The sequence below is a fragment of the Pseudomonas sp. NPDC077408 genome (genome assembly GCF_050269105.1).
Taxonomy (GTDB): Bacteria; Pseudomonadota; Gammaproteobacteria; order Pseudomonadales; family Pseudomonadaceae; genus Stutzerimonas.
The window spans coordinates 450,659-508,329 of record NZ_JBNNHS010000002.1 but is presented as its reverse complement, the minus strand read 5'-3'; the positions used below and the strand labels follow the sequence as shown (position 1 = coordinate 508,329).

Genomic DNA, 57,671 nt, shown 5'->3' with positions numbered 1-57,671 from the left:
CGCCAGCGACTTTGTCAGCGAACAGGTTAGCCGAGATCCTGAATTGCTGCTCCAGTTGGCCGAGAGCGGGTTGCTGGAGCGATCGTTGGAGGCGGGCGAAATGCGTGCAGTGCTCGCAGAGCTGCTCAGCGACTGCCCGGACGAGGAGAGTCTGGCCAATCGGCTACGCCGGTTCCGCAACCGCCAACAGGTACGAATCATCTGGCGTGACCTTACTCGTCAGGCTGATCTCGCCGAGACCTGCGGCGATTTGTCCGACATGGCTGACGCCTGTATCGATCTTGCCTATCAATGGTTGTATGAGCGCCATTGCGAGCAGTTCGGTATGCCGATCGGTCGGCGCAGCGGCGAGGCGCAGCAGATGGTCATCCTTGGCATGGGCAAGCTGGGCGCGCGCGAGCTCAACCTGTCATCCGATATCGATCTAATCTTCGGTTATCCGGAAGGCGGCGAAACTGTGGGGACCAAGCGTTCACTGGATAATCAGGAATTCTTCATTCGCCTCGGTCAGCGGCTGATCAAGGCGCTGGATGCGCCGACCCTGGACGGCTTTGTCTTTCGCGTCGACATGCGGCTGCGACCTTATGGCTCGTCCGGCTCGCTGGTGCTGAGCTTCAATGCGCTGGAACAGTACTACCAGGACCAGGGGCGCGACTGGGAACGCTACGCCATGATCAAGGCTCGGGTGGTCGGCGGCAGCGAAGCGGCCGGCAAGGAGTTGCTGGAAATGCTCAGGCCCTTCGTCTATCGGCGCTACCTCGATTTTTCCGCGATCGATGCGCTGCGCACCATGAAACAGCTGATCCAGCAGGAAGTGCGGCGCAAGGGTATGGCCGCCAATATCAAGCTGGGCTCGGGTGGCATTCGCGAGGTGGAATTCATCGCTCAGGCTTTCCAGCTCATCCACGGGGGGCGCGACCTGAGCTTGCAGCAGCGGCCCTTGCTTAAGGTGCTGACAACCCTGGCCGGGCAGGGCTATCTGCCGCCTCCTGCGGTCGAGGAATTGCGCGAAGCCTATGAATTCCTGCGTTACACCGAGCATGCGCTGCAGGCCATCGATGATCGCCAAACACAGATGCTGCCGGACAACCAGATCGATTGTGATCGCGTCGCCTTGATCATGGGGTTCAGCGATTGGGAAGCCTTCCATCAGCAGCTTCTTCATTGGCGCGGTCGAGTAGATTGGCATTTCCGTCAGGTGATTGCCGATCCCGACGAAGACGAAAACGCCGAAGGCGAGTCGTTGGCAGGTGGCGAGTGGCTGCCATTGTGGGAGCAGGATTGGGACGAGGAATTTGCCTGCCGTCAGCTGAGCGATGCGGGTTTTCGCGACGGTCAGACCGCCTGCCAGCGACTCGCGGCTTTGCGTAGCGGCAATCAGGTGCGGACCATGCAGCGTCTCGGCCGCGAGCGTCTCGATGCCTTCATTCCTCGGTTGTTGGCTCAGGCGGTTGAGCAGGATGATCCTGATCTGGTGCTGGAGCGCGTATTGCCGCTGGTCGAGGCGGTCGCACGTCGCTCCGCCTATCTGGTGTTGCTGACCGAAAATCCCGGCGCCCTGCAGCGCTTGCTCGAGCTCTGCGCCGGCAGTCCATGGATCGCCGAGCAGATCGCGCGCTTTCCGTTGCTGCTCGACGAGCTGCTCAACGCGGGGCGGCTGTTCAGCCCGCCGCTGGCGCCGGAACTCGCTGGCGAATTGCGCGAGCGGCTGGCGCGCATTCCCGAGGACGACCTCGAGCAACAGATGGAAGCGCTGCGCCACTTCAAGTTGGCGCACCGACTGCGGGTTGCGGCTTCCGAGATCGCCGGCACCTTGCCGCTGATGAAGGTTAGCGATTACTTGACCTGGCTCGCCGAGGCCATTCTCGAAGAGGTGCTGGCCCTGGCTTGGCGCCACACCGTCGCGCGGCACGGCCAGCCGAGGCGTGCCGACGGTTCGCTGTGCGATCCGGCCTTTATCATCCTGGGCTATGGCAAGGTTGGTGGAATCGAGCTTGGTCATGGCTCTGATCTGGATCTGGTGTTCATCCATGACGGCGACCCGAACGCCGAAACCGACGGTGCCAAGCCCATCGATGGCGCACAGTTCTTCACCCGCCTGGGGCAGCGCATCATTCATCTGCTGACCACTCAGACCACCTCCGGCCAGCTCTACGAGGTCGACATGCGCCTTCGTCCGTCGGGCGTATCCGGCTTGCTTGTCAGCTCGCTGAATGCCTTTAGTCGCTACCAGAGCGAGGAGGCCTGGACCTGGGAGCATCAGGCGTTGGTGCGGGCCCGAGTGTTGGTCGGTTGTCCACAGCTGGCAAAGGATTTCGAAAAAGTCCGTGCTGCGGTGCTCGGGCGCTCGCGTGATCTCGAACGGCTGCGCGGCGAAGTCAGCGATATGCGCACCAAGATGCGTGACAATCTCGGGACCCGCTCCACTCAGGCCGGCATGGCTGACAAAGCCTTTTTGGCGGAGGGTGAGTTCAATCTCAAGCAGGACGCCGGTGGTATCGTGGATATCGAATTTATGGTGCAATACGCGGCTTTGGCGTGGTCGCACCAGCATCCGCAACTGCTGCGCTATACCGACAATATCCGCATTCTCGATGGGTTGGAGCAGGCCGGGTTGATGACCGGCGATGAGGTTCGGTTGCTGCAGGATGCCTACAAGGCATACCGCGCTGCGGCCCACCGGCAATCACTGCAGAAACTGCCTGGCGTGGTAAGCGGGGATCAATTTCATGACGAGCGTCGCGCGGTGATGCGCATCTGGCGTGAGCTGGGGCTCAGCTGATCTCGTCGGCAAACAGCATTTTTCGAATCTTGAGGTGGCAACAATGTCGATGGCCGATCGTGATGGCGTGATCTGGTATGACGGTGAGATGGTGCAGTGGCGCGATGCGACCACACATGTACTGACTCACACCCTGCATTACGGTATGGGCGTGTTCGAAGGCGTGCGTGCTTACAACACGCCAGCCGGCACCGCTATCTTCCGCCTGCAGGCGCACACTGATCGCCTGTTCGATTCGGCGCACATCATGAATATGAAGATGCCGTTTTCGAAAGAAGAAATTAACGAGGCCACCCGCGCCGCCGTTCGCGAGAACAATCTGGAAAGCGCCTATATTCGCCCGATGGTTTTCTACGGATCCGAAGGCATGGGGCTGCGCGCCAGCGGCCTGAAGGTCCACGTGATCGTTGCCGCCTGGCACTGGGGCGCCTACATGGGCGACGAAGCGCTTGAGGTGGGCATCAAGGTGCGCACCAGCTCCTTTACCCGCCATCACGTCAACATCAGCATGACCCGCGCCAAATCCAACGGCGCCTACATCAACTCGATGCTGGCCCTGCAGGAAGCGATTTCTGGCGGCGCTGACGAAGCGCTGATGCTGGACCCGGAAGGCTATGTAGCCGAAGGCTCGGGCGAGAACATCTTCATTATCAAAGATGGCGTGATCTACACGCCAGAAGTGACCGCCTGCCTTAATGGCATCACGCGCGGCACCGTGTTGACCCTGGCTGACGAGTTGGGCATCAAGGTGGTGGAAAAGCGCATCACCCGTGATGAGGTTTACATCGCCGACGAAGCGTTCTTCACCGGCACCGCCGCTGAAGTCACGCCGATCCGCGAAGTGGACGGTCGCAACATTGGTATTGGTCGTCGTGGTCCGGTCACCGAGCGAGTACAGAAAGCCTACTTCGATCTGGTGTCCGGCAAGACCGAGGCGCACCCCGAGTGGCGTACGCTGGTCAAATAAGCGCAAGGGCTGCTGCCGCGAACACGGGCCGCTCGGGCAGCTCGCGCTTGCGGCATGAAGCCCTAAGCCTGAAGCTGCCTTTATGAATATTCTGATTGTGGGTCCTAGCTGGGTCGGCGACATGGTGATGGCGCAGACGCTGTTTGTCTGTCTGAAACAGCGTCATCCCGGTTGCCAGATCGACGTGCTCGCGCCGGAGTGGAGTCGCCCGATTCTCGAGCGTATGCCCGAGGTGAGTCAGGCGCTGAGCTTTCCGGTCGGGCACGGTGTGCTCGACATGGCGACCCGGCGCAACATCGCCCAGGGGCTGCGGGGAAAGTATGAACAGGCGATCCTGCTGCCCAACTCGCTGAAGTCCGCCTTGGTCCCGTTCTTTGCCGGTATTCCCAAGCGTACCGGCTGGCGGGGCGAGATGCGTTTCGGCCTGCTCAACGACATGCGCAAGCTGGACAAGCAACGCTATCCGCTGATGATCGAGCGCTTTATGGCGCTGGCTTACGAGCCTGGCGCCGAGCTGCCGAAACCCTACCCGAAGCCCGCTCTGCGTATCGTCGAAGAGACCCGCGACGCAGCGCTGACGCGTTTCGGACTTTCTCTTGATCGCCCGGTATTGGCGCTTTGCCCCGGAGCGGAGTTCGGTGAGTCCAAGCGTTGGCCGGCCGAGCATTTCGCCAAGGTTGCCGAGGTGAAAATTCGCGAAGGCTGGCAGGTCTGGCTGTTCGGCTCGAAAAACGACCACGCTGTCGGCGAGCAGATCCTGCAACAGTTGATCCCCGGGTTGCGTGAAGAGGCGCTGAACTTGGCTGGCGAAACCAGTCTGGCCGAGGCCATCGATCTGCTTTCCTGCGCCGAAGCGGTGGTCTCCAACGATTCGGGACTGATGCACGTCGCCGCCGCGCTCGGGCGGCCGCTGGTGTCGGTCTATGGTTCGACGTCACCGGCCTTCACCCCGCCATTGTCCGATCAGGTCGAAGTCGTGCGTCTGGGGCTCGATTGCAGTCCCTGTTTCGAACGCACCTGCCGTTTTGGCCATAACAACTGCATGCGTGAATTGACACCGCGCCCGGTCATCGAGGCGCTAGGGCGCCTGGTTCCACAGCCAGTCGAGGTGCGCTGAGTGAGGGTGTTGCTGGTCAAGACCTCTTCGCTGGGTGACGTGATCCATACGCTTCCGGCGTTGACCGACGCGCAGCGCGCCATCCCCGGTATTCAGTTTGATTGGGTGGTGGAGGAGGGTTTCGCTGAGATCCCTGCCTGGCATCCGGCGGTTGCGCAGGTAATTCCCGTGGCCATTCGCCGTTGGCGCAAGCATCCGCTGCAAACCCTTCGTTCCGGCGAGTGGCGGCGCTTCAAGGCGCGGCTGCGCGAGACCCGTTATGACCTGGTGATCGATGCGCAAGGACTGCTCAAAAGCGCCTGGTTAACACGTTACGTTAAGGCGCCGGTTGCAGGGTTTGATCGGGATTCAATACGCGAACCGCTGGCGTCGCGTTTCTATGATCGATGCTATGCCGTGCCCCGGGACCAGCATGCGCTCGAGCGGGTGCGTCAACTATTTGCCCAGGCGCTCGGCTACTCGATTCCTGATTTGATTGCCGACTATGGTCTGGACCGCAGTCAGCTGGCCACACCAGGCGAACAGCCCTATTTACTCTTCCTGCATGGCACCACCTGGCCGAGCAAGCATTGGCCGGAGGCTTACTGGCGCCAACTGGCCGAGCGTATGAGCGAGTTCGGCTGGGCGATCCGTCTGCCTTGGGGCAATGCAGAAGAAAAGGCCCGAGCCGAACGAATCGCCCAAGGCCTGCCGAGCGCTTCGGTATTGCCCAGGCTCAATCTGGGCGGTGTTGCCAAAGTGGTTGCCGGGGCACGTGCCTGTGTGGCGGTGGACACCGGGCTCGGTCACCTCGCCGCAGCGCTGGACGTTCCGAGCATTTCGCTTTATGGCCCCACGCTGCCTGGCCGAGTCGGCGCCTATGGCCGTTCCCAAGTACACTTGTGCGCGCCTGGGCCTAACGCCGGTAAAGGCGATCGGCACAAACCCTGCTTCGACGGGCTATCAGCCGAGCACGTCGCAAGCGAACTCAAGGCCCTGTTGCGGTCATCGGAGACACCCTGATGCAGCTGGCCTTCATCCTCTATAAGTACTTTCCCTTTGGCGGGCTGCAGCGCGATTTCATGCGCATCGCGCTCGAGTGTCAGCGCCGGGGCCATATGGTCCGGGTCTACGCAATGATCTGGGAAGGTGAGGTGCCCGAGGGTTTCGAGGTGCTGATTGCACCGGTCAAGGCGCTGTTCAACCACACCCGCAACGAGCGCTTCACCGCCTGGGTCCAAGCCGACCTGGCGAAGCGGCCAGTTGACCGGGTGATTGGCTTCAACAAGATGCCAGGGCTGGATGTGTATTACGCCGCCGACCCTTGTTTCGAAGATAAGGCCCAGACCCTGCGCAACCCGATCTATCGCCGTTGGGGCCGCTACAAGCATTTCGCTGAGTACGAGCGGGCTGTGTTCGCCCCGGAGGCGAAGACGCAAATCCTAATGATTTCCGAGGTGCAGCAGCCGCTGTTCATCAAGCACTACGCGACGCCGGCTGATCGTTTTCACCTGTTGCCGCCGGGCATTGCCCAGGATCGAAAGGCGCCGTCCAATGCAGCCAACATCCGGGCCGAGTTCCGACGGGAATTCAGACTTGAGAGCGATGTTCTTCTGCTCGTGCAGATCGGTTCCGGTTTCAAGACCAAGGGACTCGACCGCAGCCTCAAAGCCGTCGCTGCGCTGCCTCGAGAGCTGAAACGACGGACTCGCTTGTTCGTCATTGGGCAGGACGACCCCAAGTCCTTTCAGCTGCAGGCCCGGAATCTAGGCATTTCCGATCAAGTTGTCTTCCTTGAAGGCCGCAGTGACGTTCCGCGGTTCCTGCTGGGTGCCGATCTGCTGATCCATCCTGCCTACAACGAGAACACCGGTACCGTGCTGCTGGAAGCGCTGGTCGCCGGGCTGCCGGTGCTTGTGACCGATGTATGTGGCTATGCGCACTACATTGCCGATGCCGACTGCGGCCGTGTGGTGCCCAGTCCGTTCGACCAGGGTCATCTCGACCGGCTGCTGGCCGAGATACTGTCGAGCGAGGAACAGCGCATTCAGTGGTCGCAGAACGCCCTCGCGTTCGCCGAGCGCGCCGATCTTTACAGCATGCCCGAGCGGGCTGCCGATGTGATCCTCGCGGAGCGCCCATGAAACTGATCGTCACAGAGCCCTTCAAAACCCTCTGGGCCGGTCGCGATCCGTTCGAGGCAGTTGAGCAGCTGCAGGGGCAGGTTTACCGCGAACTCGAAGGTCGGCGCACCTTGCGCACCGAAATCGACGGCCGCGGTTACTTCGTCAAGATTCATCGCGGCATCGGTTGGGGCGAGATCGTCAAGAACCTCAGCACCGCCAAGCTGCCAGTCCTCGGCGCCGGGCAGGAGTGGTGGGCCATTCAACGGTTACACGAGGCCGGCGTACCGACCATGACTGCCGTCGCTTATGGCGAGCGCGGCAGCAATCCCGCCACTCAGCATTCGTTCATCATCACCGAAGAACTGGCACCGACGGTCAGCCTCGAGGACTTCGCCGCGAACTGGCGTGAACAGCCGCCGAAGCCTGCGCTCAAGCGCGCGCTGATTGCGGAAGTCGCTAGCATGGCTGGGAACATGCACCGTGCCGGAGTCAATCACCGCGACTTCTACATCTGCCATTTTCTGCTGCATACGGACAAGCCGGTGACGGCGCATGATTTTCGCCTGTCGCTGATCGACCTTCACCGCGCCCAGACCCGCGCCCAGACGCCACGCCGCTGGCGCAACAAGGATCTGGCCGGGTTGTACTTCTCGGCATTGGGCATCGGCCTAACGCGCCGTGACAAGCTGCGCTTTCTAAAGATTTATTTCCAACGGCCACTACGGGACGTCCTGCGTGACGAGGTTTCGTTGTTGACTTGGCTGCAGCGGAAGGCAGAAAAGCTTCAAGACCGCAAGTTGCGCTACGGGGATGCGCTGTGATGGCAGGCTGGACACTCGACCCGGCCTATGCCGATCTGAGCGATGACTTCGGCAGGCTAGAGAGCGTATTCGAGCTGGAAGGCGAGAGGCTGACCCAGGATTTGCTGTCGGAGGTCATCCGCATCGAGCGTAACGGTGTTCGCTATTACGTGAAGCGGTACTCTGGCGCAGGCAAAGGGTTGCGTCGATTTGTCGGCCGGCCTCGGGTCAAGGCCGAATGGCAGAATCTCATGCTCTTCCGGCGCTGGAGCATTCCGACCGCCCCGATTGTGGCGTACGGCCTGGAGCGCCGCGGTGGTGCTTTTTTGCGTGGAGCATTGATCACCCGTGAGCTTGAGCAGACCGAAGATCTTGCGTTGCTGGCCAACACCACCGATGCGCGCTTGCGGGATCGTCGTTGGGTCCAGGATGTCAGCCTACAGTTGGCGCGCTCGACGCGGGCGATGCACGACCGTGGCTTTGCGCATAACGATCTAAAGTGGCGGAATCTGCTGGTCGATCCTCAGCGCCGCCTTTACCTGATCGACTGCCCGACCGGCGCGTTCTGGCGTGGACCGTTCCTGCAGCGGCGTATCGTCAAGGACCTGGCCTGTCTGGACAAAGTTGCCAAGTACCAGCTCACGCGGACGCAGCGCTTGCGTTTCTATCTGCAATACAGCGGTCATCAGAAGTTGGATAACCGAGACAAGGCCAGGATCCGCGCCGTCTTGAAGTTCTTCGAGGGGCGGGAATGAACAGATTGAAGCTCGGAGAACTGGCCAAAGCCGGCCGTGAGCCTTCATTGCCGCTGGTTCTGGAAGTCCCCTCGGGCGAAATGCTGATCGAATCGTGGTTACGTGTCTTGCCCGGGCAGCGCTATGTCGGCCGCGCTGAATGGGAGGGGCGCCAGGTATTGGTCAAGGTGCTGGTCGGAGATAAGGCAGGTCGACATTATCAACGTGAGCGTGAAGGTGCCGCGCTCTTGGCTGGGCAGAGCCTGCCGACGTCTACTCTGCTAGACGAGGGTTGGGTTGAGCGAGAGGGGGGGTGGCTGACGTTCGGCTATCTCGAGGGTGCTCAGAGTCTCTGGAGCTTTTGGCGGGAAACTGAGCAAGATGCTCCGCTGTCATCGGCTCAGGAGCAGGTGCTTGCGGATGCGCTTGCGCTGATCGCAAATATGCATGCGCGCGGTATTTGGCAGGCCGATCTGCACCTCGACAATCTGCTGCGTGCAGGCGACCAGCTCTATGTGGTTGACGGCGGTGGCGTGAAAGCGGAAGTGACCGGAAGGCCGCTATCTCGGGAGCGCGTGCTGGAGAACCTTGGTGTTTTCTTCGCCCAGTTGCCGGCAGAGCTTGAGCCGTTCATCGAAGAGCTGCTGGTGCACTATCTACTCGCCAACAGCGAGCATGCGCTGCCGCTGGAGGCGTTGCTCAAGGATATCCGTAAGACTCGTGCCTGGCGTCTGAATGATTACCTGAAAAAGGTGGCGCGCGATTGCAGTCTCTTCAGTGCGCGTATCGGTGCGTTCGGTGCGCAGGTGGTGAGGCGCGATGAGGAATCGGGCCTGCAGGCGGTGCTTGCCGCCCCGGATGCGTTGATCGTCAAGGGCAAGCTCTTCAAGACCGGCGGTGCCGCTACCGTAGCGCAGGTTGACCTAGATGGGCGGCCGTTACTGATCAAGCGCTATAACATCAAGAATCCGCTGCATTGGCTCAAGCGCTTCTGGCGCCCAAGCCGGGCGTGGCATAGCTGGGTTGAGGGCAATCGGCTCGATTTCGTCGGTATCGCCACCCCTCGACTATTAGCCGTCATCGAGCGGCGCTGGTTGTGGCTACGTGGCCCCGCTTGGCTGATTACCGAATTGCTCCCCGGTGAAGATATAATCGCGCGTTTTCAGCCGTACGTGGATAGTTGCCCGCCTGAGCGGGAGCTATCCGCGCTGGACCGCTTGTTCGCGGCGCTGATTCGCGAGCGCATCAGTCATGGTGATCTCAAGGGGCACAACCTGTTCTGGGAGCAGGGCCGTTGGGCACTCATCGATCTCGATGCCGTTCAGCAACATGGCAGCGATACCAGCTTCGCCCGGGCCTATGCCAAGGACCGCGCACGTTTTCTGCGCAACTGGCCGGCCGACTGCGCCCTGCATCGACTGCTTGACCAACGTTTACCCGCGGTGCCCGGCACCAGCATCGAAGATTAAGAGGCAATACCCGTGGCATTGACGATTCTCGGCCTTTCCGGCGCCCTCAGTCATGATCCTTCCGCCGCCCTGTATATCGACGGCAAGCTGATCGCCGCCGTCGAAGAAGAGCGCTTCGTGCGCGACAAGCATGCCAAGAACCGCATGCCCTACGAGTCAGCCAAGTTCTGTCTGGAGCAGGCCGGCATCAAGCCGTGCGACGTCGATGTGGTGGCGATCCCGTTCGCACCGATCAGCATCTTCGAAAAGGCCCGCTGGCACTATGCCAAGCGTTACTGGTACGCACCGGATCGCGCGCTGGATGCCATTCTCATGGGCAACCGCCGCTACTACCGCTACAAGAAACGCATCGAATGGTGTCTCCAGCAGCTGGGCTTCGACCTGAAGAAGGTCAAGATCCAGCCGGTCGAGCATCACCTGGCTCATGCCTCCAGCGCTTACCACTGCTCCGGTTTTACCGAGAAGACCGCGATCCTCGGCATCGACGGCAAGGGTGAATACGCCACCACCTTCTTCGGCTGGGGCGAGAATGGCAAGATCCACAAGATCAAGGAATTCTACGACCCGGATTCCCTTGGCGGTCTCTACGGCGCGATCACTGAATATCTCGGTTTCGAGATGCTCGACGGCGAGTTCAAGGTGATGGGCATGGCGCCCTACGGCGATGCCGCCAAGTATGACTTCTCTCGCCTGGCCACGTTCGAGAATGGCGAGCTGACCATCAACACCGATTACGCCAACGTCATCGGCTTCCGTCGCTACAAGGAGAAGGGCAAGGGCTACTACTTCTCGCCCAAGCTGATCGAGTGGCTGGGCCCCAAGCGCGAAGGCGATATCGCCGACGATCCCTACATCCATTACGCGGCCGCCATGCAGGCGCTGTTCGAAAAGCTGGCGCTGCAGATGATGGACTATTACCTGGGCGACATCATTCGCGAGACCGGCAAGATCGCCTTCGCCGGCGGTTGCGCGCTCAACGTCAAACTCAACCAGAAGATCATCGCCCGCGACGACGTCAAAGAGCTGTTCGTCCAGCCTGCCTCCGGCGATGCCGGGACCGCGGTGGGTGCGGCTGCCTACGTCTCCCACCAGCGCGGTGTACCGGTGGAAAAGATGGAGCACGTCTATCTCGGCCCGTCTTATTCCAACGAAGATGTCATCGCGGCCTGTGCCCGGCACCCCAACCAGCCGGTGTTCAAGCAGATCACCAACACCCCTGAGCGCATTGCTAGGATCATGGCGGACGGAAACCCCGTGGCCTGGTTCCAAGGGCGCATGGAGTTCGGCCCGCGCGCCCTTGGCGGGCGTTCGATCATCGGCTGTCCGAGCGTGCCGGGCGTGGCCGATCGAATCAACGAGCAGATCAAGTTCCGCGAGCGCTGGAGACCCTTCTGCCCGTCCATGCTCGATACCGTTGCATCACAGATGCTCAAGGTCGATCACCCCAGCCCGTTCATGACGTTCACCTTCGAGGTCAACGAGGGCTGGAAGGAGCGCGTTGGCGAAGTGGTTCACGAGGATGGCACGTCCCGCGCCCAGGTGCTGGAGCGCCGGCACAATCCGCGCTGGTACGACCTGATGCTGGAGCTGGAAAAGCTGACCGGTAACGGCGTGTCGCTGAACACCTCGCTGAACCGCCGCGGCGAGCCGATGATCTGCTCGCCGGCCGATGCGTTGAACATGTTCTATGGCTCGGATCTGCAGTACCTGATCATGGAGGACATCCTCGTGGTCAAGGACGGGGTGGATTGGTATGAACACGCCTGACCTGCTGATTACCTTCGTCATACCCGCTTACAACTACGCGAAGACTCTCCCGCGCGCAGTCGAGTCCGTGGTCGATCAGCTAAATGAGCGTGGTGAGCTGTTAGTAATCGATGACGGCTCTACCGACGAAACTCCCTCGGTACTCGCCGAGTTGCAAGCCAGGCATCCCGAACGGTTTCGCGTAATTCGCAAACCTAACGGCGGGGCCTCTTCTGTTCGGAATCTTGGCATCTTAGAGGCGAAAGGTGTCTATTTGGTTTTTCTGGATGCCGATGACGAGTTAGCGCCGGATGCGGTGCTGTTGTTGAGCGAGCACCTTGCACGACATCCGCAAACACGCATGGTAATCGGCGGACATTGGGCGGTATGGCCCAATGGAAAGCGGCGCAAGCATTTGCCTACGGCGCTTCCTAGGAGCCGGTTGGAGCGATTGCGCAGGTACTTACTGGATAAGACCATCGGCCTTGCCAACGGGGCGTCCGCTATCCACCGCGATGTATTCCGGCTCGGGAACTACCCCGAAAACTTTCGTAATGCAGAGGACATTCCGGTCTTCAGTCAAGCACTTGCAAACTTCGATTGCACTATTCTTGCTGCGCCCATGGCGTTGATCTACAAGCACGATGACAGCATGAGGCACGACATCAAGCAGGATTGTGCGGTTGGGCTTGCCGTCGTCGAGGAAGTATTCGACAAGGGGCGAGTGCCTGCGGCGATGGTGTCGTTACGCAGAGCATTTAAGGCTCAGCGTTGCCTGTCGCTGTTTCGTGGACTGTTGAGCGCTGGCCGGTTCGCTGAGGCTCGAGCGATGTACCGGCAAGCCATTGGCGCTGATTGGAGGGCAGTATTAAAGATGTCCTATACCCGCAAGGCAGTGCGGCTTTGGCTGAGCGGAAAACGCTGAGCGTGGGGCGGTCTGTGAACGTGGCGTTGCGCCAGCTGCGCGATTTCGTGGTCAGCGCACCGATGCGTCGCGGGAAGGGGCAACTGGCGGCCTTGCGACTGCGCTTGCGGATGGCAGGTAAGAGTCTGCTGGCTTGTTTACTCTGCAATGGCCGAGCTGCCCCAGCAATTCGGTGCGATGTGCTGTTGATTCATCCCTCGCGTAAGTCATATGAACAAGGTCGAAAAGGCGCTTTTTTGGAGGCGCTGAGAGCAAGAGGTCTCCACGTCGAAGAGTTTGTCGAAGAGTCAGACAATGTGCTGATTCGCGCTCGGCAATTCGTCAGGCCCGCTGTGCCGGTCCCGTTCCTGCTTTACTGGCACGCTGCGCATGCTGCCTTCCTGCTGCAGCGCTATCGGGCCAAGGTGGTGTTAACCGAGCGAAACGGATGGATCATCCCAAGCTTCGTCAAGGCGCTGAGGGCAGAGGGTATGCAAGTATTGCATTTGGCGCACTCAGTGCCGTCTGGCCAGTCCAGTCGCTACGATTATTTTGATTACGACTACTATTTAATATTCGGTAAAAGCTCTTATGACTATCTTTCCTCGCTTGGTGAAGCTTATGGTCACTGCCGCGCCGTTTATGCGGGGCCGTATTATCTAACAGATCGGGAAAATTCCCCGCGAGGAAAAACTCGCATCGGACGAGCGCTTCGTTTGTTGTTTCTCGGCTCAGGCCCGGATTACGAACATACAGAGTCCTATCAAGAATGTTGCAAGTGGGTTATGAGGTGGCTCGAGCGGCACCAGGATGCTGAGCTATCTGTAAAATTGCATCCTCGTGGACATGGTTCCCCTTGGGTTGACTATGCGGTGGACTTCGAGCGTATCGTTTTTGTACCTGGCGGCGAGAAGCTCGAGAACTGTGCCGCGCAATTCGATCTGGTACTGTGCGGCTATACCAATGCTGTATTGGATGTGGCTCGTGCCGGTACGCCTTTTGTTCTGCTCGGACAGGGTGAAGACTTTTTTTCTGTGGAGCGGTGTGGCTTGCCGAGGTGCACGGATGAGTCTCAGTTGACGTTGTGTATCGAGTCAGTTCTGTCGGAACCAGAGAAGACAAGTGATCGCTTGTTAACGTTTCTCGACTATCACATTAGCCATGCAAATGAGCCTCTTACCTCGCTAGTAAATAGCGTAGAAACGATGATCGCAGCCTCTGAGTTAGCTGGGATTCGCCTCTCTGCACCCGTCCAAAAAGCTGATTAAGTATGGTTATGAAAATCTTATTTCTGGGATTGGCCAAGCATCAAACTCGCTATTTTAGCGCCCTTCTCAAGAACACTTCGTTGGATGGGATCGTCGTCACTCCAGGTGGGCTGCCGCTTCCATCCATTTCGCTACTGCAACAAGCGCTACGCCGTGTGGAGTGGGGGCGACTGGTTACAGAGAAGTGCGCGGAGCGAGCAATAAAGGGGCGCTATCATGGCGCGTTATACCGGGTATTGCTCAGGCTTGAGCTGCTGGTTATGGCGCTTCGTATTGGTCGGCTGCTGCGAAGTGAGAAGCCTGACGCGGTGGCTGTATGGAACGGTGGTCACCGTTATTGTGCGCTGCTCATGAGTATGTGCGGCGCCCACGTGCTGCGGCTTTATTTCGAAAACGGCTTGCTTCCCGATTCTACGACTCTAGATCCCAAGGGGGTGAACTATCGGAATTCCGTACCCCGAGATCCTGCGTTTTATCGGGATTACGCCAACCGATATTCTGACCGGCTTCAGCCTACGCATTCGGTCGCTCTAATCCCTAGAGAAACTAAGCGTCTAAGCCAGGCCGTTGATCTGCCCCGCAACTTTATTTTTATCCCATTTCAAGATGACTGGGACACGCAAATTCGATTGTTCTCGCCATGGGTGCAAAATATGCGCGAGCTTTTCTCCTTTGCTGAGCTGGTGGCGCAGCGCAGCGGGAGGGTGGTGGTTCTGAAGGAACATCCATCGAGTCGGGTAAAATATCCGGATCTCGCCAGGCGTGCCTCAGACGCGGTGCTTTTCGCCAACGGCAATTCAACTCAAGAGCTAATAGAAAAAGCCGATTGCGTTGTTACGATCAATTCTACAGTCGGCCTTGAAAGCATTCTTCTGGCGAAACCGGTGCTGGTTTTGGGGGAGGCTTTCTATGCGATCGAAGGAATTGCGGCTAGAGCGCGTAGTGCGCAAGAGGCCATCTCTTGGCTAAAAAAACTGCCAGCTTGGCCGCTGAGTGAGGAGTTGCGGAACGCGTTCATAAGCTATCTCCGAGAAGAATATTGCGTGCCTGGCCGCTGGCAAGACGGCGGGGCTGAGCACTATGCAGCGGTAGCTAGAAGAATTGAGGCCTTGGCAGCATGAGTTCATCGTGGTCGTTCCCTGCGTATTTGAGAGTATTGCTCGCAATCGGGCTATATCTTCAGCTGGCTGGAATTTGCTTTATCGCTGATGGCAGTCGTTACGCCACCATCACCAACCTAACGTTATTTTTGCCCGCGTTGGCTGCCCTTGTTTTATTTCGGCATTGTTTACCTCAGTTCAATAGGGCTGCCTTTGGCCTTTTAATGGCATTGTGTATGTGGGTAGCCATTGTTGCATTGTTTAACGAGGGAAGCATTGGCGAGCCTTGGCGGTGGTTGCGATTGATCCTATACGTCGGTTTATATGTAGTCGCCATCGCATTTGTGATGCAGAACAAGAATCTTTGGCGAGGCTTGCTTGTTGCAGTTGTTTGTACGGCTGCCGTATTTGCATGGCTCAGCTTGTTTCAGGCGATTTTTATAGATCAACGAGGTTTGGGCTTTAGAGATTTTAGACTGGACTCTTGGAGTGGCTATGATATGGCTGACTTCGATAACCCAATCGTAGCGGCTCTATATTTCGGAGTCATTGCAATAGTGGCAATCTCTCTGTCAGTGCGGGAGAAAGGTGCGATCAGTCTGGTGTCCCAGATTGCATTCTTGGGGACTTTTTTATATTGCTATTTCACATACTCCCGAGGTGTCTGGGTTGCTCTCTTGGCCGCAATTATGGTGTATCTGGCGGTCTCGCTAGATGTCCGCAGATTCCGCTTGGTACTCTGGGGGTTCGCTCTTTTTTCTATCGTTGGGTTACTACTTCTGGGCAGGGTAGGTGGGATAGATGCAAGCTATCGGGATGAGATATTTTGGGTCTGGTGGTCGAAAGTCGATACATTTTGGCTGTGGGGCGCGGGTGCGGGTGCTGACCCTAATATCTGTATCGAGGAAGTTCGCCGCTGCTTCAATCAGGCGCACAGCCTATATCTGCAGTTCTTTTATGAGTACGGCATTTTTGGTGTTCTGCTTCTGCTTGCCTTGATTGGCGGAAGCATGAGAAATGGGTGGCGCCATCGTGGAGAGTATGAGTTTGCTCCGCTTGGTCTCAGTCTGATGGCCTTCGTATTAGTGGCTTCGGTAGCAAACTTCTACGTCATTTTTCTTAGGCCAAGCGTTTTTTGGATTATATTCTGGCTGCCGGTTGCCATTCTTGTTTATGAGAAGGCAGAGTGGCGCCGCTCTGAGAGTTTGTAGGATGTCCATGCTGGCTGAAATGAAAAGCTATTGGCTTGCCGAAATATTAGGCGGAAGTGAGGAAGAGTTCTCTTGGTATAGGCTTAGGAAAAAATGCAAGCGAAGCAACCGCTCAGCATATCTCTTCTGGTATCGCCTTGCCTATGTACTGCACTTTCGAGGGAACTCATTCTGGCGGCGGCGTGCCAAGTTTCTAAACGAGCGTATTAGTCGTCGATATAACGTGGAAATCATGATGGGGGCGGTAGTTGGAGAAGGCTTATGGATTGCGCATCCGTCAGGAATAGTAGTGAGCGCTTATGCTGTCATAGGTAAAAACTTTAAGATATGGCAGAATTGCACTATTGGAATAAAGGGCGAGGACGGCGACAAAAAGATATGCATCGGTGATGATGTTAGACTTTGCGCGCACTCTTGCATTATTGGGGATCGTGTCGAGATCGCCAGCGGGGTTACTATTGGGGCGATGAGTTTTGTTAACAAAAGCTTGAACTCGCCGGGTGTCTATGTGAGCAAGAAAAGCTCTCAGTTTGTCGTTGCGGTTGTTTGATATTTTTTTGCCTAGTTTTGTTACGCTCTAATGGCTTTAAAGGCGTAGCATAAATTTAAGGGGCTGATTAAATTAGCCTGAGATTATCATTCCCGTGAGTGGTGTCCTTCTTCTGGATTTTCTTGCAATTTTTTCCCTCTTGGATGTCATATAAGATCGCCAGAAGCGATCGTCGCACCGAATATTGTGCGAGCTGATGGCATGTCTCACTAACTCGTCAAAATATTCTTCTGCCACATAATCGCAGACTGACCGTCTATACAGGATGCCGAATTGCATTCCCAGGGTTTCTTGGAAATATCGCGTAGGCGCTAGCACGCAGTTCTCTAAATCGACGATGCGAATGTCATCAAGATTCTGCGGATTGATCATGAAGTTTGCTGCCCAAGGATCAAGATGGATGAAGTTGCTCTTATGAAGCTGTAGTAACAGTGCTAGGGCCCGGCTGATTAGTTCTTTTGGGTCGTTTCCTTCGCTTGCGAGCCAGTCTTCGCCGTCGATGTGTGAGTTAAGTTGCTCGGTAAGTAGGAAGAATTCCGTTATCCATCCAAGCTTGTGGCGAATGTAACCGAAGCCTAGTATTGATGCGGAAGGGATGTTGAGCTTACTTGCATCTATCGTGTTGAGTAGCTCTTCCAATGGCCAGTCGTAGCCAGCGCCATTCCTCTTGGCGCGTTGAATGCCTAACGTCAGGCGTACCTTCGATTTCCAGCTATTAATGGCTGAGCTTTTGAAGAATAGCGCGTTGGAATCAGTTGATAATGTGGTCTTGATTCGTTGGTTGGGGTTGCTACGTTTGCTTATTGTTTCATGGATATCTTGAGCTAGCGCCTGAGAGTGTCTGAATGAAGTGTGAAGTGTTAATCGTTCGACGCTGCAGGTAAAGGGAAACTCTTTCGCTGAAGCGCTAAGCTTTCTGATCATGGACACATCCTTGTGGGTGTATTCAAATTGATTCGTATGTTTTTATCAGTTCTTGAAGGGGGAAGCTGTATATTTTTTTTCGGATTGTATAGGCTTGTAAGTGATTAAAATTCCTTTTTACAAGTCGGCGACTTAGCTTTTGTTTGTTTTTCCGTAAATCGAGCACATCGATTAATCCAAGCTCTCCATCGGGCGTTAATATGATGTTGCCAAGGTGGAGCGAACGAAAATATATGCCTTCTTCATGAAGAAGCTTGATGAATTTTGCTAGCTTTGGAATGTATGTGTATAAGGTGTCAGAGCTTTTTTGCAAAATTTGCTCTAGTGACTCTCCCGGTAGCGGCCGGTAGATGCACCCGGTTAGTCCAGTGCGCTTGCTGAGCCAAAACGTTTCAATCACTTCCGGAGTTGGAATATTTTTTTCATTCAATAGCGCTACGTTGCGCGCGAATTTTTCTGCATATGGAAACATCCGGGCTAGTAGCGGATGGCGCCGAGTGTAAAAGATCTTCAAGTATGTCCCGCTGTCAAGCGCAACAACCTTAGGCCCCCGAGCGTCCTGCTCTAGCACCTTCCCGCTAGCCAGCCAGCTTTCTAGTTCTTGCGCTGTTACAATCCGCATCTTGTTCCTCTAGCCAGTCGTATGGGGCTTGCCGAATGGCCAATTCTACCCAGCAATCCAGTCTCACTGTGTACCTGCGATTGCTGCGCTATGTGCTTCCTTACTGGGGGCTTTTCGCAATCAGCCTCTTTGGCTTTCTGATTTTCGCTTCAACCCAGCCGATGCTCGGCTACATGCTCAAGTTTTTCGTCGATGGGCTGAACAACCCCGAGGCGAGTTTTTTTGCACAGGTCCCCTACCTCCAAGGGCATAGCTGGCTCGCAGAGCTGAAGCTTTTGCAGGCCGTCCCGCTGCTGATCATCTTCATCGCGCTCATGCAGGGTGTTGGATCGTTTCTCGGCAATTTTTTTCTCGCCAAGGTCTCATTAGGCCTGGTGCATGATCTGCGGCTGGCCCTGTTCAACAATATGTTGACTCTGCCCAACCGTTATTTTGACAGCCACAACTCCGGACATCTTATCTCGCGGATCACCTACAACGTGACCATGGTTACCGGCGCGGCGACCGACGCGATCAAGGTGGTAGTGCGCGAGGGTATGACGGTTGTTTTCCTGTTCGCCACGCTACTGTGGATGAACTGGAAGCTCACGCTGGTGATGCTGGCGATACTGCCAGTGATTGGGGTCATGGTTTCGAGCGCCAGCAAGAAATTCCGCAAGCAGAGCAAGAAGATTCAGCTCGCGATGGGCGACGTGACCCATGTGGCATCGGAAACCATTCAGGGCTATCGCGTGGTGCGTAGCTTCGGTGGCGAGCCCTATGAGCGGGATCGCTTCCTGGCGGCGAGCTCGGAGAACACCGCCAAACAGTTGCGTATGGTCAAGACCAACGCCGTTTACACACCGAGCCTGCAGCTGGTCATCTACAGCGCCATGGCCGTGCTGATGTTTCTGGTGTTGTTGCTACGAGGTGACGCGTCTGCTGGCGATCTGGTCGCCTACATCACGCTTGCCGGGTTGCTGCCCAAGCCGATTCGCCAGCTCTCGGAAGTCAGCTCGACGATCCAGAAGGGGGTGGCCGGCGCGGAAAGCATCTTCGAGCAACTCGACGAGGAGCCAGAAGTCGATCGGGGCACGCTTGAACGCGAGGCCGTCAGCGGCCATCTCGAGGTGCGTAACCTCGATTTCGTCTACCCACGTACCGACAAGCGCGTTCTGCATGACATCAGCTTCACCATCGAGCCCGGGCAGATGGTCGCGCTGGTAGGCCGATCCGGCAGCGGCAAATCCACGCTGGCGAATCTGATCCCACGCTTCTATCACCATGAGGCCGGTCAGATACTGCTCGACGGTGCGGATGTCGAGTCCTACAGGTTGCGTAATTTGCGTCGGCACATCGCGCTGGTGACTCAGCAGGTGACGTTGTTCAACGATACGGTGGCCAATAACATCGCTTACGGCGATCTGGCCGGCGCGCCGCTGGACAACATACGCCGCGCGGCCCGTGATGCGTACGCCGATGAGTTCATCGAACAGATGCCGGAGGGTTATCAGACCATGGTCGGCGAAAACGGCGTGCTGCTGTCCGGCGGTCAGCGCCAACGCCTGGCAATCGCTCGTGCATTGTTGAAGAACTCGCCAGTGCTGATTCTGGACGAAGCCACTTCGGCGCTGGATACCGAGTCGGAGCGGCACATCCAGGGGGCGCTGGATCATGTCATGCAGGGCCGTACCACGCTGGTCATCGCGCACCGCTTGAGCACTATCGAAAAGGCCGACCAGATTCTGGTGATGGAGCAGGGCCGCATCGTCGAGCGCGGTACCCACGCCGAGCTGCTGGCCGCGAACGGCGCCTACGCCAGGCTCCACGCGACGCAGTTCAAGGATGAAGTGCCCGAAGAGCAGGAATCCTGATGTTGCGGTTCCTGCAGAGCTGGCGCGAGCGTGGCTGGCGCATTATCGCCGCGTCGACGTATGCCGAAGCCTGGCAGCGCTACGGCGGTAGTGTTGCGACTCACCCTGAGGTCATCGAGCGGCTGGCTGGGCTCGCTGGTATTCCAGTGCGCTACCTGGGCTGGGAAAAGCACGGTGAGCTGATTGCAGCGGTTCCCTGCTGGGGGCGGCATCTGGCGCTTTCCAAGGATGTGCTGAAAAAAACCGGTAAACGCGGCCTGTTCGATATGGGCAATGCGGAGATCATATTGCCGGTTGCCGAGCAGGCTGACGTACCGGTGCGCCAGCGTATGCGCTACGTGTCAGAACTCAACGCTGCCTCGGTCAATACGTTGCGCGAGCAGCCGGAGGGCTTGGCGCTGGCGCGCGAACCGGAGGAGTATTCGAAGAAATTCCGCTACAACCAGCGTCGCGAGCAGCGCCTGCTGGAAGAGGCTGGCGGTGTGCTTCGACCGATGCTGGATTTCTCGCCGACCGAGCAGGCTGCAATGTATGCCGATCTGTTCCAGCGCCGCTGGGGTTTCGAGGCGCCCGGTAAGGGCCATCTGCAAGAGGTCTTTGCACTACTGCGCGAGTTCATGACCGGCTCGGTGGTTCTGTTCGATGAGCAGCCCATCGCTGTCCAGGTGCTTTACCGGGTCGAAGCGCCGAAGTGGGTGTCGATCGAGTACATCAACGGCGGTGTCGATCCGCAACAGCGTGACTTCAGCCCCGGCAGCGTCCTCAGCTTCGTCAATACCCAGGCAGCCTGGGCCGATGCCCGCGCGCTGTGCAAACCGCTGCGTTATTCCTTCGGTCGTGCGGACCGAGAGTACAAGGACCGCTGGTGCAACCGCGTTCCGGTCTACCAGGTGTGAGCCATGAGTGCACGCAAGCAGCAATTGCTTAAACGTCATCGCCAGCAAAAGCGCATCGCGCTGCTCGTCGCGCTCGTTGTGCTGTTGCTGATTGGCGCGCTAGTCAGCTGGTGGCTGCTACCGCTGCTGGTAGTTCTCGGCTGGATCGCCCATGAGGCATGGTTCGCTGATCATCTGTTCTACCGGCCGCAGGACGACTACCGCTACGCCTTTCCCGAAGACGCTAAGCGCTATCCGGTGCGCATCGAGGACGGCCGTCTGGTGCTGGCGGACGACTTCGAGGCTGCAGATACGCTGATTCTCGAGATCAATCTGAAGGCCAGCTGGCTAGGGCGCTGGCGCGACCCACAGGTATGGATCGGTGAGGACCGCCAGGATTTCGAGCGCGGTGTCGCGGGTCGGCGTTACCTCAACCTTTCCGGTCAGCACGAGCTGCTCGTCCAGGGCAGGCTGAGCGTTCTCGGGCGTTTCTGCCACCTCTCGAACGATGCGACCCTATATGCAATGCGTAATCCGGACTACGCCGAGCGTCGGATCCTGATCATTGCTCCCCATGCTGACGATGCCGAGCTGGCCGCCTTCGGCTTGTACAGCCGAGCGCGCGACGTCTCCATAGTGACCCTGACTCAGGGCGAGATCGAGGCGAAGAACTACCAGCGCCTGGGCTTGGATCTGTCTGCTGCGGCTCGTTTGAAGGGGCGCCTGCGCAGTTGGGACAGCTTAGCGATACCGCTCTGGGGCGGCGTGCCGCAATCGCATTGCGCGCAGCTCGGCTATTACTGCCTGCAACTGCCAGCCATGTTCGAGGAGCCGGAGCGTCCATTTGGCTCGCGCGAGTCGGGCGAGCAAGACATCCGCAGCGTACGCCAGCACAACCCTCTAACGCTGCCGGCGGATGTGGATGGCGTGCCGAGCTGGGATAACCTGCAGGCCGACCTGCGCGCGCTGCTGTCGCATTTCCGTCCTGAAGTAGTGGTCACGCCGCATCCTGAACTCGATCCGCACTCCGACCATGTCGCTGCCACGCGAGCGCTTGTTCAGGCGATGGACGAGGGGGGCTGGCAGCCGGAAACGCTGCTGCTCTATGCCAATCACCTGCACGATAACGATCGCTGGCCGATGGGTCCGGCTGATGGTGGTATTGCGTTGCCGCCTGCCATCGAGCCGCTGCCGGCGGATCGCTTGTGGAGCCCTCTGCTGGATGCCGACGCGCGGCTGAACAAGGCCATGGCGTTGGCCATGCAGCACGATTTACACGGGCCACTGCCGCTGAAAAAGCGTCTGCGCCGCTTGATTCAGGTAGCCCTCGCCGGCCGGCGCTGGCCGCGCACCGGCGAGGACGAATTCTTCCGTAAGGCGGTACGCAGACACGAACTGTTTTGGGTTCGCCACCTATAGCAAGGCGCCGGTCCAGGCGGGTCGTCGCATCGTGCATGTTATGATCGCCGCCTTTTTCTCTTACTCACCGGAGCCCCCATGAAGTTGTCCATGCCCCGATTCGACCAAGCCGCCGTTCTGGTGGTCGGTGATGTCATGCTCGATCGTTACTGGCATGGCGGCACTTCGCGGATCTCGCCCGAGGCGCCGGTGCCGGTGGTCAAGGTCGAGCAGGTGGAGGATCGGCCGGGTGGGGCGGCGAACGTTGCGCTGAATATTGCGGCGCTTGGTGCGCCGGCGGCGCTGGTTGGGGTTACCGGGGTCGACGAGGCGCAGCAGAGCCTGACCGATAGCCTTACTGCTGCGGGGATCGGGGCATACTTTCAATCCATCGAGCATCAGCCAACAATCATCAAACTGCGGGTGATGAGTCGCCATCAGCAGCTGTTGCGAATGGATTTCGAGGAGCCCTTCGACACGAATCCCGCCGCGTTGCTGAGGCAGGTCGAGGCGCTGCTGGACGGCGTCAAAGTGTTGATTCTGTCCGATTATGGTAAGGGCGCGCTGCGCAATCACCAGGCATTGATTCAGGCGGCGCGCCAGCGCGGCATCCCGGTGCTGGCCGACCCCAAGGGAAAGAACTTTGAGATTTACCGGGGAGCATCGGTGATTACGCCGAATCTCGGTGAGTTCGAGGCCATCGTTGGACACTGCACGGACGAAGCCGATCTGGTGGCTAAGGGGGCTGAGCTGATGCACAGCCTTGAACTCGGTGCGCTGCTGGTGACTCGCGGCGAGCATGGCATGACGTTGCTGCGTCCGGAGCATTCGCCGTTGCACCTGCCTGCTCGGGCTCGCGAAGTGTTCGACGTCACTGGCGCTGGCGACACTGTCATCTCTACCCTGGCCGCCGCTATAGCTGCAGGCGAGGAATTACCGCAGGCCGTGGCCCTCGCCAATCTCGCCGCCGGCATCGTCGTCGGCAAGCTTGGAACCGCTTGTATCAGTGCCCCGGAACTGCGCCGCGCGGTGCAGCGCGAGGAGGGTTCCGAACGCGGTGTGATGACACTGGAGCAGTTGCTGACGGTGATCGAAGATGCTCGCGCCGAAGGCGAAAAGATCGTCTTCACTAATGGCTGTTTCGACATTCTGCATGCCGGCCATGTGTCCTATCTGGAGCAGGCGCGAGCCCAAGGAGATCGCTTGATCGTCGCAGTGAACGATGATGGTTCGGTGAGTCGCCTGAAGGGGCCGGGCCGGCCGATCAACTCGGTTGATCGGCGCATGGCGGTGCTGGCTGGCCTCGGCGCAGTCGATTGGGTCGTGTGCTTCGCAGAAGACACACCGGAGAATCTGCTTGCAGAGGTCAAACCGGATGTGTTGGTCAAGGGCGGTGATTACGGTGTCGATCAGGTTGTGGGAGCTGATCTGGTCACAGCCTATGGCGGCGAGGTCAAGGTGCTTGGGCTTGTTGAAAACAGCTCTACCACGGCCATTGTCGAGAAAATACGTAAGCGATAACTTGGCTGGGCAGGCTATCTCTTCAGTTCAACCAGATGCCGCCAAAGTGTTGGTCTTGGTCCAGTCACGCCAGCTGATTCGCTCTTCTCGCACGACCCATTCGTCCTGGCTGGCAAAGCTTTCCGACAGCCACAACCCGCGCGTGCTGGCCGGAACGGGCTGACCCTTGCGTAGTGTGAACAGCGCGGCGGTCGGGCGGCCCTGTAGCAGCGGAACCAGAAAGAGGTCGGGTCTGCTGCGGGATAACGCTGCGACGAGCTTGCCGTCGTCCAGGCGTTCATCAACGTGGAACAGGCTTAGCTCGCGGGTTTCCTTCGGCAACTCAAGGCGCATGTCGTAGACCAGCTGAAGCGAAGCAGTAGGCAGATGAACATAGGCTCGCGGCCGCTCCATCAAGGTCATCTGACCACATTGAATCGGCCTGGCCGAGCCGGAAAGCGAGGCTAGGTTGAAATGCACCGCCTCGCGATAGCGCAAGCTGCCCTGATAAGGCGCTGGCAGCCAGGTATCACCGAAGCGCCCGGCGAGCCAGCCTTCAGGCGTCTCCATCAAGCACTCTTCAGCGACTTCCTGGATCGCAGTCAGCAGCGGCAGGCTGAGCTCATGGGCGGGGACGTAGCCAGAGATCAGCTTGAGCACCACGTCGCCCCGGTCCTGGCGTTGCTGGCGCACCAGTACCCAGTATTCTTGACCCTGCCAGCAGAGGGTCAGGCGTACCGAGACGCCGAGGTTTGCCAATTCGAGGTTAAAGCGGCTCGGATCATCGACAGTCACTGGCCTGCGGCGTTCGAGCATCTCGCTGAAATTGAGCGGCCGTCCGAGGCTCTGGTAGCGCAAGCCTTCCGGGCTCGCTTCGACGAGCAGCGGCAGCGTCTTGAAGGCTGTGGGATTCTTGCGGATCAGCACACGCGGCATCGGCTCCTCCTGGCAGTAGGCGGCCGTTTGGCCGTGTTTATTGTTGTTGGGATAAAACGGCTGCGGCGGTACGCACGTTATCTGACAAGTGTTGCGGGTTGATGGTGCCAACGATGGCGGCGCCAACGCCGGGGTGGCTGAACAACAACTCGAAGCTGAGCCGTACGGGGTCCTCGTCTGGCGTCAGGCAAACATGGCCGCTGGCGAGCGCCTTCTTGACCAGGATGCCCTTGCCGTGTGCCTGAGCGTAGTCGAGCACCGGCCGCTCGGCCTGCTCGTTGAGGTTGTAGGTGACCATCGCACAGTCGCCATGCTCAAGGGCGAGCAATCCGCCTTCCACAGTCTTGCCCGACAGGCCGTAGCCGAGAATCTTACCCTCGCGCTTGAGCTCCGCGAGCGTTTCGTAAACGCCACTGTCCTGCAGAATCTCCAGGTCGCGTCCGTCCGAGTGCACCAGTACTAGGTCGATACGGTCGGTTTTCAGCCGCTTTAGGCTGCGTTCGACGGAAAAGCGGGTATGGGCTGGTGAGAAATCGAAATGCGAACGACCGTCGGCGAATTCCTCGCCGACCTTGCTGACCACCACCCAATGGTCGCGCTGGCCTTGCAGCAGCGGACCCAGGCGCTGCTCACTGACCCCGTAGGCGGGCGCGGTGTCTATCAGGTTGATCCCGAGATCCCGTGCTAGAGCAAGCAGTTGTCGCGCCTGCGCGTCGTCGGGAATACGAAAGCCGTTGGGGTACTTCACGCCCTGGTCACGGCCCAGCTTGACGGTGCCCAGGCCCAGTGGCGATACATTCAGACCGGTACTGCCGAGCGGGCGATGCAGGTGGTGGAGGGTCGTTTCCATCAGACCAATCCTTCCCAGAAGGGCCGGGTGATCGCAGGGCGGGGCAGTTCAGGCAGTGGCGCCAGCGGTTGCGGTTGGATGCCGTCTCGGACCAAGGCGCCTTCGACGCGATCAGCGAAATCCGGCGACAACGCCAGTTTGGTCGGCCAGCCGACCAGCAGACGGCCCTGCTCCGCGAGAAAGGCGTTGTCCGGTCTCGCCAATGCCGATTGCGCCGGCTCAGCGCGATCGATGCGCAGCGTTGCCCATTTCGCCGCGGACAGATCGATCCAAGGCACCAGCTCGGCCAGTTCTTTCTTCGCAGCCGCAATCTGTGCCGCCTCATCGCGCGCCACCCCGCCCGCTTCGGCCAGATCGCCGCCCAGGTACCACACCCATTCACCGTCTTCAGCCGGGTGGCTGGTGACAGTGATGCGAGGTTTGGAGCCGCCGCCCAGGCAGTGTGCATAGAGCGGCTTCAATGTAGGCGCCTTGACGATGACCATGTGCAACGGACGCTTTTGCATCGCCGGTTGGGCGAGACCCAAAGCATTCAGCAGTTCGGCATTGCCCGCGCCGGCCGTCAGCACAATGCGCTGAGCGCGTATCGAGCGACCGTCGACGACCAGCCCCGTCAGTTCGCCGTTTTCCCGTAGTGGCTCGATTCGTTCGGCTTTAAGCAGGCCCGAGCCAGATAATTCAGCGAGTCGCTGGATCAGGCTAGGGACATCCAGCACCAGCTCGCTAAGGCGGTAAACCTTGCCTTTGAAGCGAGAATCCTGCAGCGCTGGTGGCAGTTCGCTCCCCTTGACCTGACCCACGCGTGAGCGGACGGCTTTGCTGGCAAAGAAGCTGGTGAGGTTGCCGGTCAGCGTGCCTGGAGACCACAGATAATGCGCGTCGGAGAGCAGGCGTACGCCGGAAAGGTCCAGTTCTCCGTTGCCGGCAAGAGCCTCGCGCCAGCGTCGCGGCATATCGGCGATGGCTTCGGATGCGCCGGTCAGCGCGCCGCTCAAGGCGTACTTGGTTCCGCCGTGGATGATGCCCTGTGACTTGACGCTCTGCCCGCCGCCGAGCACGCCTTTGTCCACCAGCAGTGTCGAATAGCCCAGCCGGCGCAGGCGTGCATTCAGCCACAGGCCGGCGACTCCGCCGCCAACGATCAAAACATCGGTGCTGAGTGAATCGGACATGGGCGGGCCTCATAGAGAAATCAGGCGCGCAGTATAACCGCTCACCTGTCGGCTTCAGCCGATCTGGCTAATGTCCCGTGCTGCCGGAAAACAGCTGAATAACCACGACGCCAGCCACGATCAGCGCCATGCCGAGCACCGCCGGAAGGTCGAGCTTTTGCTGGTAGATTACTGCCGCTGCGATGCTTACCAGGACGATGCCCAGGCCGGCCCAGATGGCGTAGGCGATTCCCACCGGGATGGTTTTGACCACCAGGGCAAGCATCCAGAACGACAGGCTGTAGCCCGCGATAACCAGAAACAGCGGTAGCGGGCGACTGAAGCCCGCCAGCGACTTCATGGACGTGGTAGCAATCACTTCGGCGGTGATAGCGATGGCGAGATAGAAATAGCCAGTCATACGGTCTCCGGTTGCGGGCAGTGCCGGTCTGCGCTGCGTTCATTCGGCTCCCGCGGAACGGGCAAGTTCTGCGCAACGGTACCGGATTTCGCTTCGCGCTTCGCTGTGGCCGTTGCATTCGCCCCTTTGCTAAGCTCCGCGCCCATGAATCGTGCCCTCTATACCCTGCTGTTTCATCTCGCTTTGCCACTGATCGTGGTTCGTTTGTTCTGGCGCGCCCGTCGAGCGCCGGCTTATCGAACGCGCATCGCCGAGCGCTTCGCTGTCGGGTTGCCGGCGTTTCAGCCGGGTGGCATCTGGGTGCATGCGGTGTCGGTCGGCGAAAGCATTGCTGCGGCGCCGATGATTCGGGCGCTCAAGGAGCGCTATCCACAGCTGCCGATCACCGTGACCTGCATGACGCCGACTGGCTCGGAGCGCATCAAGGCGTTGTTTGGCGACACCGTGCAGCACTGCTATCTGCCTTACGATCTGCCCTGGGCGGCCTCGCGCTTTCTAGAGCGTCTGCGGCCGAAGCTGGCGGTCGTGATGGAAACCGAGTTATGGCCCAACCACATTCACCAGTGCGCGCGTCGCGGCATCCCGGTGACGCTGGCCAATGCTCGGCTCTCCGAGCGCTCGGCACGCGGCTATGCACGCTTCGCCCGGCTGACCGCGCCGATGCTGGCCGAGCTGAGCCTGATCGCGGTGCAGACCGAAGCCGAGGCCGTTCGCTTTCGACAGCTCGGTGCCCGTGAGACCAGCGTGCAGGTCACTGGCTCGATCAAGTTTGACCTTAGCATCGACCCGTCGCTGCTTGAGCGCGCTGATCAGCTCCGTACGCAATGGGGCGCCGTATTGCGGCCGATCTGGATCGGCGCCAGTACGCACACGGGGGAGGACGACATTCTGCTGGCTGCCCATCGCCTGCTGTTAGCAGAGCACCCTGACGCGTTGCTGATTCTGGTGCCGCGCCACCCGGAGCGCTTCGGCTCGGTGTATGAGCTGTGCCGAAAACAGGGCTTCGCTACGGTTCGGCGGTCGCTAGCGGAGCCGCCGCAGGCCTCTACACAGGTAGTACTTGGCGACACCATGGGTGAACTGCTGTTTCTGTTTGCACTCGCCGATGTTGCTTTTGTTGGCGGCAGCCTGGTGCCGACCGGCGGGCACAACCTGTTAGAGCCTGCAGCATTGGGCAAACCCGTGCTGACGGGACCGCACTTGTTCAACTTTCTCGATATCGCCGCGCAGCTACGCGATGCCGGTGCGCTTGCCGAAGTCGGCAGTGCACCTGAGCTTGCATCTACAGTAGAGGCATTCTGGGTCGATCCCGCGCGCGCTGCGCAAGTGCGCAGCGCAGGCTTGACAGTGCTGAAGAACAATCAGGGCGCGTTGGGCCGTTTGCTGCAGGGGATTGGGGCTTTACTCGGTTAGCCGGGGATCAGCCTGTTTGCGTACGCTCCCTGTGACCGAAACCTGCCGCGGAAAAGTGGTGTCTGCCAGGCCCATTGCAGGCCTGACGATCCTTGAAATTTATTCCGGCTGAACGTAGCGGTAGCCCGTCCGGCCATGCCAATTACTCGATGCGCACCGGGCGGGCGAAGTTCTCGGACAGATCTGGTGGCAGGAAGTCAGTGTCCGGGTCGTAGTCGGTTTTCAGATAGCGCTGCAGATCTTCCAGATCGCCTGGGTTGAGCGTCCCGGCCGCTTGTTTCAGGCGCAGACTGTCGATAATGTAGTCATAGCGGGCATTGTTGTAGTCGCGCACCGAAGCGAACAGGCGGCGCTGCGTGTCGAGCACGTCGACGATGTTGCGGGTGCCGACCTGGTAGCCGATATCGGTCGCTTCAAGGGCGCTCTGGTTGGAAACGATCGACTGCCGCCGTGCCTGCACCTGTTCCACATCGGTATTGACCGCCCGATAGAGGTTGCGCGTGGTTTCGACCACCTGACGACGCAAGCTTTCACGCTGTTGCTCGGTCTGGGTCAGCTGGTGGAAGGCTTCGCGGCGCTGGGAGCTGATCAGCCCGCCGCTGTACAGCGGGATGTTTAGCTGCAAGCCGATGCTGCGTTGCTCGACGTCGCCGGTGTAGCGGGGGATGCCAGTCACCGCTTCGCTACCCGTGTTGGTGAAACCGAGGCTGTCGTTGTCGCCCTTACTGTAGCGCGCCACAGCGTCGAGGGTCGGTGCATGCCCAGAACGGCGTTGGCGCAGCGTTTCCTCGGCAGCGTTGACGGCCTGATTACTGGCCAACAGGTCGAGGTTCTGCTGCGTGGCGGTGTTGACCCAAGCGCTGGCGTCGTTGGGGATGGGCGGCAGCACTGGCAGGCTGTGCTCAATACCTTCCAGCGCCAGATACTCACGATTGGTCAGGGTGAATAGCGCCTGAAACGCATCGTCCACTTGCCGTTGTGTAAGCAACCGGTTGGCGCGCGCTGTATCGAAACCCGCCTGAGCTTCGAGCACATCGGTACGGTCGGACAAACCCACTTCGAAGCGCTCGTCAGCCTGGTCGAGCTGGCGTTGAAAGGCCGACTCTTCGGCCTTGGCTGCGGCCAGATTGTCTTGGGCACGTAACACGGCGAAGTAAGCTTGCGCGGTGAGGCGAATCAAGTCCTGTTCAGCGATCGAGTACTCCAGCGCGGCCTGTTCGCTGATGGCTTCGGCCGCCTGCAACTGGAACCAGCGTTCAGGTCGAAAAATCGGCTGGCTGAGGGTCGCCTGATAGACAGTGCCGCTGCGTGACAGTGAGCGCGATCCCATGGACGTATCGACATCGGTGCGGGTATTGCTGAGCTCCGCACCGCCGCTGAGGTTCGGTAGCAGGCCAGCACGCGCTTGCGGCACGACTTCCTGGATCGCCTTGAATTGCGCGCGTGCCGCGGCGAGGTCGGCGTTGTTTTCAACCGCCTGTCGGTAGACGCTAACCAGGTCGGTTCGAGCGGAAAGTGGAGGTGCTGTCTCGGCCCAAGTCAGCCCGGACGAGGCGGCGGTCACGGCGAGTGCCAACGTGAGTCTGCGCAGCATGTGCGTCTTTCCCTGAAGCGAAGTGATGGGCAAGGCTATGCGCGGGCATGCAGACGGTCAAGGCGCTTGAGCAGGGTGGTCGGGCCCTTGTTGGAGGCGATCAAGCATCAGGGGGGCAGGGATGGATATGACCCGGCGGTCGTGGCGGCTGCCATCGGCATGGTATTCCCTGCCACTCTTGATTAGACTCGGCCCGTTCTTGTCGGGGTGCCTTGAAGCGAAGGCTGAGATCGGAAAGTTCCGGATCCCGTTGAACCTGATCAGGTTAAGGCCTGCGTAGGGAACAAGATGTGCTCGCCAGTCTTTCGGCCAGCTCTCTCGGCGCCAGTCCCGGCGCGCCCCGATGCCCTTTTCCCGCCGTGTTTTTCAGGTTCGCTCCGACAACTTTCGAGGAGCTAGCCTGATGCGTGCAGAACAACAAAACCTGAGTGAATCCGCCCAAGTCGATCAGGGATCGATCCAGCCTTTCCCGCGTTCGCAGAAAATCTACGTCCAAGGCTCCCGCCCGGACATCCGCGTGCCGATGCGTGAGATCAGTCTCGACGTGACGCCGACCGACTTCGGCGGCGAGATCAACGCGCCGGTTCTGGTCTATGACACCTCCGGCCCTTACACCGATCCGAGCGTGACCATCGACGTACGCAAAGGCCTGGCCGACGTGCGCTCGGCATGGATCGACGACCGTGGCGATACCGAGCTGCTCGATGGCCTGACTTCGCACTTCGGCCAGCAGCGCCTGGCCGATGCCGAGCTGACCAAGATGCGCTTCGCCCACGTACGTAACCCGCGCCGCGCCAAGCCGGGCAAGAACGTCAGCCAGATGCACTACGCGCGCCAGGGCATCATCACGCCCGAAATGGAATACGTCGCCATCCGCGAAAACCTGAAGCTGCAGGAAGCGCGCGCGGCCGGCCTGCTCACCGAGCAGCACGCCGGACAGAGTTTTGGTGCGTCGATCCCGAAGGAAATCACTGCCGAATTCGTGCGTGACGAGGTGGCTCGCGGCCGTGCCATCATCCCTGCCAACATCAACCACACCGAGCTCGAGCCGATGATCATCGGCCGCAATTTTCTGGTGAAGATCAACGGCAACATCGGCAACTCGGCGCTGGGGTCCTCTATCGAAGAAGAAGTCGCCAAGCTGACCTGGGGCATCCGCTGGGGCTCGGACACCGTGATGGATCTGTCCACTGGCAAGCACATCCATGAAACCCGCGAGTGGATCATCCGCAACTCGCCGGTGCCGATCGGTACCGTGCCGATCTACCAGGCCCTGGAAAAGGTCAACGGCGTCGCCGAAGACCTGACCTGGGAGCTGTTCCGCGACACCCTGATCGAGCAGGCTGAGCAGGGCGTGGACTACTTCACCATCCACGCTGGCGTGCTGCTGCGCTATGTGCCGCTGACGGCCAAACGCGTCACCGGTATCGTCTCGCGCGGCGGCTCGATCATGGCCAAGTGGTGCCTGGCGCATCACCAGGAGAATTTCCTCTACACCCACTTCGAGGAAATCTGCGAAATCATGAAGGCCTACGACGTCAGCTTCTCGCTGGGCGATGGCCTGCGTCCGGGCTCGATTGCCGATGCCAACGATGCTGCGCAATTCGGCGAGCTGGAAACCCTCGGCGAGCTGACCAAGATCGCCTGGAAGCATGACGTGCAATGCATGATCGAAGGCCCCGGCCACGTGCCGATGCAGTTGATCAAGGAGAACATGGACAAGCAGCTGGAATGCTGCGACGAGGCACCGTTCTACACCCTAGGCCCGCTGACCACCGACATCGCGCCCGGTTACGACCACATCACCAGCGGCATCGGCGCGGCCATGATCGGCTGGTTCGGTTGCGCCATGCTCTGCTACGTCACGCCGAAGGAGCACCTGGGCCTGCCGAACAAGGATGACGTCAAGACCGGGATCATCACCTACAAGATCGCCGCGCACGCCGCTGACCTGGCCAAGGGCCACCCGGGCGCACAGATCCGCGACAATGCCCTTTCCAAGGCGCGCTTCGAGTTCCGCTGGGAAGACCAGTTCAACCTCGGCCTGGACCCGGATACCGCCCGCAGTTACCACGACGAAACCCTGCCGAAGGATTCGGCCAAGGTCGCGCATTTCTGCTCCATGTGCGGGCCGAAGTTCTGCTCGATGAAGATCACCCAGGAAGTTCGCGAATACGCCAAGGAGAACGGGCTGACCGATGAGCAGAAGGCCATCGAAGCCGGATTCGCCGAGCAGTCTTCCCGCTTCAAGGATGAAGGGTCGGTGATCTACAAGCAGGTGTAGCGGCTGGGATCGGCCACTACGTCGTAGGGTGGATGTCGCTTTTTTACATCCACCGTGCCGCGGCTTGGTGGATCGATGAAGCGTGATCCACCCTACGAAACAGCCAGGGGCAGCTGCGTGGCCCGACTGTAGGGTGGAAAACGGCGGAGCCTTTTCCACGCGTCGACCAGCCACTTCTGTCGAAATGATTCGGCGGCCAATCGGGACATTTCGTTTAAGGCGGGTAAGCCTTCGGCGTTATCCGTTCTTCAGGTCGCTGCTGATGTTCCTTCCGTGAGGCGAAACACTCGTGCTCACGGTTGTGCCGGGCAACCGGTTTCTCTGAGATAACAATGTGAACATTCCAGGACGTTATTCCCCGCATCAGATGATCGCCGCTGAGCACCGTGTATTCGGTGGGCGTGATCTGTTTTCTCTGTGGTTCTCCCTCGGCGTCGGTCTTATGGTATTGCAGCTTGGCGCCTTGCTGGCGCCGGGTCTGGGCATGAGTGGTGCCTTGCTGGCCATCGTCAGCGGCACCGCAGTAGGCGTGATACTGCTCGGTGCGGTCGCGGTGATCGGCAGCGACACCGGCTTGTCCTCAATGGCGAATCTGAAGCGCACACTGGGCGACCGCGGCGCGGTGTTGCCGGCGCTGTTGAATCTGGTCCAGCTGGTCGGCTGGGGCGCCTTCGAGATCATTATCATGCGCGACGCGGCGAGCTTGCTGGCTGCGCGTGCGTTTGGCGAGCAGAGCGGATGGGTCAGCCCCGCGCTCTGGACGTTGTTCTTCGGAGCGCTGGCGACGCTGCTGGCGATCACCGGCCCGCTGACCTTCGTCCGTCGGATCTTGCGCAAGTGGGGCATCTGGCTGCTGCTCGGCGCCTGCGTCTGGCTGACCTGGAATCTGTTCGAAAAGGCCGATATCCGGGCCCTATGGGCACGTCAGGGCGACGGCTCGCTGCCCTTTGCGCTGGGCTTCGATATCGCCATCGCCATGCCGTTGTCCTGGTTGCCGCTGATCGCAGACTACTCGCGCTTCGGCAAGGCGGCGCGGCGTGTGTTCGGCGGTACGGTGCTGGGCTTCTTCGTAGGCAACGTCTGGCTGATGAGCCTCGGTGTCGCTTATACCCTGGCCTTTGCCGGCAGCGGCGAAGTGAACGCGCTGTTGTTGGCGCTGGCGGGTGCCGGACTTGGCATCCCGCTGCTGCTGATCCTGTTGGACGAGTCTGAGAATGCTTTTGCAGACATCCATTCGGCAGCAGTCTCCGTTGGCATACTGCTGCCGTTCAAGGTCGAGCGGCTGGCTTTGGTCATCGGTGCGCTGTGCACCTTGATCGCCTGGTTCGCACCATTGGCGCAATACCAGAACTTCCTGCTACTGATCGGCTCGGTATTCGCCCCACTGTTTGGTGTTGTGCTGGTGGATCACTACCTGCTCAGGAGGCGTGGCCGGCTGCAAATCGCCGGCACGATGCTGCGCTGGGAGACGTTGTTGGCGTGGGGTTGCGGTGCGGCTGTCTACCATTTGTTGGCAAATGCCTGGCCCGAGGTTGGCGCCAGCCTGCCGGCGCTGTTCCTCTCCGGGGGGCTGCTACTGGTGCTGAGCCGCTTTGCAACGACTACGGCAAGAACGCCGGTTTCAGTATCCCGCTGAGCTCCTTGTACGGAATCTCCAGCTCAGGGTGACCGCTCGAATACGGTGCGATGCTGTAAACGTCGTATTTGAGCAAGACCTTGTCGCGCAGGAACGCGATGTTTGAGGTCTGCTGAAACGGCCATTGGCGGCTGAAAGCGGCATCGTGCTCGTTGGCTAGAAGCCATTGCTGATGCGCCTTCGCGGCAACGCGCCAGAAGGCGCCTTCCTTGCCCGGCAGCAGTACATCGGCGAGCTTCAGCTCACGGTCCTGCGCTCGGTCGAAATTGATGAAGCCGCGTCCGGGCATTCCGTGAGCGCCGCCCGTGTGGATATAGCTGGACAGCTCTACCACCAGTAGCGGCCCATGTTGTTCACGCAGTTTGGCTTGAAGATAGCTGCTCCACCCTGGTTTCGCGTCTCGCAGGAAGGTCTGTTGATAGCCCTCGAGGGAGGCTGGGACCTCTACATCCGGGCTGTTTACCGTCATCTCGCGCAACCGTTGGTCGATCAGCGCGTTCAGTGCGGGCTCGTTTTCAAACAGCTGAGTATCTATGTTCACCAATGGGCAGCTATCGTCTTGTGCAGGACAGCCGGCTGGACGTTGCTCGCTGAGAATCTGTCGAACCTCCACAGGCGGTTCGCCACCGAAGTGTTGGCAGCCTCCAATGAGCAGGCTGAATGCTATTAACGCGATGGCATTGCGGATTGGCATCAATGGGTTGGCTCCTGCGGCGGTTTCAGTGCGGGTTCGAGTGCATGAGCGGAGCGAAGTTCGAGAATTGCCAGCTGGGCATCTTCCGTCGTGCGAATGGTCTGCTAAGGGCTGCGCCTGAGCAAGCGGCGCGCTAGGATGGCAGCAGAAAGACCGCTCACGCAGTGACGGTTGCAGCCTTTTTCCGACGCCGGCAGGTGCTGGAACAAACCGATATGTGAGTAGTGCATGAACGATATTTTCAAAGCCGGCGCCGACGATGTCGAGATCATCAGCCGCGAGCGCTGCTTCAGTGGCTTTTACAACCTTGACCGCTTCCGCCTTCGCCATCGTCTGTTCCGAGGCGGCATGGGTGCTGAGATCGAGCGCGAGCTGTTTGTTCGTCACGATGCCGTCTGCGTGCTTCCGTATGATCCTCAGCGCGACGAGGTCGTATTGATCGAGCAGTTTCGTGTCGGCGCCATGGCGCATGGCGATAACCCCTGGCTGGTGGAAACGGTGGCCGGCCTGATCGATAAGGACGAGCAGCCTGAAGAGGTGGCGCGCCGAGAGTCGATCGAGGAAGCAGGCCTGGAGCTCGGCGAGCTTTGGCCGGTGTCTGTTTACTATCCGTCCCCGGGGGGCAGCACCGAGCGCATCCATCTCTACGTTGGACGCTGCAGCAGTGTCGGTGCGGGCGGTGTATTCGGGCTGGAAGAAGAGGGGGAAGATATCCGTGCCGCAGTGTGGTCTCTTGATAATGCTTTGGAGGCGCTGCGCGACGGCCGGATTGATAACGCGGCTACGATCATTGCCCTGCAGTGGCTGGCCTTGAACCGCAGCGAGATCAGGGAGGCGTGGATATGAGGCGAACCCGCGAGCGATACCGCGTCGACCTGTTGGAGTTGCAGGCGGCCTGCGAGGCGAACTACATGCGTCTGATGCGCTTGCTGCCTGCGATGCGCAACCACCCGGATACACGCCGGATCGCCATGAGCCAGGGCGACCGGCTGCTCGGCGTGCTGGTGTTGACAGTGACCGAGAGCTGCCCCTACACCACCACAGTCCACATCAGCCAGCAGGACTGCCTGCCTTGGTTACCAGTGCCGCAGATGGACGTGCGGGTCTATCACGATGCGCGTATGGCTGAGGTGATCGGCGCCGAAAACGCTCGGCGTTTCCGCGGCATTTACAGCTATCCCAACGCGCAGATGCATCAGCCTGACGAGAAGAATCAGCTCAATCTGTTCCTTGGGGAATGGCTCGGCCACTGCCTGGCCTGTGGCCATGAGCTGGAGTCTGTGCTTTAAGCGAAGCAGCACACGTCTGAATGCGTGCTGGCGTTGTGCTATGCATCGATGATGCTCCCAAGCGGTTCTGTGATGCATGCCCGCATCGCGCGGTTTACCCCTGCAACTCCCAGCCACCATAATTCTGATGCGATTTCGCCAAAGGAGACGGGTCTTGGCTGCTGCGCCGCTCACTGTTGAAAACGACTCGGTATTGCTCGTACAACTGACCGATAGCCACCTGTTCGCAGAATCAGGCGGCAAGCTGTTGGGCATGGATACGGCTGAGAGTCTGCAGCGTGTCGTCGATCTGGTTCTCGATGAGCACCCTCGTATCGACCTGATGTTGGCGACAGGGGATCTTTCTCAGGACGGCTCACTTGCCTCCTATAAGCGTTTTCGCCAGTTGTCCGAGCGTATCGATGCGCCGGTGCGCTGGTGCCCGGGCAACCATGATGAATTGACCTCGATGCAAGAGGCCGTCCGTGGCAGCGAAATGATGATGCCTGTGCTTGATATCGGTGCTTGGCGGGTCGTCATGCTCGATACGCTGGTCCCGGGCGCGGTTTTCGGCATGCTGCGTGACGATCAATTGGACTTGCTGGAGCGAACCCTGCAGCAGTCACCGGAACGGCCTCACCTGGTCTGCCTGCATCATCACCCCGTTTCGATTGGCAGTCGCTGGATGGACAGCATTGGGTTGCACAACCGTGAGGCGCTGTTCGAAGTGCTGGATCGTTTCAGCTGCGTCAAAGCGTTGCTCTGGGGGCATATTCACCAGGCATTCGATAGCGAGCGTCGTGGTGTTCGCTTGCTAGCCACCCCGTCGACAGGGGTGCAGTTCACGCCCGGCAGCGAGGACTTTCAGGTCGATACACTCGCACCAGGCTACCGCTGGCTGCGGCTGTATGCCGACGGCAAGCTCGAGACGGGTGTCTCGCGAGTGGTCGGCACCGACTTCGTAGTCGACTACAGCGTCAAAGGGTATTGATAGTTCAAAGCCCTAAGGCATTTGGCGCTGACGCAACTCCACACTCATTTGTTTCCCGGGCGGCCTCCCGCTTCCCTGGCAGCTTGCAGCTTGCGCGCCTCGCCTAGTAGCCTTCCCATCCTTTGTCAGCCCAGCGAATCAGCATGACCCGCGACCAGCCCACCATTCTCTATATGCATGGCCTCAACAGTTCACCGCTGTCGCAAAAGGCCAGCCAGTTGACGGCGGCGCTAAGTCGCCTGGGCCTGACTGCTTCGCTGCAGGTGCCGGCGCTGCATCATCACCCCCGTCAGGCGATTGCGCAGCTCGAGAAGGCCATCGCCGAGTTGGGGCGGCCACTGCTGGTCGGCAGCTCCCTCGGCGGATACTATGCAACCCATCTCGCCGAACGCTACGGGCTGAAGGCCCTGCTGATTAATCCGGCCGTGACGCCTCATTGCCGTTTCGATGGCTATCTCGGGCCTCAGACCAACCTCTATAGCGGTGAGGTCTGGGAGCTGACTGAAGACCATGTCACGGCGCTAGCTGAGCTGGAAGTGCCGTCGCCGCAAGATGCCGAACGCTATCAGGTTTGGTTGCAGACAGGCGACGAGACGCTGGATTACCGCCATGCGGCCGATTTCTATAGGGGCTGTGCCGTGCGCATCCAGGCCGGTGGTGATCACGGTTTCCAGGGATTCTCCGAGCGGCTTCCTGCCTTGCTGGCGTTTGCCGGCTTCGATCCGGTGCTGTTTGCAGACGTCGATTTTTCCGATCTATAAGGACATCACGAGACGCACATGTCTTATACCGCCGAAGCCATTGAAGTCCTCTCCGGCCTGGATCCGGTGCGCAAGCGACCAGGCATGTACACCGACACCTCGAGGCCCAACCACCTCGCCCAGGAAGTCATCGACAACAGTGTCGATGAAGCCTTGGCGGGCCACGCCAGCTCGGTCCAGGTGATTCTGCACCAGGATAATTCGCTACAGGTGATCGACGATGGTCGTGGCATGCCGGTGGACATCCATCCGGAAGAGGGGGTTTCGGGTGTCGAGCTGATCCTCACCAAGCTGCACGCCGGCGGCAAGTTCTCGAACAAGAACTATCAGTTTTCCGGCGGTTTGCACGGCGTCGGTATTTCCGTGGTTAACGCGTTGTCGACCCGTGTGGAGGTGACCGTCAAGCGTGAGGGCAGTGAGTACCGCATGGCGTTCGCCGATGGCTTCAAGGCCAGTGAGCTGGACATCATCGGAACCGTTGGCAAGCGCAACACCGGCACCAGCGTGCATTTCTGGGCCGATCCCAAGTATTTCGACTCGCCGAAGTTCTCCATCAGCCGGCTCAAGCATGTGCTCAAGGCCAAGGCCGTGCTTTGTCCGGGACTGAATGTCAGCTTCGAGGATAAGAGCACCGGTGAGAAGACCGAATGGCACTACGAAGACGGCCTGCGCTCCTATCTGGTCGATGCTGTCAGTGAATTTGCCCGGCTGCCGGATGAGCCCTTCTGCGGCAGTCTGGCCGGCAGCAAGGAAGCCGTGGACTGGGCGCTGCTGTGGCTGCCCGAGGGCGGCGACAGCGTTCAGGAAAGCTACGTCAACCTGATCCCCACTGCGCAAGGCGGCACCCATGTCAACGGCCTGCGCCAGGGGTTGCTGGATGCGATGCGCGAATTCTGCGAGTTCCGAAATCTTCTGCCGCGCGGCGTCAAGCTCGCGCCCGAGGACGTCTGGGAGCGGATCGCATTCGTGCTCTCGACGAAGATGCAGGAACCGCAGTTTTCCGGCCAGACCAAAGAGCGTTTGTCTTCGCGGGAGTCGGCGGCGTTCGTCTCTGGCGTGGTCAAGGATGCCTTCAGTCTATGGCTCAACGCCCATCCCGAGCTGGGCTTGCAGCTGGCCGAGCTCGCTATCAGTAACGCCGGACGACGGCTCAAGGCAAGCAAGAAGGTCGAGCGCAAGCGTGTCACACAGGGACCGGCACTGCCTGGCAAACTGGCCGACTGCGCCGGGCAGGATCCGGCGCGCTCCGAGTTGTTCCTAGTCGAGGGTGATTCCGCCGGCGGATCCGCCAAGCAGGCGCGCGACAAGGAATTTCAGGCAATCATGCCGTTGCGCGGCAAGATCCTGAATACCTGGGAAGTCGACGGCGGTGAGGTGCTGGCCAGCCAGGAGGTGCACGACATCGCCGTGGCCATCGGGGTCGATCCGGGCGCGGCCGACATCTCCCAGCTGCGCTACGGCAAGATTTGCATCCTCGCTGATGCTGACTCGGACGGTCTGCATATCGCGACGCTGCTCTGCGCGCTGTTCGTTCGTCATTTCCGCCCGCTGGTGGATTCTGGTCATGTCTATGTGGCCATGCCGCCGCTGTACCGCATCGATCTCGGCAAGGATATTTTTTATGCGCTCGACGAAGCCGAGCGTGACGGCATTCTGGATCGCCTGCTGGCGGAAAAGCGCCGCGGCAAGCCGCAGGTCACGCGCTTCAAAGGTTTGGGTGAGATGAACCCGCCTCAGCTGCGAGAGACCACCATGGACCCTAACACCCGCCGGCTGGTGCAGTTGACGCTGGATGACTTCGACGGCACGCGCGAAATCATGGACATGCTGTTGGCCAAGAAGCGCGCAGGTGATCGCAAGAGCTGGCTGGAGTCCAAGGGCAATCTCGCGGAGGTGCTGCTTTGAGTGCTCGCTGGATGGCGCTGCTGGTCGCTCTGGCAGTGCCGTTTTCGGCAGCCGCCGCGCCCGAACTGACAATGGTCAGCGAGCATCCCGTCGAAGGGATCGCTGCGGGTAATCTCTCCGGGCTGGCCTGGTGCGGTGATGCGCTCTGGGCGGTATCCGACCGAGAGGACAGTGTGCTCTACCGCCTCGATGCCAGCGATACCGTCTGGCAGGCCGAGGCCGAGCGTTTTGAGTTGCCTCCCGTGCCGAATACCGGGCTTTCGTGGGGCGTACGTGTACGCTCCGCCTTCACTGGCATGTTGCGCGGTGGAGAGATGGATTTCGAAGGCCTGAGCTGCGACAGCCTGGGCAATCGTTACCTGGTCAGCGAAGCGCATGCGGCGGTGCTGCGCGTTAGCCCGGCAGGCACCGCCGAGTGGCTCAACTTGCCTGTTGCAGTGGTGCGTCAAGCGCGGGCGAGCGGAATGCTGCTCAAGTTCAACGCCATGTTCGAAGGCGTGGCGGTCGATCCTGGCGCCGATCGGCTGTGGCTGGCGGCAGAGCACAGTCGCCGAGGTCTGATGGTGACCCATCGCAATCAGAACAGCTGGCGCTGTACCGGTGGCTGCGTATTGATGGTCGGCGGCGGACGCGATTCAACCCCGCCCGCGATGGATGAAGCCACCCAGCCGCGGCGTTTTTCCGGGCTCACGTTTTATAGCGATAAATTGTTCACGCTCGAGCCAGTGGCGCATCAGATCTGTCGTCGCAAGTTGGAAAACGGGGAGCGTGAGGCATGCTGGTCCTACGCGGACACGGCGATGGCTGAACCGCGCCGCTACGACACCCCGTATGGCAATGCCGAAGCGCTCTGGGTCGATGCGGAAGGTGCATGGGTCGGGATCGACAACAATGAGCTTACCCGTGCAGATGGCGAAAAGCGTCCCGTCGTCTGGCGCTTTGCCGCGCCCAAGGGTGGGTGGAGTGCCAAGCAGTGAGCCAGCCTGCCGGGCGTCGTGCCGGGCGCATCATGCTGGTCCTGGCGTGGGGGGCGGGGCTGTTTCTGGCCACGCAGTTTTTCTCTGATTGGGAGCAGAGCCGTTTCAACCCCAACCGCGAGCCGGTGTCGGTCATCCAAGGCGAGCAGATCGAGGTACACCTCGATAGCAACCCGCAGGGGCATTTTGTGGCCGATGGCCGAATCAATGGCGAGACAGTGACCTTTCTATTGGATACCGGCGCCACCGATGTTGCAGTTCCCGCCAAAGTGGGCGACCGCCTCGGTCTGCCTCGCGGTGCTCCGGTGATGCTGCAGACCGCCAATGGGCAGACCACCGGTTACCGCACCGTGCTGGACAGCCTGGCCCTTGGCGACATCCGGCTGCACGACGTACGTGCCATCGTGGCGCCCGGATTTGGCGGTGAGCAGATATTGCTCGGCATGAGCGCCCTGAAACAACTCGAATTCACCCAGCGCGCCGGCACCCTGGTGCTGCGCCAACACGCCACGGATCGACCATGAGCGAAACTATCGACCTGAGCCTGGACGGCGTGGAGCGTCGCTCCCTTGCCGACTTCACCGAGCAGGCCTACCTGAATTATTCGATGTACGTGATCATGGATCGCGCACTGCCTCATATCGGTGACGGCCTCAAGCCGGTGCAGCGGCGCATCATCTATGCGATGAGCGAGCTGGGGCTGAACGCCGATTCGAAGCACAAGAAGTCGGCCCGTACTGTGGGTGACGTCCTCGGCAAATTCCACCCTCACGGTGATTCGGCCTGCTATGAGGCCATGGTGCTGATGGCCCAGCCGTTCAGCTATCGCTACACGCTGGTCGACGGTCAGGGTAACTGGGGCGCGCCGGACGATCCCAAGTCCTTTGCCGCCATGCGTTACACCGAAGCACGGCTGTCACGCTATTCGGAAGTGCTGCTCACCGAACTGGGGCAGGGCACTGTGGACTGGGTGCCGAACTTCGATGGCACGCTCAACGAGCCAGCGACTCTTCCGGCGCGCCTGCCCAACCTCTTGCTCAATGGCACCACCGGTATCGCCGTCGGCATGGCGACGGACGTACCGCCGCACAACCTGCGTGAAGTGGCCGCCGCCTGCGTGCGTTTGCTGGATGATCCGAAGACCACCGTCGAAGAGCTCTGCGAGCATGTGCAGGGACCGGACTACCCGACCGAGGCAGAGATCGTCACGCCGCGTGCTGACCTGCTGAAAATCTATGAAACCGGCCGCGGTTCGGTGCGCATGCGAGCGGTTTATCGCGTCGAGGACGGCGATATCGTGGTCACCTCGCTGCCGCATCAGGTGTCCGGCTCCAAGGTGCTGGAGCAGATTGCCGCACAGATGCAGGCGAAGAAGCTGCCAATGGTGGCTGACCTGCGCGATGAGTCGGATCATGAGCATCCTTGCCGGATCGTCATCATCCCGCGCTCCAATCGGGTCGATGCCGACGAGCTGATGCAGCATTTGTTCGCCACCACCGAGCTTGAATCCAGCTACCGGGTCAACACCAACGTCATCGGCCTCGATGGCCGACCGCAGGTGAAAAATCTCAAGGTGCTGCTCAGCGAGTGGCTGACCTATCGCATCGGTACCGTGCGCCGTCGCCTGCAGTTTCGGCTGGACAAGGTCGAACGCCGCCTGCACCTGTTGGAAGGTTTGCTGGTCGCCTTTCTCAACCTCGACGAGGTGATCCACATCATCCGGACCGAGGATCAGCCCAAGCCTGTCTTGATGGCGCGCTTCGAGCTGTCTGAGCTACAGGCCGATTACATCCTCGACACCCGCCTGCGCCAGTTGGCTCGGCTGGAGGAAATGAAGATCCGCGGCGAGCAGGACGAGTTGGCCAAGGAGCGCGAGAAGCTGCTGGCACTGCTTGGCAGCGAAGCCAAGCTGAAAAAGCTTGTGCGCAAGGAGCTGATCGCCGACGCCGAGACCTATGGCGATGACCGTCGCTCGCCCATTGTTGCGCGAGCCGAAGCCCGCGCGCTGTCGGAAAATGAACTGCTGCCTTCCGAGCCCGTCACCGTGGTGATCTCGGAGAAGGGTTGGGCACGCTGCGCCAAGGGCCATGATATCGACGCCACCGGTCTGTCCTACAAGGCGGGTGACGGCTTCAAGGCCGCCGCAGCAGGCCGTTCCAACCAGTACGCTGTGTTCATCGACTCGACTGGGCGCAGCTATTCGCTCGCGGCCCATTCGCTGCCCTCAGCGCGCGGCCAGGGCGAGCCGTTGACTGGCCGCCTGACGCCGCCACCCAGTGCCGGTTTCGAATGCGTCCTGTTGCCCGATGACGAGTCGCTGTACGTGATAGCGTCGGATGCTGGCTATGGTTTCGTGGTCAAGGGTGAGGATCTGCAAGCCAAGAACAAGGCAGGCAAGGCACTGTTGTCGCTACCAGCCGGTGCGCGAGTCGTCGCGCCGCGGCCGCTGAAAAGCCGCGACCAGGACTGGCTGGCCGCCGTTACGACGGAGGGGCGTTTGCTGGTGTTCCCGATTCGAGACCTGCCGCAGCTGGGCAAGGGCAAAGGCAACAAGATCATTGGCATTCCGGGTGACCGGGTCGCAAGCCGTGAGGAGTATCTAACAGATCTCGCCGTGCTGCCGGAAGGGGCGACGCTGGTCTTGCAAGCTGGCAAACGTACCCTTTCGCTGAAGAGCGATGATCTGGAACACTATAAGGGTGAGCGCGGGCGGCGGGGCAACAAGCTGCCGCGCGGCTTCCAGCGAGTGGACGCACTGTTGGTCGAGTAAGTTGCTTGGCCGGATAGGTCGTGGAGGCTGGATTCTGCTGGGCGTTTCGCGGAAGATAGCGGCCTTCCGATTTCTCCGATTTTGCAATGCGGCGCCGGTAATTGCCGACCACGTCGCCTGCCAAAGACAATCAGCACGATGGCTGACGGTAAACGATGGCAGCGGCGCAGACAGGCGCCAGCCGCCTTACGCGTCGCCCAAGCCCAGTGCAAAGGTAGAGATGAACGTGCAACGCTTCACAACTGTTTTGCTACTTGCCTGTGCCAGCCTGGCCGGCTGTGTCACCCAGCCTGTGCCAATGTATCGACTCGACAACGGCAACGTCGAAATGCCAGCGCAAGCAGCGGATGGCGCGGCAGTTCTGCTAGGGCCGATCAAGTTGGCCGATTATCTGCAACACGACGCCTTGCTGCAGCGGCTGCCGGACGGCAGCCTGGCCGCAGACGGCCAGCAGGCGCGCTGGGCTGGAAGCCTGCAAGGCGACATCAGTCAGCTATTGTTGCGCCAGTTGGCCTCGCGCTTGAAGACTCAGAGCCTGGAGCTGAGCCCTGGCAGCAAGGGGTTCATCCCTGAGGTACAGGTCGAACTCGAGATCACCCGCCTGGATTCCGGCCCTCAGCATCCTGCTGTGCTGGAGGCTCAGTGGCGCCTGTTGGACGGGCAGGGTAAGCGCAAGAGCAGCCGGCTGGTTCGCTTGCAAGAGGCGCATCAAGGCAGCGCAACCGACCAGGTGCGGGCGCAGAGCCTGCTCCTGCGGCGACTTAGCGAGATGATGGCGGGCGCGGTTGAGCCGATGATGGTGGCCAAGGCTCGCACCAAACACAGCGTCAACAAAGCGCCGAGCAAGTCCGCCGCTCCGGCAATCCCGGCAGTGGAACCGATCAGGACTGACCTGGAAGTGTTTCGCTTCTAAGCGATTTGCTTAAAGCGTCTGTTTGCATACCCTTGCGCTGACCGGGGCGTTTCCTAGTGGCAGCGCGCGTTCCCACGATTTCGAAGATCTTTCGCGGGCAGGAGCCGCGCGGGCGTATATCAGACCAGCATGGCTGAGGCTTGCATGTCCGTTGACCGCGGCTACCATCGAGCCACTGGGCAGCTTGCCGGCAATCGGTCCCGCCGACGCGCGGGTGCCGACCGCGGTTGTCAGGTAGGGACTCACTGCAGCGAAACGGGCCCGAGTGATGATTGCCGGTGTCAGCTGATGCGGTTGCGCAGCTCATGCATGCGAGCGAGCTGGCGCTCCAATAGCGACGGGTAAGGCTCGAGCAGTCGCTCGACGCAACAGGCGCCTTCTGGGCTCGCAATGGGACGGATACGCGCACGCTGGCGAATCAGACTGTCTTCGCCAATCCCTCGTTCGACCAGCAGCAGGTTGCGGCTATGTTGAGACATGGCCAGCGCTGCCTGCGCGGGCTCACTCAGTAGAAGGTCGCCTTGGCTGAGGTCGTACAGCCCCTCACCCTGGGTCAATCCGAGCTGCAGCTGTAGTGTGATACCGCTATCGGCCACTTCGATTTGCAACGCGTGCCCAAGCGCGCGCATCAGTTCGCCACAGCAGAGCGCGTGGGTCAGGTAGTTCTGCTCATCGTCCTGGCTGTGAAACAACATCAGGCTGCTGCCATCGTTGAGCGTATGCAGTTCGGCCTGATACAGGGTCGCGGCCTGCTGCAGGCAATCGCTATAGCGCTGCAGGAGCTCGGTAAGCCGCGCGCGTGGCAGACGGCGCAATTGCTCTTGGGCGCCGAGCTGAATCGCCAGCACGCCACTTTTGCCCGAGATCGCTGGGGCTGCGGGAATGATGGTTGCCGGAGCTTGGGCAGGCGCAGGCTTGGGCTCATCGAATGGAGGGTCGTCATCGAAGCCATCGTCGAATGACTCATCGGAAGCATGATCAACGGTGACCAAACTCTCAGTCGATTCATCGAGATGGTCCCGAAGATCCACATCGGAACGGTCGTAGTCTTTGACCGCAGCCGGGGCAGGCACCTCGAAATGTGCCGAATAGAGATCCTGCATGCTGTCGTCTAGCTCGATTTCCGGCTCTGGCTTTTCGGGCACCAGGCGTGCCTGCAGCTGCCGCGCCAATTCGCCGATCTCATCTTGCCGGCCTGCGCCGGGCGCTGGGTCATCGGGATCGCGCAACCACAGCCGCAACTGCATCAGAGGCAGGGACAGCTGCCGCCCCAGGCGCATGCTAAGCGTCAGGGTTAGCGCTAGCAGGATAAGACTGAGCAACCCCATGCTTTGCAGGCTGATAGTCATTGGCTGCTGGAACTGCTGCATGTCGAGGCTGATGCGCAGATGTCCGGCGATCACCTCCTGAAAACTGATGGGCGTGGAATAGAGGCCTTCCTCGTCGCCCAACAGACTTCGCTGCGGGCGGGTACCCGATTCCGCCAGCACCCGGTTGTCGACACTGTAGATCGCCGCGTGCGCCACCAGCGGGTTCTTCACCAGGTTGCTCAGCAAGACATTGAGGCTAAGAATATCGTTAGCCACCAGTAGATCCGTCGCCGAGGCGGCCGTCTGGGTGATCAGGCTTTGGCCAAGGGCATCGGCCTGCTGCTCCATCGCATGCTTGAATTGCATGCCCATGACCCAGGCGTAGATGATCAAGGCCAGCGCGACGAGCAGCAGCGTGTGGCTGGCTACCCGCAGAACCAGCGGAACACGACGCTGGCGCAATGCACGATAGATCAGCAGGAAGAAATTGTCGGGCTTGACGGATGCGGGCCGGTTCACAGAGCGCGGCTCTACTCTTTAGGAAAGTGGCGCGCAGTATACGGAAAGCGCTGTGGGGGCTAAAGGTCGCTCGGTCAAAGCAGACGAATTGCAGGCGCGCCAAAGCAGATATGGATTGGAAACCGGTGCGTCGCTGCAGCGTTCAGCGGCCGTCCTGCTGATATAGAATGCCCGTCTTCTTTGCATAGGAGCTACGCCTTGCGCGAAATCGTCCTGATTAACATCACTGGGGAAGACCGCCCTGGGTTGACCGCGGCAATCACCGGCGTACTCGCTCAAGGTGGTGTGAATATCCTGGATATCGGTCAGGCCGTGATCCACGACACCCTGTCGTTCGGCATTCTGGTGGAAATACCTGATACCGAACGTGCTTCTTCTGTACTCAAGGATGTGCTGTTCATGGGTTACAAACATGACCAGCAGGTGCGCTTCACACCCGTCGCGGAGGCGGATTACCAGCAGTGGGTGGCCGGGCAGGGTAAGCCCCGGCACATCGTTACCCTGTTGACCCGTAAGGTGACTGCCGAGCAGTTGCAGCGGGTCAGCTCGATCACCGCCAAGTACGGCCTGAACATCGATCACATAGATCGTCTTTCGGGTCGCCAGCCACTGGACATGCCGGAAGAGTTGGGCAAGGGTTGCATCGAGTTTTCGGTTCGCGGCGAGCCTGCCGATACCGCAGCGTTGCGCGCTGAGTTTCTCAGCGTGGCGCAGGAACTCAACGTCGACATCGCTTTTCAGCGTGACTCGGTTTTCCGCCGCAATCGCCGGCTGGCGGTGTTCGACATGGACTCGACGCTGATCGAGGCGGAAGTCATCGACGAGTTGGCCAAGGTGGCAGGCGTTGGCGATCAGGTGTCGGAGATCACCGAACGTGCGATGCGCGGCGAGCTAGACTTTCGCGCGAGCTTCCGGGAGCGCCTGGCATTGCTCGAAGGCCTGGAGGAGCGCGCGTTGGCAGAGGTGGGCGCCCGGCTCAGGCTCACTGAAGGCGCTGAGCTGCTTTTCGCCGAGCTAAAACGCCTCGGCTACAAGACAGCCATCCTGTCAGGTGGCTTCACCTATTTTGCAAAACAGCTGCAAGCCAGACTGGGCATCGATTACGTCTACGCCAACGAGCTGGAGATTGTCGATGGCAAGCTCACCGGTGTCGCTCAGGAGCCCATTGTCGACGCACAGCGCAAGGCCGATCTTCTCCGCGAGCTGGCTGAGCGGGAAGGTTTGAGGCTGGAGCAGACCATTGCCGTTGGCGACGGCGCCAATGACCTGCCGATGCTTGGATTGGCGGGGTTGGGTGTCGCCTTTCGAGCCAAACCACTGGTCAAACAGTCGGCCAAACAGGCGATCTCGACACTGGGGCTGGACGGGATTCTCTACCTGCTTGGCTTCCGGGATCGTGAAGGAACGGAATAAGCAGGCTGGAAGCTGAGCGGTTGGCTTTAGCTTCCAGCTAAGGCGTGCCTTACGGCTTTATCGCCACTTTGAGCACCCCGTCGCGCTGATTGGCGAACAGCTCATAGGCGCTGGTGATGTCGTCGAGGGCGTAGTGATGGGTCACCAAAGGGGCAAGGTCTACCCGTCCCGAGGCCACCACGTTCAGCAACCGCCGCATCCGCTCCTTCCCTCCAGGGCACAGCGAGGTCACGATCTTGTGGTCGCCGAGACCGGCATGGAAGGCACCAAGCGGGATGGTGAGGTCGGCCGAATACACGCCCAGGCTAGACAACGTGCCACCAGGCTTGAGCACGCGTAAGGCGCTCTCGAAGGTGGACTGTTGCCCAAGTGCTTCGATGGCGGCATCAACGCCCCGGCCGCCGGTGAGCCGAAGAATTTCCTCGACTACATCCGTTTGTTTGAAGTTCAACGTCACGTCAGCACCCATTTGCCGTGCAATGTCCAGGCGTGCATCGACACCGTCGACAGCGATAATCATCCCGGCACCCCGCAGGCGTGCCCCGGCGGTGGCGCAGAGACCGATCGGTCCCTGGGCGAAGATGGCCACTATGTCGCCGATTTTGATTTTGGCGGCTTCGGCGCCGGCGAATCCGGTGGACATGATGTCGGGGCACATCAGTACCTGCTCGTCGGTTAGCCCGTCGGGGACCGGCGCCATATTGCCCTGAGCGTCCGGGACCAGTACGTACTCGGCCTGGGTGCCGTCGATGGTATTGCCGAATCGCCAACCGCCCATCGGCTTGTAGCCGTGGCAGGCACAGCCGCCGTCCTGAGAGGAAAGGCCGTCCTGGCTGGCATAGGAGGAGAAGTTTGGACAAATCGCACCGGCGATGACGCGCTGGCCCTCTCGGTAGCCCTGTACGTTGCTGCCTAGCTTCTCTATCACGCCCACGGGTTCGTGGCCGATGGTCAGGCCGGCGGCCACGGGATACTCGCCCTTGAGAATATGCACATCGGTGCCGCAGATGGTCGTGGTGGTGATACGCACCAGTGCGTCGTTGGGGCCGACGTCGGGGATAGGTTTGTCAACAAGCTCGATTCGGCGGGGTTCGACGAACGCGGCGGCTCTCATCATGGTCATGACGCATTCCTCGCAGGCTAGGTCAGAACACTCTAGTCCAATCCTGGCGGTCGGAGCTGACAGAGATCAAGCCCTGCGGGGACGCCCAGGTGTCGACGCGGGCTTTTCGCCGTAGCGATTCGACCGACCGATGGAGCCAGCGCTGCTGGGAATCAATCTTCGTCGGAGGAGAAGTTGTAATCCATCGACTGGCTCGGGCCCTGCAGGTACTGGCCCTGGATATAGCCCACACCCGCCTGCCAGAGCGTCGCCAGCACGGTGGCGCTGTCTACGAAGGGCACAATGGTCTGCTTGGCCTGTTCATGGAGCTGTGCCAGGAGCTGTTTGAGCGCTTCCTGATTCTCCTGGCGGCTCAGGTCCTGGGTATAGGAGCCATCGATCTTCACGAAGTCGGCGTTGAGGTGCTTGAGCGTATTGAGCGGATTCAGCACACAGCCGAACTGGTTCAGGGCGACGCGGCAGCCGAGCCCGGCAAGCCCCTGGGTGAGCGCCTTGGCCTGCCTCAGGTAAGCGACGGCGTCGTTTTCGTCAAGTTGGAAAACCAGCGAATCGGGCGGCAGCTTGGAAGCTTTGAGCGCGACGCCAAGCCAGCCAAGAAGTGATGGGTCCTGCAGACTGGGCCCTGACAGGTGAACCATCAGCCTCGTGCTGTGGCCCTTGCTGCGGTGTTCGGCGAGCAATTTGATCGAGTTAAGCAGTACCCAGCGATCAATCTTGGTCGCCAGTCCTGCCTCTTTAGCGGCATCGAGAAACTCTCCCGGCGGAACCTCGGTGCCCTCTGGGTCGAGCAGGCGTAATAGCACTTCGTAGTGTTCGTGGCTATCGCCGCGGAGGCTGATGATCGGTTGGAACAGCAGGCGGAAGCTGTTTTTCTCCAGCGCCTGTTGCAGCATGGCGAGCACGTTGCCGCGGCTAGCGGCGGCTGCAAGTTCGCGGGCCGGATCGTAGGTTCGCAGGGCGTTGCCATCGGTCAGCTCTTCGGCGCAGCGGTGGGCGCGGTCAATCACGTCCCGAGCTTTCGCAGTCTGTTCGTCGAGGGCGGCGACCCCGATACTCAGGCTGGTCTGAATGGTGCGGCCACCGACATCGAAAAGATGCCCTTCGACCTTGCGTAGCAACTCGGTCAGGGGCTGTTCGAGTTGCTTTGGCGTGGCCTCTGCCATGAGTACCGCGAACGCATCGTCACCGAAGCGCGCCAGTTCGGCCTGCTCCGTAAACTGCGCGCGAAGCAGCTGCGCCAATTCGGCCAGCAAGCGATCCGAATCGCCCAGGCCGATTTCGGCTTGCAGGCTGGCGAAACGATCAATGCGGATGTAGGCGAGGCTCGAACTCTTTCCGGCGTTTACTGCGCGCTCGACCGCGCCGTCCAGCGACTCAAGGAAATGGTTGCGGTTGTAAAGACCGGTCACCAGATCCTGGCTGCTGATCTCGCGCAGCTTTTCCAGTTCGGCATTGTCGCTTTCTGCGCGAATGACAGCCTGGATGCACGGCTCGCCATCGTAGCTGGCAGGCGAAAAGTGCATGCTTGCCTTGAAGCTGCTGCCGTCAGCGCGAATCCCGCCGCAGACCAGTTCGGCGCTGCCCTGCAGGCTTTGATAGTTCTTCAGAAAGCCTTTGAACTCGCCCTGATCACAGGAAGCGATCAGGTCAATCATTGGCATGCCTTCGAGCTCTTCAACATCCTCGTAGCCAAACAGCTCCAGATAGGCTCGGTTGGCGTAGATATGCATGCCGTCGTGGACATAGGCAATGGCATCCACCGAACTCTCCAGCAGCAGCTGGCAGCGCTTTTCGGCTTCGCGTAGTGCCAGTTCGGCGGAGCGGCGAGCACGACGCTCCTCGAGGTTTGCCAGTTCCCTGCTTGCGACCAGGATCAGCCACTCGTCTTCGCCCTGCGGCAGCGCGCCCTGAGCGCCCAAGGTGAGGGCTTCGGTAATCGCATCGGTGTCGTTGCCCTCGATAAGCTGGATGACCGGAATATCCTTGGCTTGCTTGCGAATGGCACTGATAGCTTCGCTAGGATCGAGGTTGGCGCTGGACGGCGCGTTGATCAGAAGATCCCAGGTCTGCTGCAGTGCATCGGCTAAGTCTTCGCTGGAGGTCAGGCGATGGACGCGCGTCGCCTGGCCCGCGTTACGAAACAGGCTGACCAGTCGCTCAGCTTCATTCTGCGAATCCTCAAGGATCAGCAGGCGGATGGTTTTCTTTTGCGGGGCCATGGCTGCAGCTTTAGAACGCGCCGTAGAGGGGCGTGAAGGCTAAAAAACGGTGATCGGCAATCTACAGCGTGTTCCAGAGCGAGTCAAAATCTTCACCCCGTGAAGTCGCCTGGGTGCCCCGTGCTGTGATCGGCGTCTCCTGGGGGGAGGCGGGGAGGCCCACCAACTGATACTCGAACTGGTTATAGCTGCTGGTGCCCGCCTGCCGGCGGCAGAGCATCGCGCGGTGCTCGTCACCGTTCTGGTTGATCTGCACTTTCTGGCCTTCTTGGAAAGGCAAACGGGGGACGATCAGCGTAGCCGGACGCGAGACCACGCTGATTTCCGGCAGGACCAGGGCGCGCAGGTATTCGCTGCCCTGATCGGTCTTGCGCAGCAGGCGAAGCCCGCAGGGCTGCGCTTGGGGCGCGATGAGTTCAACGCCCATCTGCGGCCCGCTGCCGCGGACCTGACGGACCCAGCGCACCACTGCGACGCTCCAGGTCTGGCTGGTGGCGTCCTGCAGGCCGAGCAGCTCGCCAGCCTGGAGTTGGGCCGGGACCTCGCCCGGCCAGGACAGGCAGTAACCGCCTGGGCTCTGGTCGACCCGTTGCACTTCGAATGTTGAAAACGGGCTATCGGCTTTAGGTGGTGCGGCCTCGTCTTCCTCGATCACCTTGGATGGTGCGGTAACCGGGCGGACGAACTCAATATGGTCCTCTTCTGGAAGTCGCTCCTCCTCTACGACCACCTGGGCGTCGAACGCCACGGACCAGACGTCAGGTGCGGCATTGTTCAGCTTGAATACAGCTGATCGAGTCGCGTCAGGGCGTTTCAGCAGCTCGCCGAACGGGCGCTGGCCTGCCAGGTAGTAATGCAATGCGCTCATGCCGATGCACAGGGTCATCGACCCTTGTGTCGGGGCGCGTTGGAAGCTGCGCTCGGAGATGTCACCCCAGGCGGCAGCCAAATGCTGCAATAGATCTGGATTCAACCCTTCGGGGATGGCGAGCGTTTTATTCTCAGTGGCTGGCAACTGCAGGTGCGACTGGATGGCTTTGACCAGAGCATGCGGGTCGATGCCGAGCAGATCGGCGCGTTCGTTGGCAGGGAACATCGATCGATAGCGCGGTGGACCATCGATGCGAGGGGACACGCCGAACAGGCTGGTCGGCCCCAACCCAACCTGCAGTTGGACCAAGGCGCTCCAGGGTTCGAGCAGTTGCGCGAGTTGGCCGATACCTTGCTGCCGCATCTGGTTGCAGCGGGCGCTGCCCAGCATCAGCGCACCGATGTAGCTCTGTTCCGTGCTGAGGCCTGGAACCTGGTAGCACAATTCGTCCTGCACGGGGGTGCGGTGTACGCCTTGGGCGACGGCTATCGCGTACAGCTGATGCAGCTCCAGCCACAGGCCATCAGGCGTCGGGCTGTAGAGCTGGGTGGAGCGCACTAGCATTGCGCAAAGGCTGCGGATGGCCCGCTGCAGAGCAATGGTGAGCAACTGCAGGCGGTCACGTCCAGTCTGTGGGGCCAGCTCGGCGGAGATCAATTTGTAGCCAATCGCGAGATGGTTGTGCAGTGCTTGGCACAGGCTAGCCACTTTGCGCGGGCGTTCGCCGAGCACGATAGGCTGGTTGATGAAGTAGCGTTCCAGTTCCCGGCAGACGAAATGGATTTCTGGTCGCAGCAGCTCGAGCAGCTGCAATCGGTTCGCCGCGGTCGTGCGAAGCTGATTGAGCTCGCGCATGGCCTGGTACAGCTGTCGCGCGGTCTCGCCGAGGTTTGCCTTAGGCAGGCCGGAAAGCCAGCGTCTGACGCCGCGCACGCTGGGTTCGCAGAAGGATAACTCCTGGCAATTCGGCGTCGACACGCGCAACAGTAATGGCTGGCTCTGGTTATCCAAGCGATAAACTCCGTGGCATGCCTGCAGCCGTACCACCAACGGCGGTGGTGAACTGGGGAGGCCCGCCACGCCGTGATATCAATATGCAATCGTTGCGAGCAATCATAGCGAACCCGGAGCAATTGACCAGCGCCCGCCGACCATTGGCGGTGTCAGACCTGAGGTGAGACCGTTGGCGGCGCCACGATGTCATCCTCCGACTTCGCCTGGCCCAGCCCTTCCCCCATGCGGACCGGCGTCAAGGCCCCCAAGTGTTCAGCCCAGCTGACCCGGTCCGGTCCAAACAGCAGGATCACAGTGGAACCGAGCTTGAATCGGCCCATTTCCGCCCCTTTCTCCAGTCGGATGGGCGCCCGCGCTGCTTCGTCGTAGTGAAAGGTCTTGAGCGAACGCTTGGGCGGCGTAACCAGTCCGGCCCACACGGTCTCGATGCTGGCGACGATCATTGCGCCGACTAATACCATGGCCATTGGCCCGTGTTCGGTATCGAACAGGCAGACCACGCGCTCATTGCGAGCGAACAACTCCGGGACGCCTTCAGCGGTGACGGTGTTCACCGAAAAGATGCGGCCCGGTATGTAAACCATTTCCCGCAGGGTGCCGGCCAGTGGCATATGCACCCGATGATAGTCCTTGGGCGATAGGTACACGGTGGCGAAGTCTCCACCCATGAAGGGCGCGGCACGTTGGTGATCGCCGCCGAGCAGTTCCATCACGCTGTAGCTGTGACCCTTGGCTTGAAAGATCCGCCCTTGCTCGATCTTGCCGAGCTGGCTGATGGCGCCATCGCAGGGGTTGAGGACCGCAGCGGGTGTCGGATCGAGTGGGCGAGCGCCGTCTTTCAAGGCGCGGGTAAAGAAGGCATTGAAATGTTCGAAAGCAGTCGGCTCTTCGATCTGAGCTTCGTGCATCGGCACGCCAAAATGACGAATGAACGCCTTGATGAACGTGTTTTTCATCCAGGGCAGGCGGCACTCCGCGAGACAGCCGGCGAGGCGCGAAATCAGATGATGTGGCAGCAGATACTGGCTTAATACAAACAAGCGATCTTTCATGGATAACCTTTTCATTGCTGGATCGGGGTGTCGGGTAGATTGCCCCATTCGCCCCAGGAGCCAGGGTATCCCTTGACGCGCGGATAGCCCAATGCCTTGGCCAGCAGGTAGGTGAAGCCGGAGCGATGATGCGTCTGGCAGTGGGTGACAATTTCTTTGTCGGCGGTGATGCCGAGCGCTTCCAGCCGTTCAGCGATGTCTTCGCGGATGCGCATGGCGCGTGCCGGGTCCATGGCTGCGGTCCACTCGAAGTTGATTGCGCCGGGGATATGCCCCGCGCGCGCCGCGAGCACTTTCTCGCCGCGATACTCTTCCGGCGAGCGCGCATCCCAGATTACCAGGTCGGCGGCGCCGAGCCGGCTTTCGAGATATTCACGGGTCGCGCTAGGGGTTTCGTCAAGCTGGAGGGGGACCGGCCCGCCTGCAGCGACAGGGCTGTCTTGCGACAGAGGGCGCTGTTCCGCCAGCCAGGCGTGCAACCCGCCGTTCAGGTAGTGGTAATGGGAATGGCCGATGACATCAAGCAGCCAGATAAATCGGCCGGCCCAGCCGCCCCCTTCGTCGTCGTACACCACATAGACAGCGTCGGCACGATGCCCCAGCGCACCAAACAGTGCTTCCAGCTGAGGTTTGCCGGGCAGTTGCCCCGGCGCCGGTGGTTGGCCGAGCTGAGTCTGCTTGGGGTCGACGAAGCGTGCGCCAGGCAGGTGGCCCTCGGCGTAGCGGGCCGTACTGGTCAAGTCGACCAGAATCAGCTCGGGAGCATTCAAACGCTCGGCCAGATCGGCCGGTTCGATTACCAGCGGCAGGGTGGAAAAGGCGGACACGGCAAGCCTCGAACAGACAGAAAGGAGCAGTCTAGCGAAAAAATCAGCGGACGCGTTTGCTGAACGTCGTCAGGGCGCGCTCGATGCACTGGACCGTCTTGGTGAAGGCCTGCAAGCCCGTCTCACTGAAAGCGGTGTTGTTCTGATCGACCACCAGCAGCATCACCACCCGGTCTTCCAGGCCGACGGAGCGCAACAGGACATGTTCGCTGGGGAACAGGGCTTTCAATGCGCCGGGCAACAGCGCTGTGAATTGGGCGAGGTTGTCCGGCTTGAGCCGTAATAACGCCGGTTTTTCCAGCAATCTTCGCAACACCTGGCTTTGCTCGGGATCTAGCGTCAGCCGGGCTGCTTCGTTTGGCAGTCCGCCGGCCTGCTGACTGACCAGGCGCTGTTGCTTGCGATCTACCATCAGCAACAGTACGCGCTGCATGCCCGAGCACGTCAGCGCTTTGCAGGAGGTCGCAGTGAGTTGCAGCACATTGTCGAAGGGGCAGGGGTCGCTGAGCAGCTCGCGGCAATGCTCGCGCCATAGGGCCAAGGTTTCGGTGTCGGGCAGCTTCGCGGCCTTTTCCACCTGGAATGTGCTTTCCCATGGCCAGAGTAGCCCCTGGGCCGGATGCCAGAGATCGGTTGGCCCGACCGCGCGGGCGCTGGCGGCCGCTTGCTGATGCGCCATCTGCTGCAGTTCGGCGAGAGGCACCTGCAGGTAGAGTCCAGCGAGCCGCTGCCAGCGCAGGCTGTGGATGCCGCTCCAGCTGTGATGTGCCGAAAGTGCCAGACCGTTTGCGAGCAGGATGGTGTTGCTTGGTAAGGTGAGCCAGCGACGCAGTGTAGGGTCGGCGTCGAGCATCTGTTGCTGGTGCAAGGGATGTTCGTTATCGCGGGCGATGTGCAGTGCCTTGATCAACATGCGCCGATGCTCGTTGAGCAGCCGGTAGCCTTGGGCAATCCAGCCGGGCAGCCCCCAGTGTTCGGCGGTGGCGATGCAGAGCTCCAGCAGCGAGACGCTCAGCAGCGACTGCTCGACCTGGCGGGCCGGCTCGCGTTTGACCAGTACGCGCTGCTCCCAGGTCTCCAACAGTTCCGGGTGTGCGGCGACCAGCGCCCACGCCGGCGAAAGAAACAACAGGCTACTCCAGTGGATTTCCTGCCAGAGTCGCGCCAAGCGTGAAGCAAACAACCCGTTGGCTTGCTGGCTGGCGTGGCTACTGATCAACATCAGCTGGCGCAATGGCGCCGGAATATCGTTTGGCTGAGCGGCTGGCACCCTGGCGAACAGGGCTTCGGCGCGCTTCAGGCCGATGCGACTGAGCGCAACCTCAAGGCTCTCGGCCGGTTTGTTGGTCGATCCGGCGCTGCGGTTGGCTTCGCGGATCACGGTAAGGGCAAGGACCGGACTTTCCTGTATAAGGTCCGAAATCTCGCGCATAGATAAGCTGCTGTCGCCCAGTGCGCGTTTAACACGTGCATAGGGTTCGGCAGCCGCCGGCAGGACAACGGCGTCCAACGCCTTGAGCCAGGCTGCAAGCGTGCGTGGGTATGGTGTCGTAGTCATGGCGCCGCCGAACTAGCATTTCATCGGGATGGCCTTTAGTCTGGCGCAAAAGTTCCGATAACCAGAACAATTCTTTTCATCTGCCCTTCCGCCTGACCCCAATCGAGATCGTGCGATGTCGCACGGCTTGTTTCAGGTGCCCTAAGATCGGGTTTTAGACGTACCTACCTATGGCAAAAATAATCGGCATTATTGTGGTAATCGCCAGTGTTCTTGGCGGTTTCATCCTGTCCGGCGGCAAGGTTGCCGCGCTGATCCACCCGTTCGAGGTGATGATCATCGGTGGTGCCGCACTTGGCGGCTTCCTGCAGGCGAACCCCGGCAGCACGACCAAAATCGTGTTCAAGAAGTCGCTGCAGATGTTTGGCAACCGCTTTACTCACAAGTACTACCTGGAAGTGCTGGGGATGCTCTACGAGGTCCTCAACAAGAGTCGCCGTGAGGGCATGATGGCCATCGAGGCCGACATCGAAGATCCCGCAGCCAGTCCTATATTCAGCAAGTATCCGGCAATTTTGAAGGACGAGCGGATGACCGCGTTCGTCTGCGATTACCTGCGCATCATGTCGTCCGGCAACATGGCTCCGCACGAGCTGGAAGGGCTGTTCGATATGGAACTCAACGGCCTCAAGGAAGAACTCGAGCATCCGTCTCACGCTGTGGCGAAAATCGCCGACGGCTTGCCCGCGATGGGAATCGTGGCCGCGGTGCTGGGCATCGTGATCACCATGTCGATTCTGGCGTCCGCGACCAATGCCGAGATTGGCGAGAAGGTGGCTACGGCGCTGGTGGGTACATTCCTCGGAATTCTTGCTTCCTATGGGTTTTTCGGCCCGCTGGCCGGGGCGCTCGAGCATGACGCCAAGGAAGAGCTCAACCTGTACGAGAGCATCAAGGCGACGTTGGTCGCCTCCGCTTCGGGAATGCCGCCGACACTGGCGGTGGAATTCGGCCGGAAAGTACTTCTGCCGGCGCACCGCCCAAGCTTTGCCGAGCTTGAACAAGCCATGCGTGGCAGCTAAGCGCGACCATGGATAATACCCAACCAATCATCGTCAAGCGGATCAAGAAGGTCGCCGCGGGCCACCACGGTGGCGCTTGGAAGATTGCCTTCGCCGACTTTGCGACCGCCATGATGGCGTTCTTTATGGTGATGTGGCTGATGTCCTCGGCCACGCCCGAACAGAAACGTGCTATTTCGGGCTATTTCCAGGACCCGATTGGCTTCACTGAAAGCGCCAGTCCGCATGTGATCGATCTGGGCGGTACCCCAACG

48 protein-coding genes and 1 riboswitch (2 of these 49 running past the window's edge) are annotated in these 57,671 nt (G+C 60.1%); of the genes, 33 read left to right on the top strand and 15 right to left on the bottom strand.

Annotated elements, in window-relative coordinates; all coding sequences use genetic code 11:
* From glnE to ACQKEK_RS07330, 14 genes are all read left to right on the top strand, one after another.
* A protein-coding gene (gene glnE, locus ACQKEK_RS07395) for a bifunctional [glutamate--ammonia ligase]-adenylyl-L-tyrosine phosphorylase/[glutamate--ammonia-ligase] adenylyltransferase (RefSeq protein ID WP_128121671.1) crosses the window boundary here: on the top strand, window positions 1-2,782 show its 3' portion. It extends 164 nt beyond the left edge of the window; 2,782 of the gene's 2,946 nt are visible here — the last part of the coding sequence; its start codon lies beyond the left edge, outside the window; the stop codon is at window positions 2,780-2,782.
* A gap of 43 nt (window positions 2,783-2,825) precedes the next feature.
* Complete coding sequence (ilvE, locus tag ACQKEK_RS07390) at window positions 2,826-3,749, top strand: branched-chain-amino-acid transaminase (protein ID WP_128121672.1); 924 nt, start codon at window positions 2,826-2,828, stop codon at window positions 3,747-3,749.
* Window positions 3,750-3,831: 82 nt separating this feature from the next.
* On the top strand, window positions 3,832-4,866 hold the full coding sequence (gene waaF, locus ACQKEK_RS07385) for a lipopolysaccharide heptosyltransferase II (RefSeq protein ID WP_128121673.1): 1,035 nt from the start codon (window positions 3,832-3,834) through the stop codon (window positions 4,864-4,866).
* The gene (gene waaC, locus ACQKEK_RS07380; RefSeq protein WP_128121674.1) at window positions 4,867-5,868 is read left to right on the top strand and encodes a lipopolysaccharide heptosyltransferase I; all 1,002 of its coding nucleotides are present in this window, start codon (window positions 4,867-4,869) and stop codon (window positions 5,866-5,868) included.
* A complete protein-coding gene (locus tag ACQKEK_RS07375) occupies window positions 5,868-6,989 on the top strand; it encodes a glycosyltransferase family 4 protein (protein ID WP_499141830.1) in 1,122 nt (373 codons plus the stop codon). Before waaC ends, ACQKEK_RS07375 begins: the two co-directional genes overlap by 1 nt.
* Window positions 6,986-7,792 carry a lipopolysaccharide core heptose(I) kinase RfaP gene (gene rfaP, locus ACQKEK_RS07370; RefSeq protein WP_499141829.1) on the top strand — a complete coding sequence of 269 codons (807 nt, stop codon included), beginning with the start codon at window positions 6,986-6,988 and terminating at the stop codon, window positions 7,790-7,792. The genes ACQKEK_RS07375 and rfaP overlap by 4 nt, the downstream gene beginning before the upstream one ends.
* Window positions 7,792-8,526 (top strand): lipopolysaccharide kinase InaA family protein, encoded by a 735-nt coding sequence (locus tag ACQKEK_RS07365; RefSeq protein WP_128121677.1) that lies wholly within the window; start codon window positions 7,792-7,794, stop codon window positions 8,524-8,526. Before rfaP ends, ACQKEK_RS07365 begins: the two co-directional genes overlap by 1 nt.
* 5 nt (window positions 8,527-8,531) lie before the next feature.
* Window positions 8,532-9,974: a lipopolysaccharide kinase InaA family protein gene (locus ACQKEK_RS07360; RefSeq protein ID WP_499142230.1), complete on the top strand. Its 1,443-nt coding sequence runs from the start codon at window positions 8,532-8,534 to the stop codon at window positions 9,972-9,974.
* 12 nt (window positions 9,975-9,986) lie between these two features.
* Window positions 9,987-11,741 carry a carbamoyltransferase family protein gene (locus ACQKEK_RS07355; RefSeq protein WP_499141828.1) on the top strand — a complete coding sequence of 585 codons (1,755 nt, stop codon included), beginning with the start codon at window positions 9,987-9,989 and terminating at the stop codon, window positions 11,739-11,741.
* Complete coding sequence (locus ACQKEK_RS07350) at window positions 11,728-12,645, top strand: glycosyltransferase family 2 protein (RefSeq protein WP_499141827.1); 918 nt, start codon at window positions 11,728-11,730, stop codon at window positions 12,643-12,645. Before ACQKEK_RS07355 ends, ACQKEK_RS07350 begins: the two co-directional genes overlap by 14 nt.
* Before the next feature lie 14 nt (window positions 12,646-12,659).
* Complete coding sequence (locus tag ACQKEK_RS07345; RefSeq protein ID WP_499141825.1) at window positions 12,660-13,892, top strand: hypothetical protein; 1,233 nt, start codon at window positions 12,660-12,662, stop codon at window positions 13,890-13,892.
* A 2-nt stretch (window positions 13,893-13,894) separates the two neighbouring features.
* A complete protein-coding gene (locus ACQKEK_RS07340; RefSeq protein ID WP_499141824.1) occupies window positions 13,895-15,013 on the top strand; it encodes a capsular polysaccharide export protein, LipB/KpsS family in 1,119 nt (372 codons plus the stop codon).
* Window positions 15,010-16,203: an O-antigen ligase family protein gene (locus ACQKEK_RS07335; RefSeq protein ID WP_499141823.1), complete on the top strand. Its 1,194-nt coding sequence runs from the start codon at window positions 15,010-15,012 to the stop codon at window positions 16,201-16,203. The genes ACQKEK_RS07340 and ACQKEK_RS07335 overlap by 4 nt, the downstream gene beginning before the upstream one ends.
* 7 nt (window positions 16,204-16,210) lie before the next feature.
* Window positions 16,211-16,753 (top strand): serine acetyltransferase, encoded by a 543-nt coding sequence (locus ACQKEK_RS07330; RefSeq protein WP_499141822.1) that lies wholly within the window; start codon window positions 16,211-16,213, stop codon window positions 16,751-16,753.
* A 72-nt stretch (window positions 16,754-16,825) separates the two neighbouring features.
* On the opposite strand, the gene ACQKEK_RS07325 is transcribed toward ACQKEK_RS07330, so the two are convergent.
* Window positions 16,826-17,677 carry a lipopolysaccharide kinase InaA family protein gene (locus ACQKEK_RS07325; RefSeq protein WP_499141821.1) on the bottom strand — a complete coding sequence of 284 codons (852 nt, stop codon included), beginning with the start codon at window positions 17,675-17,677 and terminating at the stop codon, window positions 16,826-16,828.
* A 22-nt stretch (window positions 17,678-17,699) separates the two neighbouring features.
* Window positions 17,700-18,299 carry a lipopolysaccharide kinase InaA family protein gene (locus tag ACQKEK_RS07320; protein WP_499141819.1) on the bottom strand — a complete coding sequence of 200 codons (600 nt, stop codon included), beginning with the start codon at window positions 18,297-18,299 and terminating at the stop codon, window positions 17,700-17,702.
* 35 nt (window positions 18,300-18,334) lie between these two features.
* Here ACQKEK_RS07320 and msbA point away from each other — a divergent pair, with 35 nt between their 5' ends.
* From msbA to hldE, 4 genes are all read left to right on the top strand, one after another.
* Complete coding sequence (gene msbA / locus ACQKEK_RS07315) at window positions 18,335-20,152, top strand: lipid A export permease/ATP-binding protein MsbA (protein WP_499141818.1); 1,818 nt, start codon at window positions 18,335-18,337, stop codon at window positions 20,150-20,152.
* The gene (locus ACQKEK_RS07310; protein ID WP_499141816.1) at window positions 20,152-21,048 is read left to right on the top strand and encodes a GNAT family N-acetyltransferase; all 897 of its coding nucleotides are present in this window, start codon (window positions 20,152-20,154) and stop codon (window positions 21,046-21,048) included. The genes msbA and ACQKEK_RS07310 overlap by 1 nt, the downstream gene beginning before the upstream one ends.
* Before the next feature lie 3 nt (window positions 21,049-21,051).
* Window positions 21,052-22,446, top strand: a complete 1,395-nt coding sequence (locus ACQKEK_RS07305; protein WP_499141814.1) for a PIG-L deacetylase family protein — start codon at window positions 21,052-21,054, stop codon at window positions 22,444-22,446.
* A 78-nt stretch (window positions 22,447-22,524) separates the two neighbouring features.
* Window positions 22,525-23,946 (top strand): bifunctional D-glycero-beta-D-manno-heptose-7-phosphate kinase/D-glycero-beta-D-manno-heptose 1-phosphate adenylyltransferase HldE, encoded by a 1,422-nt coding sequence (hldE, locus tag ACQKEK_RS07300; protein ID WP_499141813.1) that lies wholly within the window; start codon window positions 22,525-22,527, stop codon window positions 23,944-23,946.
* Between the two features lie 27 nt (window positions 23,947-23,973).
* On the opposite strand, the gene ACQKEK_RS07295 is transcribed toward hldE, so the two are convergent.
* The 4 genes from ACQKEK_RS07295 to ACQKEK_RS07280 form a co-directional block, all read right to left on the bottom strand.
* Entirely contained in the window at window positions 23,974-24,861 is an 888-nt protein-coding gene (locus ACQKEK_RS07295) for a metal ABC transporter ATPase (protein ID WP_216707079.1), read from the bottom strand.
* 37 nt (window positions 24,862-24,898) lie between these two features.
* Window positions 24,899-25,714: an aldo/keto reductase gene (locus tag ACQKEK_RS07290; protein ID WP_499142228.1), complete on the bottom strand. Its 816-nt coding sequence runs from the start codon at window positions 25,712-25,714 to the stop codon at window positions 24,899-24,901.
* Entirely contained in the window at window positions 25,711-26,883 is a 1,173-nt protein-coding gene (locus ACQKEK_RS07285) for an NAD(P)/FAD-dependent oxidoreductase (protein ID WP_499141812.1), read from the bottom strand. Before ACQKEK_RS07285 ends, ACQKEK_RS07290 begins: the two co-directional genes overlap by 4 nt.
* Before the next feature lie 67 nt (window positions 26,884-26,950).
* The gene (locus tag ACQKEK_RS07280) at window positions 26,951-27,283 is read right to left on the bottom strand and encodes a DMT family transporter (protein ID WP_045423971.1); all 333 of its coding nucleotides are present in this window, start codon (window positions 27,281-27,283) and stop codon (window positions 26,951-26,953) included.
* Between the two features lie 144 nt (window positions 27,284-27,427).
* On the opposite strand from ACQKEK_RS07280, the gene waaA reads away from it, so the two are divergent.
* On the top strand, window positions 27,428-28,696 hold the full coding sequence (gene waaA, locus ACQKEK_RS07275; protein ID WP_499141811.1) for a lipid IV(A) 3-deoxy-D-manno-octulosonic acid transferase: 1,269 nt from the start codon (window positions 27,428-27,430) through the stop codon (window positions 28,694-28,696).
* Between the two features lie 142 nt (window positions 28,697-28,838).
* Here the strand turns inward: waaA and ACQKEK_RS07270 are convergent, their stop codons facing one another.
* Window positions 28,839-30,290 carry a TolC family outer membrane protein gene (locus tag ACQKEK_RS07270; protein ID WP_127840251.1) on the bottom strand — a complete coding sequence of 484 codons (1,452 nt, stop codon included), beginning with the start codon at window positions 30,288-30,290 and terminating at the stop codon, window positions 28,839-28,841.
* A gap of 193 nt (window positions 30,291-30,483) precedes the next feature.
* Window positions 30,484-30,590: riboswitch (TPP riboswitch) on the top strand.
* Window positions 30,591-30,693: 103 nt separating this feature from the next.
* Here ACQKEK_RS07270 and thiC point away from each other — a divergent pair.
* Window positions 30,694-32,574 (top strand): phosphomethylpyrimidine synthase ThiC, encoded by a 1,881-nt coding sequence (gene thiC, locus ACQKEK_RS07265; RefSeq protein ID WP_499141809.1) that lies wholly within the window; start codon window positions 30,694-30,696, stop codon window positions 32,572-32,574.
* Window positions 32,575-32,941: 367 nt separating this feature from the next.
* Entirely contained in the window at window positions 32,942-34,210 is a 1,269-nt protein-coding gene (gene cytX / locus ACQKEK_RS07260) for a putative hydroxymethylpyrimidine transporter CytX (protein ID WP_499142226.1), read from the top strand.
* Here cytX and ACQKEK_RS07255 read toward each other — a convergent pair.
* Entirely contained in the window at window positions 34,176-34,904 is a 729-nt protein-coding gene (locus tag ACQKEK_RS07255; RefSeq protein WP_499141808.1) for an RsiV family protein, read from the bottom strand. The genes cytX and ACQKEK_RS07255 overlap by 35 nt on opposite strands.
* Window positions 34,905-35,132: 228 nt before the next feature.
* On the opposite strand from ACQKEK_RS07255, the gene ACQKEK_RS07250 reads away from it, so the two are divergent.
* From ACQKEK_RS07250 to ACQKEK_RS07210, 9 genes are all read left to right on the top strand, one after another.
* Complete coding sequence (locus tag ACQKEK_RS07250; RefSeq protein WP_499141806.1) at window positions 35,133-35,750, top strand: NUDIX domain-containing protein; 618 nt, start codon at window positions 35,133-35,135, stop codon at window positions 35,748-35,750.
* The gene (locus ACQKEK_RS07245) at window positions 35,747-36,193 is read left to right on the top strand and encodes a DUF1249 domain-containing protein (protein WP_046161745.1); all 447 of its coding nucleotides are present in this window, start codon (window positions 35,747-35,749) and stop codon (window positions 36,191-36,193) included. Before ACQKEK_RS07250 ends, ACQKEK_RS07245 begins: the two co-directional genes overlap by 4 nt.
* Window positions 36,194-36,347: 154 nt before the next feature.
* Entirely contained in the window at window positions 36,348-37,163 is an 816-nt protein-coding gene (gene cpdA, locus ACQKEK_RS07240) for a 3',5'-cyclic-AMP phosphodiesterase (RefSeq protein ID WP_446697599.1), read from the top strand.
* 143 nt (window positions 37,164-37,306) lie between these two features.
* Window positions 37,307-37,924 carry a YqiA/YcfP family alpha/beta fold hydrolase gene (locus ACQKEK_RS07235; RefSeq protein WP_127840220.1) on the top strand — a complete coding sequence of 206 codons (618 nt, stop codon included), beginning with the start codon at window positions 37,307-37,309 and terminating at the stop codon, window positions 37,922-37,924.
* A gap of 18 nt (window positions 37,925-37,942) precedes the next feature.
* Window positions 37,943-39,829 (top strand): DNA topoisomerase IV subunit B, encoded by a 1,887-nt coding sequence (gene parE, locus ACQKEK_RS07230; protein WP_499141805.1) that lies wholly within the window; start codon window positions 37,943-37,945, stop codon window positions 39,827-39,829.
* Window positions 39,826-40,806 carry an esterase-like activity of phytase family protein gene (locus ACQKEK_RS07225; protein WP_499141803.1) on the top strand — a complete coding sequence of 327 codons (981 nt, stop codon included), beginning with the start codon at window positions 39,826-39,828 and terminating at the stop codon, window positions 40,804-40,806. The genes parE and ACQKEK_RS07225 overlap by 4 nt, the downstream gene beginning before the upstream one ends.
* On the top strand, window positions 40,803-41,330 hold the full coding sequence (locus ACQKEK_RS07220) for a retropepsin-like aspartic protease family protein (RefSeq protein WP_499141802.1): 528 nt from the start codon (window positions 40,803-40,805) through the stop codon (window positions 41,328-41,330). The genes ACQKEK_RS07225 and ACQKEK_RS07220 overlap by 4 nt, the downstream gene beginning before the upstream one ends.
* Complete coding sequence (parC, locus tag ACQKEK_RS07215) at window positions 41,327-43,576, top strand: DNA topoisomerase IV subunit A (protein WP_499141801.1); 2,250 nt, start codon at window positions 41,327-41,329, stop codon at window positions 43,574-43,576. Before ACQKEK_RS07220 ends, parC begins: the two co-directional genes overlap by 4 nt.
* 220 nt (window positions 43,577-43,796) lie before the next feature.
* Window positions 43,797-44,489, top strand: coding sequence for a PqiC family protein (locus ACQKEK_RS07210; protein ID WP_499141800.1), 693 nt, complete (start codon window positions 43,797-43,799; stop codon window positions 44,487-44,489).
* Window positions 44,490-44,770: 281 nt separating this feature from the next.
* Here the strand turns inward: ACQKEK_RS07210 and ACQKEK_RS07205 are convergent, their stop codons facing one another.
* Complete coding sequence (locus ACQKEK_RS07205) at window positions 44,771-46,318, bottom strand: AhpA/YtjB family protein (protein ID WP_499141798.1); 1,548 nt, start codon at window positions 46,316-46,318, stop codon at window positions 44,771-44,773.
* 198 nt (window positions 46,319-46,516) lie between these two features.
* Between ACQKEK_RS07205 and serB the strand changes: the two genes are divergently transcribed.
* Window positions 46,517-47,731: a phosphoserine phosphatase SerB gene (gene serB, locus ACQKEK_RS07200; protein ID WP_019340011.1), complete on the top strand. Its 1,215-nt coding sequence runs from the start codon at window positions 46,517-46,519 to the stop codon at window positions 47,729-47,731.
* Between the two features lie 49 nt (window positions 47,732-47,780).
* Here the strand turns inward: serB and ACQKEK_RS07195 are convergent, their stop codons facing one another.
* The 6 genes from ACQKEK_RS07195 to ACQKEK_RS07170 form a co-directional block, all read right to left on the bottom strand.
* Window positions 47,781-48,854, bottom strand: coding sequence for an NAD(P)-dependent alcohol dehydrogenase (locus tag ACQKEK_RS07195; RefSeq protein ID WP_499141796.1), 1,074 nt, complete (start codon window positions 48,852-48,854; stop codon window positions 47,781-47,783).
* A gap of 152 nt (window positions 48,855-49,006) precedes the next feature.
* On the bottom strand, window positions 49,007-51,073 hold the full coding sequence (locus tag ACQKEK_RS07190; protein ID WP_499141794.1) for a GGDEF/EAL domain-containing response regulator: 2,067 nt from the start codon (window positions 51,071-51,073) through the stop codon (window positions 49,007-49,009).
* Window positions 51,074-51,134: 61 nt separating this feature from the next.
* The gene (locus ACQKEK_RS07185) at window positions 51,135-52,955 is read right to left on the bottom strand and encodes a cyclic-di-GMP receptor FimW-related protein (protein ID WP_499141793.1); all 1,821 of its coding nucleotides are present in this window, start codon (window positions 52,953-52,955) and stop codon (window positions 51,135-51,137) included.
* 152 nt (window positions 52,956-53,107) lie between these two features.
* Complete coding sequence (gene asd, locus ACQKEK_RS07180) at window positions 53,108-54,010, bottom strand: archaetidylserine decarboxylase (RefSeq protein WP_499141792.1); 903 nt, start codon at window positions 54,008-54,010, stop codon at window positions 53,108-53,110.
* Between the two features lie 11 nt (window positions 54,011-54,021).
* Window positions 54,022-54,837: a rhodanese-like domain-containing protein gene (locus ACQKEK_RS07175; RefSeq protein WP_499141791.1), complete on the bottom strand. Its 816-nt coding sequence runs from the start codon at window positions 54,835-54,837 to the stop codon at window positions 54,022-54,024.
* Between the two features lie 43 nt (window positions 54,838-54,880).
* On the bottom strand, window positions 54,881-56,395 hold the full coding sequence (locus ACQKEK_RS07170; protein ID WP_499141790.1) for an HDOD domain-containing protein: 1,515 nt from the start codon (window positions 56,393-56,395) through the stop codon (window positions 54,881-54,883).
* Between the two features lie 170 nt (window positions 56,396-56,565).
* Here ACQKEK_RS07170 and motA point away from each other — a divergent pair, with 170 nt between their 5' ends.
* Both motA and motB read left to right on the top strand, forming a co-directional pair.
* Window positions 56,566-57,417, top strand: coding sequence for a flagellar motor stator protein MotA (gene motA, locus ACQKEK_RS07165; protein ID WP_241529311.1), 852 nt, complete (start codon window positions 56,566-56,568; stop codon window positions 57,415-57,417).
* 8 nt (window positions 57,418-57,425) lie between these two features.
* Window positions 57,426-57,671, top strand: partial view of a flagellar motor protein MotB gene (motB, locus tag ACQKEK_RS07160; RefSeq protein WP_499141789.1) — the beginning only. 765 nt of this gene lie beyond the right edge of the window; 246 of the gene's 1,011 nt are visible here — the first part of the coding sequence; its start codon is at window positions 57,426-57,428; its stop codon lies off the right edge, out of view.

Coding starts and splice junctions, on each gene's coding strand:
- waaA (WP_499141811.1), top strand. CDS start 27,428: ATGAATCGTGCCCTCTATACCCTGCTGTTTCATCTCGCTTTGCCACTG.
- ACQKEK_RS07305 (WP_499141814.1), top strand. CDS start 21,052: ATGAGTGCACGCAAGCAGCAATTGCTTAAACGTCATCGCCAGCAAAAG.
- ACQKEK_RS07250 (WP_499141806.1), top strand. CDS start 35,133: ATGAACGATATTTTCAAAGCCGGCGCCGACGATGTCGAGATCATCAGC.
- parC (WP_499141801.1), top strand. CDS start 41,327: ATGAGCGAAACTATCGACCTGAGCCTGGACGGCGTGGAGCGTCGCTCC.
- ACQKEK_RS07235 (WP_127840220.1), top strand. CDS start 37,307: ATGACCCGCGACCAGCCCACCATTCTCTATATGCATGGCCTCAACAGT.
- rfaP (WP_499141829.1), top strand. CDS start 6,986: ATGAAACTGATCGTCACAGAGCCCTTCAAAACCCTCTGGGCCGGTCGC.
- motA (WP_241529311.1), top strand. CDS start 56,566: ATGGCAAAAATAATCGGCATTATTGTGGTAATCGCCAGTGTTCTTGGC.
- msbA (WP_499141818.1), top strand. CDS start 18,335: ATGGCCAATTCTACCCAGCAATCCAGTCTCACTGTGTACCTGCGATTG.
- ACQKEK_RS07350 (WP_499141827.1), top strand. CDS start 11,728: ATGAACACGCCTGACCTGCTGATTACCTTCGTCATACCCGCTTACAAC.
- ACQKEK_RS07335 (WP_499141823.1), top strand. CDS start 15,010: ATGAGTTCATCGTGGTCGTTCCCTGCGTATTTGAGAGTATTGCTCGCA.
- ACQKEK_RS07190 (WP_499141794.1), bottom strand. CDS start 51,073: ATGGCCCCGCAAAAGAAAACCATCCGCCTGCTGATCCTTGAGGATTCG.
- ACQKEK_RS07340 (WP_499141824.1), top strand. CDS start 13,895: ATGGTTATGAAAATCTTATTTCTGGGATTGGCCAAGCATCAAACTCGC.
- ACQKEK_RS07310 (WP_499141816.1), top strand. CDS start 20,152: ATGTTGCGGTTCCTGCAGAGCTGGCGCGAGCGTGGCTGGCGCATTATC.
- ACQKEK_RS07170 (WP_499141790.1), bottom strand. CDS start 56,395: ATGACTACGACACCATACCCACGCACGCTTGCAGCCTGGCTCAAGGCG.
- ACQKEK_RS07375 (WP_499141830.1), top strand. CDS start 5,868: ATGCAGCTGGCCTTCATCCTCTATAAGTACTTTCCCTTTGGCGGGCTG.
- ACQKEK_RS07255 (WP_499141808.1), bottom strand. CDS start 34,904: ATGCCAATCCGCAATGCCATCGCGTTAATAGCATTCAGCCTGCTCATT.
- ACQKEK_RS07280 (WP_045423971.1), bottom strand. CDS start 27,283: ATGACTGGCTATTTCTATCTCGCCATCGCTATCACCGCCGAAGTGATT.
- waaF (WP_128121673.1), top strand. CDS start 3,832: ATGAATATTCTGATTGTGGGTCCTAGCTGGGTCGGCGACATGGTGATG.
- ACQKEK_RS07195 (WP_499141796.1), bottom strand. CDS start 48,854: ATGACCATGATGAGAGCCGCCGCGTTCGTCGAACCCCGCCGAATCGAG.
- ACQKEK_RS07325 (WP_499141821.1), bottom strand. CDS start 17,677: ATGATCAGAAAGCTTAGCGCTTCAGCGAAAGAGTTTCCCTTTACCTGC.
- ACQKEK_RS07320 (WP_499141819.1), bottom strand. CDS start 18,299: ATGCGGATTGTAACAGCGCAAGAACTAGAAAGCTGGCTGGCTAGCGGG.
- asd (WP_499141792.1), bottom strand. CDS start 54,010: ATGAAAGATCGCTTGTTTGTATTAAGCCAGTATCTGCTGCCACATCAT.
- ACQKEK_RS07295 (WP_216707079.1), bottom strand. CDS start 24,861: ATGCCGCGTGTGCTGATCCGCAAGAATCCCACAGCCTTCAAGACGCTG.
- ACQKEK_RS07245 (WP_046161745.1), top strand. CDS start 35,747: ATGAGGCGAACCCGCGAGCGATACCGCGTCGACCTGTTGGAGTTGCAG.
- ACQKEK_RS07285 (WP_499141812.1), bottom strand. CDS start 26,883: ATGTCCGATTCACTCAGCACCGATGTTTTGATCGTTGGCGGCGGAGTC.
- thiC (WP_499141809.1), top strand. CDS start 30,694: ATGCGTGCAGAACAACAAAACCTGAGTGAATCCGCCCAAGTCGATCAG.
- ACQKEK_RS07330 (WP_499141822.1), top strand. CDS start 16,211: ATGCTGGCTGAAATGAAAAGCTATTGGCTTGCCGAAATATTAGGCGGA.
- cytX (WP_499142226.1), top strand. CDS start 32,942: ATGATCGCCGCTGAGCACCGTGTATTCGGTGGGCGTGATCTGTTTTCT.
- ACQKEK_RS07210 (WP_499141800.1), top strand. CDS start 43,797: ATGAACGTGCAACGCTTCACAACTGTTTTGCTACTTGCCTGTGCCAGC.
- ACQKEK_RS07270 (WP_127840251.1), bottom strand. CDS start 30,290: ATGCTGCGCAGACTCACGTTGGCACTCGCCGTGACCGCCGCCTCGTCC.
- ACQKEK_RS07365 (WP_128121677.1), top strand. CDS start 7,792: ATGGCAGGCTGGACACTCGACCCGGCCTATGCCGATCTGAGCGATGAC.
- hldE (WP_499141813.1), top strand. CDS start 22,525: ATGAAGTTGTCCATGCCCCGATTCGACCAAGCCGCCGTTCTGGTGGTC.
- ilvE (WP_128121672.1), top strand. CDS start 2,826: ATGTCGATGGCCGATCGTGATGGCGTGATCTGGTATGACGGTGAGATG.
- parE (WP_499141805.1), top strand. CDS start 37,943: ATGTCTTATACCGCCGAAGCCATTGAAGTCCTCTCCGGCCTGGATCCG.